At 71.3% G+C, this 56,629-nt stretch carries 55 protein-coding genes and 1 tRNA gene (1 of these 56 cut by a window edge); 35 read left to right on the top strand and 21 right to left on the bottom strand.

Features of this window, described 5'->3' with window-relative positions; all coding sequences use genetic code 11:
• Positions 1-4 carry the final stretch of an aldo/keto reductase gene (locus HQQ88_RS18510; protein ID WP_173170866.1) on the top strand. Its footprint begins 959 nt before the window's first position, so the window shows 4 of its 963 coding nt (coding positions 960-963); its start codon lies off the left edge, out of view; its stop codon occupies positions 2-4.
• Between the two features lie 91 nt (positions 5-95).
• Here HQQ88_RS18510 and HQQ88_RS18505 read toward each other — a convergent pair whose 3' ends face one another.
• The 6 genes from HQQ88_RS18505 to HQQ88_RS18480 form a co-directional block, all read right to left on the bottom strand.
• Positions 96-374: a GlsB/YeaQ/YmgE family stress response membrane protein gene (locus tag HQQ88_RS18505; RefSeq protein ID WP_123936825.1), complete on the bottom strand. Its 279-nt coding sequence runs from the start codon at positions 372-374 to the stop codon at positions 96-98.
• A gap of 96 nt (positions 375-470) precedes the next feature.
• On the bottom strand, positions 471-1,148 hold the full coding sequence (locus tag HQQ88_RS18500) for a FadR/GntR family transcriptional regulator (protein WP_111086323.1): 678 nt from the start codon (positions 1,146-1,148) through the stop codon (positions 471-473).
• Positions 1,149-1,235: 87 nt separating this feature from the next.
• The gene (locus tag HQQ88_RS18495; RefSeq protein ID WP_173170864.1) at positions 1,236-2,021 is read right to left on the bottom strand and encodes an SDR family oxidoreductase; all 786 of its coding nucleotides are present in this window, start codon (positions 2,019-2,021) and stop codon (positions 1,236-1,238) included.
• Complete coding sequence (locus HQQ88_RS18490; RefSeq protein WP_173170862.1) at positions 2,021-2,890, bottom strand: fumarylacetoacetate hydrolase family protein; 870 nt, start codon at positions 2,888-2,890, stop codon at positions 2,021-2,023. The genes HQQ88_RS18495 and HQQ88_RS18490 overlap by 1 nt, the downstream gene beginning before the upstream one ends.
• A gap of 42 nt (positions 2,891-2,932) precedes the next feature.
• Positions 2,933-3,772: an amidohydrolase family protein gene (locus HQQ88_RS18485; protein WP_173170860.1), complete on the bottom strand. Its 840-nt coding sequence runs from the start codon at positions 3,770-3,772 to the stop codon at positions 2,933-2,935.
• A 131-nt stretch (positions 3,773-3,903) separates the two neighbouring features.
• On the bottom strand, positions 3,904-4,179 hold the full coding sequence (locus HQQ88_RS18480) for a glutaredoxin domain-containing protein (RefSeq protein WP_123340820.1): 276 nt from the start codon (positions 4,177-4,179) through the stop codon (positions 3,904-3,906).
• 49 nt (positions 4,180-4,228) lie between these two features.
• On the opposite strand from HQQ88_RS18480, the gene HQQ88_RS18475 reads away from it, so the two are divergent.
• The 7 genes from HQQ88_RS18475 (at position 4,229) to HQQ88_RS18445 (ending at position 10,898) form a co-directional block, all read left to right on the top strand.
• Entirely contained in the window at positions 4,229-5,917 is a 1,689-nt protein-coding gene (locus HQQ88_RS18475) for an adenosylhomocysteinase (protein ID WP_173170858.1), read from the top strand.
• Positions 5,914-7,350 (top strand): amidohydrolase family protein, encoded by a 1,437-nt coding sequence (locus tag HQQ88_RS18470; protein WP_367917053.1) that lies wholly within the window; start codon positions 5,914-5,916, stop codon positions 7,348-7,350. The genes HQQ88_RS18475 and HQQ88_RS18470 overlap by 4 nt, the downstream gene beginning before the upstream one ends.
• Positions 7,347-7,844: a cupin domain-containing protein gene (locus HQQ88_RS18465; RefSeq protein ID WP_248703959.1), complete on the top strand. Its 498-nt coding sequence runs from the start codon at positions 7,347-7,349 to the stop codon at positions 7,842-7,844. The genes HQQ88_RS18470 and HQQ88_RS18465 overlap by 4 nt, the downstream gene beginning before the upstream one ends.
• A gap of 24 nt (positions 7,845-7,868) precedes the next feature.
• Complete coding sequence (locus HQQ88_RS18460; RefSeq protein WP_173170856.1) at positions 7,869-8,177, top strand: DUF3800 domain-containing protein; 309 nt, start codon at positions 7,869-7,871, stop codon at positions 8,175-8,177.
• Between the two features lie 243 nt (positions 8,178-8,420).
• A complete protein-coding gene (locus HQQ88_RS18455) occupies positions 8,421-9,242 on the top strand; it encodes an ABC transporter substrate-binding protein (RefSeq protein ID WP_173170854.1) in 822 nt (273 codons plus the stop codon).
• A 4-nt stretch (positions 9,243-9,246) separates the two neighbouring features.
• A complete protein-coding gene (locus tag HQQ88_RS18450; RefSeq protein ID WP_123293349.1) occupies positions 9,247-10,125 on the top strand; it encodes an amino acid ABC transporter permease in 879 nt (292 codons plus the stop codon).
• Positions 10,122-10,898: an amino acid ABC transporter ATP-binding protein gene (locus HQQ88_RS18445; protein WP_173170852.1), complete on the top strand. Its 777-nt coding sequence runs from the start codon at positions 10,122-10,124 to the stop codon at positions 10,896-10,898. Before HQQ88_RS18450 ends, HQQ88_RS18445 begins: the two co-directional genes overlap by 4 nt.
• 66 nt (positions 10,899-10,964) lie before the next feature.
• Here the strand turns inward: HQQ88_RS18445 and HQQ88_RS18440 are convergent, their stop codons facing one another.
• Positions 10,965-12,416, bottom strand: a complete 1,452-nt coding sequence (locus HQQ88_RS18440; RefSeq protein ID WP_123293351.1) for a DHA2 family efflux MFS transporter permease subunit — start codon at positions 12,414-12,416, stop codon at positions 10,965-10,967.
• A 76-nt stretch (positions 12,417-12,492) separates the two neighbouring features.
• On the opposite strand from HQQ88_RS18440, the gene HQQ88_RS18435 reads away from it, so the two are divergent.
• Positions 12,493-13,182: a TetR/AcrR family transcriptional regulator gene (locus HQQ88_RS18435; RefSeq protein ID WP_173170849.1), complete on the top strand. Its 690-nt coding sequence runs from the start codon at positions 12,493-12,495 to the stop codon at positions 13,180-13,182.
• Here the strand turns inward: HQQ88_RS18435 and HQQ88_RS18430 are convergent.
• Positions 13,179-14,144 carry an NAD(P)H-quinone oxidoreductase gene (locus HQQ88_RS18430; protein WP_173170847.1) on the bottom strand — a complete coding sequence of 322 codons (966 nt, stop codon included), beginning with the start codon at positions 14,142-14,144 and terminating at the stop codon, positions 13,179-13,181. The genes HQQ88_RS18435 and HQQ88_RS18430 overlap by 4 nt on opposite strands.
• Before the next feature lie 114 nt (positions 14,145-14,258).
• Here HQQ88_RS18430 and HQQ88_RS18425 point away from each other — a divergent pair, with 114 nt between their 5' ends.
• Together HQQ88_RS18425 and HQQ88_RS18420 are read left to right on the top strand one after the other, a co-directional pair.
• Positions 14,259-14,669, top strand: a complete 411-nt coding sequence (locus tag HQQ88_RS18425) for a hypothetical protein (RefSeq protein ID WP_123293354.1) — start codon at positions 14,259-14,261, stop codon at positions 14,667-14,669.
• Positions 14,669-15,154, top strand: a complete 486-nt coding sequence (locus HQQ88_RS18420) for a hypothetical protein (RefSeq protein WP_173170845.1) — start codon at positions 14,669-14,671, stop codon at positions 15,152-15,154. Before HQQ88_RS18425 ends, HQQ88_RS18420 begins: the two co-directional genes overlap by 1 nt.
• A gap of 95 nt (positions 15,155-15,249) precedes the next feature.
• On the opposite strand, the gene HQQ88_RS18415 is transcribed toward HQQ88_RS18420, so the two are convergent.
• From HQQ88_RS18415 to HQQ88_RS18400, 4 genes are all read right to left on the bottom strand, one after another.
• On the bottom strand, positions 15,250-16,128 hold the full coding sequence (locus HQQ88_RS18415) for an aldo/keto reductase (protein WP_123312106.1): 879 nt from the start codon (positions 16,126-16,128) through the stop codon (positions 15,250-15,252).
• A gap of 145 nt (positions 16,129-16,273) precedes the next feature.
• Complete coding sequence (locus HQQ88_RS18410; RefSeq protein ID WP_173170843.1) at positions 16,274-17,521, bottom strand: FAD-dependent oxidoreductase; 1,248 nt, start codon at positions 17,519-17,521, stop codon at positions 16,274-16,276.
• Positions 17,522-17,629: 108 nt separating this feature from the next.
• Entirely contained in the window at positions 17,630-18,097 is a 468-nt protein-coding gene (locus tag HQQ88_RS18405; RefSeq protein ID WP_111086304.1) for a DUF6264 family protein, read from the bottom strand.
• Between the two features lie 10 nt (positions 18,098-18,107).
• The gene (locus HQQ88_RS18400) at positions 18,108-18,980 is read right to left on the bottom strand and encodes a CoA ester lyase (protein WP_111086303.1); all 873 of its coding nucleotides are present in this window, start codon (positions 18,978-18,980) and stop codon (positions 18,108-18,110) included.
• A gap of 162 nt (positions 18,981-19,142) precedes the next feature.
• Here HQQ88_RS18400 and HQQ88_RS18395 point away from each other — a divergent pair, with 162 nt between their 5' ends.
• Positions 19,143-23,015 carry an ATP-binding protein gene (locus HQQ88_RS18395; protein WP_123293359.1) on the top strand — a complete coding sequence of 1,291 codons (3,873 nt, stop codon included), beginning with the start codon at positions 19,143-19,145 and terminating at the stop codon, positions 23,013-23,015.
• A gap of 314 nt (positions 23,016-23,329) precedes the next feature.
• Positions 23,330-23,911, top strand: coding sequence for a CDP-alcohol phosphatidyltransferase family protein (locus HQQ88_RS18390; RefSeq protein WP_173170841.1), 582 nt, complete (start codon positions 23,330-23,332; stop codon positions 23,909-23,911).
• 141 nt (positions 23,912-24,052) lie between these two features.
• Here the strand turns inward: HQQ88_RS18390 and mscL are convergent, their stop codons facing one another.
• The 3 genes from mscL to HQQ88_RS18375 all read right to left on the bottom strand — a co-directional run bounded on the left by mscL (position 24,053) and on the right by HQQ88_RS18375 (position 25,495).
• Positions 24,053-24,553 carry a large conductance mechanosensitive channel protein MscL gene (mscL, locus tag HQQ88_RS18385; protein WP_173170839.1) on the bottom strand — a complete coding sequence of 167 codons (501 nt, stop codon included), beginning with the start codon at positions 24,551-24,553 and terminating at the stop codon, positions 24,053-24,055.
• A gap of 71 nt (positions 24,554-24,624) precedes the next feature.
• On the bottom strand, positions 24,625-24,909 hold the full coding sequence (locus tag HQQ88_RS18380) for an FmdB family zinc ribbon protein (RefSeq protein ID WP_123293362.1): 285 nt from the start codon (positions 24,907-24,909) through the stop codon (positions 24,625-24,627).
• A 1-nt stretch (position 24,910) separates the two neighbouring features.
• Complete coding sequence (locus HQQ88_RS18375) at positions 24,911-25,495, bottom strand: 5-formyltetrahydrofolate cyclo-ligase (RefSeq protein WP_173170837.1); 585 nt, start codon at positions 25,493-25,495, stop codon at positions 24,911-24,913.
• 115 nt (positions 25,496-25,610) lie between these two features.
• On the opposite strand from HQQ88_RS18375, the gene galU reads away from it, so the two are divergent.
• The 5 genes from galU (at position 25,611) to HQQ88_RS18350 (ending at position 30,634) form a co-directional block, all read left to right on the top strand.
• Positions 25,611-26,501, top strand: a complete 891-nt coding sequence (gene galU / locus HQQ88_RS18370; protein WP_111086297.1) for a UTP--glucose-1-phosphate uridylyltransferase GalU — start codon at positions 25,611-25,613, stop codon at positions 26,499-26,501.
• 87 nt (positions 26,502-26,588) lie between these two features.
• On the top strand, positions 26,589-27,248 hold the full coding sequence (locus HQQ88_RS18365; RefSeq protein ID WP_111086296.1) for a GNAT family N-acetyltransferase: 660 nt from the start codon (positions 26,589-26,591) through the stop codon (positions 27,246-27,248).
• A 99-nt stretch (positions 27,249-27,347) separates the two neighbouring features.
• Positions 27,348-28,439, top strand: coding sequence for a hypothetical protein (locus tag HQQ88_RS18360; RefSeq protein WP_173170835.1), 1,092 nt, complete (start codon positions 27,348-27,350; stop codon positions 28,437-28,439).
• Between the two features lie 73 nt (positions 28,440-28,512).
• A tRNA-Ala gene (locus HQQ88_RS18355) sits at positions 28,513-28,588 on the top strand.
• Between the two features lie 177 nt (positions 28,589-28,765).
• Positions 28,766-30,634 carry a hypothetical protein gene (locus tag HQQ88_RS18350; RefSeq protein WP_173170833.1) on the top strand — a complete coding sequence of 623 codons (1,869 nt, stop codon included), beginning with the start codon at positions 28,766-28,768 and terminating at the stop codon, positions 30,632-30,634.
• A 105-nt stretch (positions 30,635-30,739) separates the two neighbouring features.
• Here HQQ88_RS18350 and HQQ88_RS18345 read toward each other — a convergent pair whose 3' ends face one another.
• Entirely contained in the window at positions 30,740-31,123 is a 384-nt protein-coding gene (locus tag HQQ88_RS18345) for a hypothetical protein (RefSeq protein ID WP_123293366.1), read from the bottom strand.
• A 110-nt stretch (positions 31,124-31,233) separates the two neighbouring features.
• Between HQQ88_RS18345 and HQQ88_RS18340 the strand changes: the two genes are divergently transcribed.
• Positions 31,234-32,277, top strand: coding sequence for an amidase domain-containing protein (locus HQQ88_RS18340; protein WP_254067250.1), 1,044 nt, complete (start codon positions 31,234-31,236; stop codon positions 32,275-32,277).
• A 61-nt stretch (positions 32,278-32,338) separates the two neighbouring features.
• On the opposite strand, the gene HQQ88_RS18335 is transcribed toward HQQ88_RS18340, so the two are convergent.
• From HQQ88_RS18335 to HQQ88_RS18320, 4 genes are all read right to left on the bottom strand, one after another.
• Complete coding sequence (locus HQQ88_RS18335) at positions 32,339-33,568, bottom strand: hypothetical protein (protein WP_173170831.1); 1,230 nt, start codon at positions 33,566-33,568, stop codon at positions 32,339-32,341.
• A gap of 151 nt (positions 33,569-33,719) precedes the next feature.
• A complete protein-coding gene (locus HQQ88_RS18330) occupies positions 33,720-35,582 on the bottom strand; it encodes a glycoside hydrolase family 2 TIM barrel-domain containing protein (RefSeq protein WP_173170829.1) in 1,863 nt (620 codons plus the stop codon).
• An 87-nt stretch (positions 35,583-35,669) separates the two neighbouring features.
• Positions 35,670-36,125: a MaoC/PaaZ C-terminal domain-containing protein gene (locus HQQ88_RS18325; protein ID WP_132099016.1), complete on the bottom strand. Its 456-nt coding sequence runs from the start codon at positions 36,123-36,125 to the stop codon at positions 35,670-35,672.
• 49 nt (positions 36,126-36,174) lie between these two features.
• Positions 36,175-37,635 carry a CHAD domain-containing protein gene (locus HQQ88_RS18320; protein ID WP_173170827.1) on the bottom strand — a complete coding sequence of 487 codons (1,461 nt, stop codon included), beginning with the start codon at positions 37,633-37,635 and terminating at the stop codon, positions 36,175-36,177.
• Between the two features lie 141 nt (positions 37,636-37,776).
• Here HQQ88_RS18320 and HQQ88_RS18315 point away from each other — a divergent pair, with 141 nt between their 5' ends.
• Complete coding sequence (locus HQQ88_RS18315; protein WP_173170825.1) at positions 37,777-39,099, top strand: phosphotransferase; 1,323 nt, start codon at positions 37,777-37,779, stop codon at positions 39,097-39,099.
• A 102-nt stretch (positions 39,100-39,201) separates the two neighbouring features.
• On the opposite strand, the gene HQQ88_RS18310 is transcribed toward HQQ88_RS18315, so the two are convergent.
• Positions 39,202-39,558: a DUF1844 domain-containing protein gene (locus tag HQQ88_RS18310; protein WP_173170823.1), complete on the bottom strand. Its 357-nt coding sequence runs from the start codon at positions 39,556-39,558 to the stop codon at positions 39,202-39,204.
• A gap of 288 nt (positions 39,559-39,846) precedes the next feature.
• Here HQQ88_RS18310 and infC point away from each other — a divergent pair, with 288 nt between their 5' ends.
• The 15 genes from infC to tyrS all read left to right on the top strand — a co-directional run bounded on the left by infC (position 39,847) and on the right by tyrS (position 56,207).
• Entirely contained in the window at positions 39,847-40,542 is a 696-nt protein-coding gene (gene infC / locus HQQ88_RS18305) for a translation initiation factor IF-3 (RefSeq protein ID WP_123293372.1), read from the top strand.
• Between the two features lie 60 nt (positions 40,543-40,602).
• The gene (gene rpmI, locus HQQ88_RS18300) at positions 40,603-40,797 is read left to right on the top strand and encodes a 50S ribosomal protein L35 (RefSeq protein WP_111086286.1); all 195 of its coding nucleotides are present in this window, start codon (positions 40,603-40,605) and stop codon (positions 40,795-40,797) included.
• Positions 40,798-40,824: 27 nt separating this feature from the next.
• Positions 40,825-41,208, top strand: coding sequence for a 50S ribosomal protein L20 (rplT, locus tag HQQ88_RS18295; protein ID WP_111086285.1), 384 nt, complete (start codon positions 40,825-40,827; stop codon positions 41,206-41,208).
• Between the two features lie 65 nt (positions 41,209-41,273).
• Positions 41,274-42,137 carry an RNA methyltransferase gene (locus HQQ88_RS18290; protein ID WP_173170816.1) on the top strand — a complete coding sequence of 288 codons (864 nt, stop codon included), beginning with the start codon at positions 41,274-41,276 and terminating at the stop codon, positions 42,135-42,137.
• Positions 42,138-42,229: 92 nt separating this feature from the next.
• The gene (gene pheS / locus HQQ88_RS18285) at positions 42,230-43,270 is read left to right on the top strand and encodes a phenylalanine--tRNA ligase subunit alpha (protein ID WP_111086283.1); all 1,041 of its coding nucleotides are present in this window, start codon (positions 42,230-42,232) and stop codon (positions 43,268-43,270) included.
• Positions 43,270-45,762, top strand: a complete 2,493-nt coding sequence (pheT, locus tag HQQ88_RS18280; protein ID WP_173170814.1) for a phenylalanine--tRNA ligase subunit beta — start codon at positions 43,270-43,272, stop codon at positions 45,760-45,762. Before pheS ends, pheT begins: the two co-directional genes overlap by 1 nt.
• Before the next feature lie 78 nt (positions 45,763-45,840).
• A complete protein-coding gene (locus HQQ88_RS18275; protein ID WP_173170812.1) occupies positions 45,841-46,938 on the top strand; it encodes an N-acetyl-gamma-glutamyl-phosphate reductase in 1,098 nt (365 codons plus the stop codon).
• On the top strand, positions 46,935-48,143 hold the full coding sequence (gene argJ, locus HQQ88_RS18270; RefSeq protein ID WP_248703941.1) for a bifunctional glutamate N-acetyltransferase/amino-acid acetyltransferase ArgJ: 1,209 nt from the start codon (positions 46,935-46,937) through the stop codon (positions 48,141-48,143). Before HQQ88_RS18275 ends, argJ begins: the two co-directional genes overlap by 4 nt.
• On the top strand, positions 48,143-49,195 hold the full coding sequence (argB, locus tag HQQ88_RS18265; RefSeq protein ID WP_173170810.1) for an acetylglutamate kinase: 1,053 nt from the start codon (positions 48,143-48,145) through the stop codon (positions 49,193-49,195). Before argJ ends, argB begins: the two co-directional genes overlap by 1 nt.
• Entirely contained in the window at positions 49,192-50,430 is a 1,239-nt protein-coding gene (locus HQQ88_RS18260) for an acetylornithine transaminase (RefSeq protein ID WP_173170808.1), read from the top strand. The genes argB and HQQ88_RS18260 overlap by 4 nt, the downstream gene beginning before the upstream one ends.
• Positions 50,427-51,389 carry an ornithine carbamoyltransferase gene (gene argF, locus HQQ88_RS18255; protein WP_123293378.1) on the top strand — a complete coding sequence of 321 codons (963 nt, stop codon included), beginning with the start codon at positions 50,427-50,429 and terminating at the stop codon, positions 51,387-51,389. The genes HQQ88_RS18260 and argF overlap by 4 nt, the downstream gene beginning before the upstream one ends.
• A 9-nt stretch (positions 51,390-51,398) precedes the next feature.
• Positions 51,399-52,595 carry an argininosuccinate synthase gene (locus HQQ88_RS18250; protein WP_173170806.1) on the top strand — a complete coding sequence of 399 codons (1,197 nt, stop codon included), beginning with the start codon at positions 51,399-51,401 and terminating at the stop codon, positions 52,593-52,595.
• Between the two features lie 42 nt (positions 52,596-52,637).
• Positions 52,638-54,074, top strand: a complete 1,437-nt coding sequence (gene argH, locus HQQ88_RS18245) for an argininosuccinate lyase (RefSeq protein ID WP_173170804.1) — start codon at positions 52,638-52,640, stop codon at positions 54,072-54,074.
• On the top strand, positions 54,071-54,766 hold the full coding sequence (locus tag HQQ88_RS18240) for a DNA-3-methyladenine glycosylase (RefSeq protein WP_173170802.1): 696 nt from the start codon (positions 54,071-54,073) through the stop codon (positions 54,764-54,766). The genes argH and HQQ88_RS18240 overlap by 4 nt, the downstream gene beginning before the upstream one ends.
• A gap of 127 nt (positions 54,767-54,893) precedes the next feature.
• A complete protein-coding gene (gene tyrS / locus HQQ88_RS18235) occupies positions 54,894-56,207 on the top strand; it encodes a tyrosine--tRNA ligase (RefSeq protein WP_173170800.1) in 1,314 nt (437 codons plus the stop codon).
• Positions 56,208-56,629 lie beyond the last annotated feature (422 nt).

Below are 56,629 nucleotides of genomic sequence, written 5' to 3'. Positions count from 1 at the left end.
CTGAGCCCTGCACAACCAAAGTCACCCCGAACCGCACGGATGCGCGGTTCGGGGTGACTTTGGTTGTGCAGCGAGTCGTGCCCGCCGAGACCTGCCTAGCGGGTCTTGGCGCTGCGACCCGAGAAGCGGATGTAGATGATCAGCACGATGATGGCGCCGATGATCGAACCGATGATGCCGGCCGGCTGGAAGAAGCCGTCCATCGGGTCGTGCTGGAAGATCAGGAACCCGAGGAACCCGCCCACGAACGAGCCGATGATGCCCAGCAGGATGGTCATGGGGATCGAGATGTGCTGCTTGCCGGGGACGACGAGCCGGGCGATGGCGCCGGCGATGAGTCCGACGATGATCAAGCTGATGATGAGACCGAGCACGGTTTCCTCCTCGTGGGTGCGGTTGCCGCGGCATGGTTGCCGGAGTCAGGGCCGACGACCGACACAACACCCACCCGGCTGCACGCGTTCTCGGTTTCAGTCGAGTGAGCGCCGCAACCAGCGCTCGACGCCCTCGACGTGCGACACCACGAGCGCCTGCACGAGCTGCGGATCCCGGCGTCGGATGGCGTCCACGATGGCGGCGTGCTCGTCGAGGGTGCGCTGCACCGAGCCGTTCTGCGTCAGTCCCCGCCAGACCCGCACCCGCACGGTCTTGCTCGACAGGGCGTCGAGCAGTCCGGACAGGTACTGGTTGCCGCCGATGCCCGCGATGGTCGAGTGGAACAGCAGGTCGTGCGCGACGAGGTCCTCGACGCCGGTGTCCTCGCCGACGGACTGCATCAGCGTGGCGAGCTCGTCGATCTGCTGCTCCGAGGCCCGCGCGGTCGCCAGGACGGCGGACGCGGGCTCGAGGATGCGGCGGACCTCGAGCAGGTCGACGAGGGACCGGTCGTGGTGCATGTCGACGACGAACGACACCGCCTCGAGCAGCACGCCGGGTTCCAGCGACGTCACGTAGGTGCCGTCGCCGCGGCGGACGTCGAGCACGCGGATGAGCTCGAGGGCCTTCACCGCTTCGCGCAGGCTGTTCCGGGACAGGCCGAGCGACTCGCTCAGTTCCTTCTCGGGCGGGAGGCGCTGCCCGGGTTGGAGCTCACCACTCACGATCATCTGCTGGATGCGTGCGATCGCATCGTCGGTCAGTGACGCCACGTCACCACCTCCTGATCCCGGCCCGCTCGCGGACGCGAGCCGACAGGTCGACGATAGCCGGGCCTCCCGGTCGTCACGGCCGGACCATCAGGCGGGCCGCAGCCGGAGGGCCTGCATCCCGCCGTCGACGGCCAGGTCGACGCCCGTCGTGGACCGGGCGAGCGGGCTCGTCAGGTAGGCGACCGCCTCGGCGACCTCCTCCGCCTGCACGAGTCGACCGTGCGGCTGCCGGGCCTCGAGGGCAGCGCGTTCGGCGGCCGGGTCGCCCGCGGTGGACAGCAACCGCGCGACCCACGGGGTGTCGGCCGTACCGGGATTGACGGCGTTGACGCGGATGCCCTCGCGGATGTGGTCGGCAGCCATCGCGCGGGTCAGGGCGGCGATCGCACCCTTGGTCGCCGAGTAGAGCGCCCGCTGGGGCAGCCCTGCGGTGGCGGCGATCGAGCAGGTGTTCACGATGCTCGCGTTGCCAGAGGCCCGCAGGTGGGGGAGCGCAGCCCGCGACAGTCGCACGGCCCCGAGGACGTTGACCTCGTACACGCGGCGCCACTCGTCGTCGTCGTTGTCCTCGACCGTGCCCTGGGCGCCGATGCCGGCGTTGTTGACCAGGACGTCGAGGCCGCCGAGCTGCTCGACGGCGGTGGCGACGGCGGCGCGGACCGAGGCGTCGTCGCTGACGTCGCACGTGACCGAGAGGAACCCCTCTGCGGTCGACGGCTGGAGGTCGAGCACGGCGACCGTGGCACCGCGATCCCGCAGGGCAGTGGCGATCGCTGCGCCGATGCCGGACGCGCCCCCGGTGACGATGGCCCGGACGCCGTCGTGGCTGCCGGCGCTGCGAGCGCCGCCGGCGCTGCCGGTTGCGTCCGCCATCAGGCTGCTCCGACCGTCTGGCGCTGCGAGCCGAGCCCGTCGGCGGTGAGCTCGACGACGTCGCCGGGCTGCAGGTAGGGCGCGTGTCCGGCCAGCGCGACGCCCGCCGGGGTCCCCGTGCTGATGACGTCGCCGGGGTACAGCACCATGAACTGCGACAGGTACCGGACGATCTCCACAGGACGGAAGATCATGTCGGCGGTGGTGCCGTCCTGCCGGACCTCGCCGTTGACGGCCAGCCGGAGCGCGAGTGCCGCGGGGTCGAGGCCGCCGGCGGCGAGCGACCCGGGCGTCACCAGCCACGGTCCGAGCGGGTTGAAGGTCTCGCAGGACTTCCCCTTGTCCCACTGCCCGCCGCGTTCGAGCTGGAACTCCCGCTCGGACAAGTCGTTCGCGATGGCGTAGCCGGCGATGGAGGCCTCGGCGTCCGCATCGGTCTCGCAGTACCGAGCTGTGCGGCCGATGACGATCGCGAGCTCGATCTCCCAGTCGGTCTTCGTGCTGTTCCGGGGGATCAGGACCTCGTCGTCGGGGCCGATCACCGTCATCGGGTCCTTCATGAACACGATCGGTTCGGTGGGGATGTCGGCGCCGGTCTCGGCGGCGTGGTCGCGGTAGTTCAGGCCGATGCAGACGACCTTGCCGGGGCGGGCGATCGGTGCCCCGCGCCGCATGCCGTCGGCCCGGTCTCGACCGATGATCGTCAGGTCGCCGGCGCTGCGGGCGTGGTCGACGCGGCCGACCGGGTCCGAGGCCAGGAAGGACCCGCTGATGTCACTGGTGATCGAGCGGAGGTCGAAGACCTCGCCGTCGGTGTCGATGGCCACGGGGATCTCGCTCCCCGCCGGGCCGAGTCGTGCGAACTGCATCGTTCCTCGCTCTCCGGCTGCGCCAGTGCAGCCAGAAACATCCTATGTCTGCGTGGTCATCGGGACAAGGTAGATGCGCTCCGCGGTTCCGCCGAAGACGGCGTCGTGCTCGGTCGTCGACAGGTCGGCGAGTGCGTCCGTCGTCCGCTGCACGACCTCGGCGTACCCGGTCGCCAGGGTCGACACCGGCCAGTCCGAGCCGAACAGCGCCCGCTCGGGGCCGAACTGCTCCACGACCGCGCGGACGTACCGGTCGACCGGGCGGTCGCGCCAGTCCGGTCCGGCCTCGGTGAGCAGGCCGGAGACCTTGCACGTGACGTTCGGGCGTGCGGCGAAGTCGGCCATCCGTCTGCGCCAGGCCGGGTCACCCGTGTCGATCGATGGTTTGCCGGCGTGGTCCAGCACGAACGATGCGTCGGGGACGGCGTCGACCAGGGCCAGCGCGGCCGAGTGCTCTCGGGCGCGGACGAGCAAGTCGAACACCAGGCCGGCACCGGCGAGGGCTCGCACCCCGCGGGCGACGTCGGGGCGGCCGAGCCAGCCGGGGTCCGGCTCGTCCTGTGCCAGGTGCCGGATGCCGACGAGGCGATCACCGCCGGGGAGCGCACGGACGGCGGCGATCCGGTCCGCCACGTCCGGCGCGGTCAGGTCCACCCAGCCGACGACGCCCGCGACCGGTCGGGGCTGCTCGAGGAGCCAGGCCGTCTCGTCGGGATCGTGCACGGCCTGCACGACGATGGTCCGCGTCACGCCGGTGTCCTGCGTCGCTGCGCGGAGGTCGTCCACGTCGAACCGGCGGCGGATCGGGGCGACGGAGTCGTCCATCCAGGGGTACGGCCGGTCGGCGGGGTCCCAGAGGTGGTGGTGAGCGTCGATGATCACGCCCTCATGATGCCCGATTCATCCGATGTCCGCCCGGGTGCTCGGTGTGCCGGCCGACGACTTTTCGCGCTGAGCGACACGTCACGGGTGCCTGTCGGCGTGACGCGTCGCTGGGCGCGAAAGTCCGCGGCTCAGACGGCGCCGGAGGCCTCGAGCTCGGCGCGCAGCTCGGCGTCGGACGGCTCGACGAAGTGCTTGCCGTTCGGCAGCACCACGACGGGGATGTTCTTCCGCCCGCTGATCGCTTCGGCACGGTCGGCCGCCGACAGGTCCTGCTCGACGTCGACGTACTCGTAGTCGACGCCGAGGGTGTCGAGCAGCGCCTTGGACCGGCGGCAGTCGCGGCACCAGTCCGCACCGAACATCGTCACCTTGTCGAACACTTCGGTCGTGGATGCATCGCTCATGCCCAGAGAGTACGTCGGCGGCCCCCCGCGCATTCCCTACGATTGGGGCATGCCGCCAGGACCCGACCCCGAGACGCGATCCTGGGCGTCGGCGGCCGTCCGACGCTTCGCCGCGGTCACGAACCTGCTCGTCGCAGCCCGTCGGTTCCGCATCGTCGGTGGCGACCCCCGCGACGCGTCGGCGCTGCACGGCCTGCTGACCGGCCTCGGTGCACGCCCGGCCGCGGAGCACGAACCGATCGACCAGCTCTGGTGCCTCGGTTCCCCCGAGGACTCAACCCCCGTCATCGAGCGCGAGGCCGACCGCCCCCGCGGCGCCACGCTCATCGTGATCGACGCCGGCCGGCACCTGCCCGCGGTCGACGAGGACGCCTTCGGCCCCGTAGTCACCGCCCGCCCGGGCGTGCTCGGCGTCCCGATGCTCTCCGACGACGTCTTCCTGGTCTCCACCGGCCGCGACCCCGAGGACGACCCGGCCGCCGACGCCCGGCTGCGCTGGGTGCGACGCTCGATGCCCGTCTCGCGCGCGGTCGCCGCCGAACTCCGCGACGGTGGACTGCTCCGCGGCACCCGCATCGGCGTCGCGATGTTCCTCGAGCCGAAGACGGCGGTGCTGAGCCTGCTCCTCCGCGACGCCGGTGCGGAGGTCGTCGTCTACGCGCACGCCGACGAGACCGACGACGCCGTGGCCGCGTCGCTCCGGGCAGCTGGTCTCACGGTGCACGCGAGCAGCGCGGCCTCGCTGCCGGAGCAGAAGTCGCTCGCCCTCGCGATGCTCGACACCCGCCCGCACATCCTGCTCGACGACGGTTCCCACGTCATCCGGCTCGCCCACCAGGAGCGTCCGGACCTGCTGCCGACGATGCTCGGCGCGGCCGAGGAGACCACGAGCGGCCTCCGACCCCTGCGCGTGATGGCGTCGCGGGGCGAGCTCGGCATCCCCGTGGTCGCCGTCAACGACGCCCGCACCAAGACGTTCTTCGACAACCGGTACGGCACCGGGCAGTCGACGGTGTTCGCGATGCTCGACCTGGTCGACGGGCTCCCATCCGGTACGCACCGAGCGATCTCGGGAGGCGCGGCGGTCGTCGCCGGGTTCGGGCACGTCGGCGAGGGGGTCGCGTTGGTGCTCACCGCCCTCGGTTTCCGGGTCACGGTCGCCGAGACCGACCCGGTGCGCGCCCTGCAGGCGCTGTTCGCCGGCCACGCCGTCGCGCCGCTCGCCGAGGCCGTGCAGGACGCCGACCTCGTGGTGAGCGCCACCGGGGTCGCCGACACCATCGACCTGCGCGTGCTGCGCTCGTGCGCGGACGGGGCCGTCGTCGCCGTCGCGGGTGGGGTCGACCACGAGGTCGCGCTCGACGACGCCCGCGCCGCCGGAGCCGGACTGCGGCCGGTGGGTCCGAAGGCCGAGCGCCTCGTGTTCCCCGACGCCGAGGGCGGACCGATCGTGCTCGACCGCGGCGGCTGCATCAACATCACCGCGGCCGAGGGCAACCCGATCGAGATCATGGACCTGTCCTTCGCCGCGCAGCTCGGGGCCGTCCGCATGCTGCTGGAGCGCGGCGACGAACTGGAGCGAGCTGTCGTGCCCATCGATCCCGCGGTCGACGACGCGACCGCCCGCGTGGCGCTCGCCGCGTTCGGGAGCCGACCCGTTCCTCCCGGCCCTCCAGCCGAACACCCTGCGGACCGCGAGCCGGACGTCCGGACGCGTCGTTTCGGAGACCCCGCATGAGCGCTGCGCACCCGAGCGACTCGCACCCGACCGCCACGCACCCGCGTGCCGACCACTCCGTCGTCGTGCACTCGGCGCGCGTCGTCGTGCCGATGACCGCGCCCCCGATCGCCGACGGTGCCGTCGCCGTGCAGGACGGCCGCATCCTGCACGTCGGCGACCGGTCCTGGGTCGTCGACCAGCTCGCCGGCTCGGGTGCGACGTTCACCGAACGGCAGTGGCGCGGAGCCCTCCTGCCGGGCCTCGTCAACGCGCACTCGCACCTGCAGTACACCGGCATGGCCAGTGTCGGCCTAGGCCAGTACGACGGTTTCGAGGACTGGGCGTCCGCGTTCAACCAGGACTACGCCGAACCGCACGACTGGCGGGCCGAAGCAGCCGCTGGTGCCGCCGCCTCGATCCGCGCGGGCGTGACGAGCATCGCGGACATCGTCACCGACATCGAGGCCTCCACCGCGCTCGAGGATGCCGGGCTCGGCGGCATCGCCTACTGGGAGGTGATGGACTGGGAGAACGACGCCTGGCAGTCGCACGGCCGCGACCAGGTGCTCGACGAACTCGCCCGGATCCCGACGAACCCCGGCGCCGGTCTGTCGCCGCATGCGCCGTACTCGCTCGAGGTCGCGCCCCTCCTCGAACTCCCCGACATCGTCCGGCAGCGTGGGCTCCGCCTGCACCTGCACCTCGGCGAGGCCGCCTTCGAAGGTGAGCGCATCGCCCTCGGACCGGTCCCCGGACTCGACGGCGTCGACGGCGTCGGCCACGGCAACGACTGGCACCTGGCGAACCTGCCCTCGTTCCGGGCGCTCCGGGCACTCGGGTTCGGGGCGAGCGCCACCGCGTTCGTCGACCGGCTCGGGGTGCTCGGCCCGGACTGCCACATCGCGCACGGCGTCTACATGACCGCTGCCGACCGGGCGCTCCTGCGCGCTCGCGGCACCGCAGTCGCACTGTGCCCGCGTTCGAACGCCGTCATCGGCCTCGATCCGCCACCGGTCGCCGACTACCTGCGCGAGGGCAGCCCGATCGCCATCGGCACCGACTCGCTGTCGTCGTCACCGTCCCTCGACCTGATGGCCGACGTCACGGCGTTGCACCGGATCGCCCGTGCTCAGGGGTACGGCCACCGCGACCTGCACGAGCGGCTCCTGTCGGCGGCGACGCTCGGTGGTGCGCACGCCATGGGACTCGCCGTCGGGCCGGACCGCATCGGCCACCTCGCCGTGGGGGCCCGCGCCGACCTGGCCGTCTTCGACGTCGATGCCCGCACCGTGCCCGACGCACTCGCCGAGCTCGTCGAGGACGGGGCCGGGCGTGCGTCCGCGACCGTCATCCGTGGGGTCGTCCGCGCCGTCGACGGAGCACTGACCGGCGTGCCCACGTCGTCGCCCGACCGCCCCGCTCGCCCTGTCATCCCTGTGGAGGAATCATGACCGAGACCGCACCCCGCCCCGGCATGGCCGCCCGTCGCACCGTCGACGGCGAACTGATCGAGTGGCTCGACGTGCCGAAGCGCGCCATCGCCCTCGGCATGGAGCCGCACCCCGAGGGCGGTTGGTACGTCCGCACCTGGACCTCGCCGGCCACGGTGACGACGCCCGCGGGGGACCGCCCCGCCGCGACCCTGATCCACTTCCTGCTGCCCCCGGGCGAGGCCTCGGCCTGGCACCGGGTGACGAGCGACGAGATCTGGATGTGGCACGGTCCGGACACCGTGGAGCTCGAACTCGGCGGCTCCGGCGATGCTCCCGAGCCCGGCGCGCGGGTCACCCTCGGGCCCGACGCCGGACGTGACCGGGTGAACGACGCACAGGCGTTCGTGCGCGGCGGCGTGTGGCAGCGGACGATCCCGAACGACGGCGAGGTGCTGCTGAGCTGCCTGGTGTCGCCGGGCTTCTCGTTCGAGGACTTCACGATGGCCGACTGACGTACCGGCAAGCCGATCATCCTCGTGCACAACGCGGGTGACGACGCGACGGTCCGCGCGATCCACCGGCGCTTCCGGCGGCACAGCTTCGCACCAGGGGGTTCTCGTGTCAGCGCGCCGCTGCTCGTCGAGGATCCGGTCCCTCGTGACTCGGCGTCGTCATACTTCGTCCAGGCGGCCGACCTGGTCGCGTACGCGGGGTTCCGGCGGTTCCAGGCACCCGGCGCGAAGAGCGGCAGCGTCTGCGACGAGACGATGTGGGACGAGCTGCGGCCCGTCTGGCGCACCGAGGTGACGAACGCTCGGCGCGACGCCATCGTCGTCTGGCCGTGATCGCGTTCGGGAGCGTTCCGAGAACAGAAAGGGGGCGCCCCGTGCTGGGACGCCCCTTGATCTCAGACCTCAGCCGAGCATGCGCTCGGTTCAGCCCGCGTCGCCAGATTACCAGCCAGACGTCGACCCGTCGACTGGTGTGTGACACGAGACCGGGTCACGAGGAGCGCCCGGAGTCGCGTTGGTATCCCACCGCGAAGTACACTTCGACCTGCCCCCACCCCCTCGCACGAAGGCCCGACCGTGACCCGATCCCTCCGCCTCACCCTCGCCGTCGCAACAGCCGCGGTCGCCGCCCTCGCCCTGACGTCGTGCGCCGCCGGCAGCGGCAGCAACGAAGACGGCACCGTCACCGACGGCAAGCTGACGGTCGCCACCGGTGAGCCGGCGTACTCGCCGTGGATCGAGGACAACAAGCCGGAGTCCGGCAAGGGCTTCGAGTCCGCCGTCGCCTACGCGGTCGCGAAGGAGATGGGCTACAGCAAGTCCGACGTCGTGTGGAAGCGCAGCACCTTCGACAGCGCGATCGCACCGGGTCCGAAGGACTGGGACCTCAACGTCCAGCAGTTCTCGATCGACGCCCAGCGCAAGAAGGCCGTCGACATGTCGAGCGCGTACTACACGACGACGCAGGCCGTGGTGACGACCAGCACCTCGAAGGCCGTCGACGACACGAGCATCGCCGCGCTCAAGAAGGACGCGATCGGCGTCGCCACCGGGTCCACGTCGATCGCGAGCGTGAAGAGCGTGCTGGGGATCACCCCGCAGGTCTTCAACTCGAACGACGACGCCGTGCTCGCACTGAAGTCGGGCCAGATCGACGCGATCGTCACCGACCTGCCGACGGCGTTCTACATGGCCGCGGCGCAGCTCGACGACGGCACGGTGTCGGCGCAGTTCCCGTCCGACGGCAAGGGCGACCAGTTCGGTTTCGTCCTGCCGAAGGGCTCGGAGCTCACGAGCAAGGTGGACAAGGCGCTCAAGTCGCTGACGGACGACGGCACGCTCGAGGACCTGCAGACCAAGTGGCTCTCCTCGGAGACCAACACCCCGGTCCTGAAGTAACCGCATGACCGTTCCAGCAGGCGCCGGTACCCCGGTCGCCGCAGCCGCGCCGAGCCAGGTCGAGGCCGAGCGGCGGCTCTACCGCCGGCAGCGCGGACGCCGGTCGATCGTGGTGTCGGTGGTGTCGACGCTCGTGGTGATCGCGATCGCCTACTTCGGCGTCGTGAACACCCCCGGCTGGGCAGCGGTCCAGCAGTCGTTCTTCGACCCGCAGACCGCGATCGACACGTTCCCGGACATCCTGCTGGGCCTCTGGCTGAACGTCCGGATCCTGTTCTTCAGCGCCATCGGCGTCGCCGTGTTCGGCACCCTGCTCGCAGTGGTGCGGGGCCTGCGGAACCCGGTCTTCTTCCCGCTGCGGATGCTCGCGACCGGGTACACGGACCTGTTCCGCGGCCTGCCGCTCATCATCGTGCTCTACCTGGTCGGCTACGGGATCCCCGGTCTCGGGGTGTTCCCGCGGCTGCCCGCCGAGGTCTGGGGCACCATCGCGATCGTCCTGACGTACTCGTCGTACATCGCTGAGGTCCTGCGTGCCGGCATGGAGGCCGTGCACCCCTCGCAACGTCTGGCCGCGCGGTCGCTCGGGCTCTCGCACGCCAAGACGCTGCGACTCGTGGTGCTGCCGCAGGCGATCCGCAAGGTCACACCGGCACTGATGAACGACTTCGTCTCGATGCAGAAGGACGTCGGCCTGGTGTCGATCCTCGGCGCCGTCGACGCGGTCCGTTCGGCGCAGATCGCGCAGGCGGAGACCTACAACTTCACGCCGTACTTCGTCGCGGGGCTGCTGTTCGTGGTGATCAGCCTGCCGCTGATCCGCGTCACGGACGCGATCGCGCGCCGCCAGCAGCGGCGCGAGCAGATCGGAGGGACCGTATGAGCGAGGTCGGCCAGGAGGCCCGTGGTGCGTCCGGTGCGGACGCTGCGGTCCTCGAGCTGCGCGGGTTGCGCAAGGCCTTCGGCGAGCACGAGGTCCTGCGCGGCATCGACCTGACGCTGCACCGCCACGAGGTCATCTGCGTCATCGGGGCGTCCGGCTCGGGCAAGTCGACCCTGCTCAAGACGGTGAACCTGCTCGAGGGCATCGACGACGGCGAGATCCTGCTGCAGGGCACCGACATCGCCGATCCCCGCGTCGCGGTCGACGGTGTCCGTGCGCGGATCGGCGTGGTCTTCCAGCAGTTCAATCTGTTCCCGCACATGCGCGTGCTCGACAACGTGACACTCGCTTCGCGGCAGGTGCACGGCGTCGGCCGGGCCGAGGCCGAGGCGACCGCGCGTCGGCTGCTCGAACGGATCGGGCTCGCGGAGTTCGCCGATGCCTACCCGGATCGGCTCTCCGGCGGCCAGCAGCAGCGCGTGGCCATCGTCCGGGCGATCGCGTCCGACCCCGAGCTCCTGCTGCTCGACGAGGTCACGAGCGCCCTCGACCCCCAGCTCGTCGGCGAGGTGCTCGACCTGGTCACCGAGCTGAAGCGGCAGGGGTCGACGATCCTGATGACCACGCACGAGATGCACTTCGCGCGGAACGTGGCCGACCGGATCGTGTTCCTGCACCGGGGAGAGGTCGTCGAGCAGGGCGTTCCCGCCCAGGTCCTCGACGCCCCGCAGCACCCGGCGCTGGTCGAGTTCCTCTCCCGCGTCCACGCCTAGGACCAGACCGGGCGACTACGCGACGGGAGCCGGGACGGCGGGCGTGGGCCGGGCCTCTCCCCACCGTCACGGCCGGCTCGCCGCTGGCGCGTCGACCCGGAACCGGCGGCGTGGGCCCAGGTCGTCATCGGCGACCACCTCGGGGACGTGGGATCCGCGACCTGCCGGCAGGAACACGGCGACGAGTGCCGAAGCCGCGACGACGGCCGCTCCGACCAACACGGCGGGCTGTGCCGCGTCGACGTAACCGGTGGGCGTGAGCTGGCCGCCGGCACCGGTGAACACGGCGGTGAGCACCGCGATGCCGAGTGCGACGCCGATCTCGCGCAGGGTGGAGTTCGCGCCGGAGGCCTTCGCGTGGTCGTCCTGCGGCATCCGCGCGAGCACGGCGGTCGAGATCGGCCCGAACACGGCGCCCATGCCGATGCCGGCGAGCAGGAAGCCGGGCAGGAGGCCGGTGAAGGTGACGTCGGCGGACATCGTGGCGGCGATCCAGAACAGTCCGGCGGACAGGAACGCCATGCCGCCGGCGATGAGCACCCGGGTGCCGACCCGTGGTGCGATGATCCCGGCGAGCGGCGCGACGACCATCGGTGCGAGCGTCCACGGCATCGTCCAGACGCCGGCCTCGAGCGGTGACCGGCCCTGCACCACCTGCAGGAACTGGATCAGGATGAAGACCGACCCGAACGCGCCGAACGAGAAGGTCATGGCGACGAGGTTGGCGAGGGTGAAGCTGCGGTCGCGGAAGAACCGGAGCGGCAGGAGCGGTGCGGCCGTCGTGGCCTGGCGGACGACGAACGCGACGAGCAGTGCGCCGCCACCGATGAGGCCGACCAGCACCTCGGTGCTCGTCCAGCCCGCGTCGTTGCCGCGGACGATGCCGAACACGACGCCGAGCACCCCGAGACCCGCGAACACGACGCCGAGGACGTCGGTCCGGACCCGGGCGCCACGGGTGTTCGGCAGGGCGAACAGGGCGAGCGGGATCGCGATCACGCCGACGGGGACGTTGAGCCAGAAGATCGCCTCCCAGCTCCAGCTCTCGACGACGGCTCCGCCGATGAGCGGGCCGAGCGCGACGCCGAGGCCGGAGATGCCGCCCCAGACGCCGATGCCCACGGTCCGCAGGCGGTCCGGGACGCTGCCGACGAGCAGCGTCAGCGACAGGGGCATGATCGCCGCGGCGCCGGCCCCCTCCACCGCGCGCCAGACGATGAGGGCGGTCGGGTCGGTGCTCATCGCGGCGAAGGCCGACGAGAGGGTGAAGACGCCGATGCCGGCGATGAACAGGTGGCGGCGGCCGATGCGGTCGCCGAGGCCGACGGCCAGCAGCATCAGGGCGGCGAAGGCGAGCGTGTAGGCGTTGGTGATCCACTGCAGCTCCTCGACCGAGGCGCCGAGGTCGGCGTGCACGGCGGGGAGTGCGCTGGTGACGACGAGGTTGTCGAGCGTCGCCATGAACATCGGGAGGGACGCGGCGGCGATCGCGAGCCACACGGGGATGCGTCGGGACATGGTGTCTCCAGTCGTTGGTAATCCGATGATTACTTGTCTCGACGGACTGTAGTAATCGACTGATAACATGTCAACCATGAGCACGGAGACAGCCGTCCGGATGCCGGCAGCGCAGCGTCGCGCGATGATCCTCGAAGCCGCACGCGGGGTGTTCGGCCGCCAGGGGTACCACGGCACCACCACCGACCAGATCGCCTCGGCGGCGGGCATCAGCCAGCCGTACGTCGTCCGGATGTTCGGGTCGAAGGAAGCGCTGTTCCTCGAGGTCTTCCGCGACACCCTCGGCATCCTGCTCGACGCCTGGCGCGAGACCCTGACGACCCTCGGCCCGGACGACGTGCCGGCGCACGTCATCGGTGAGCAGTTCGTCGACCTCGCTGCCGAGCAGGGCCTGCACACCGTGCTGCTGCAGGGGTTCGTCTCCGGTGCCGAGCCCGCGATCGGTGCGGCCGCACGCGACGGCTTCCTCGAGATCTACCGGTTCCTGCGGGACGAGGCGGGGATCCCGGACGACCAGGTGCAGGGCTTCCTGGGCAGCGGGATGATCTTCGCGATCATGCTCGCGATCGACATGCCGGCGCGGTTCGACGAGGACCGCGACGCGGCGGACCTGCTCCGCGCGACGTTCGGCGCGAAGTGCGGGCAGGTGCTCGACCTGGTGCGGCCGAGCGCGGCAGACCCGGGCGCAGCGCACCCGGGCGCAGGGCACCCGGGCGCAGCGCACCCGGGCGCAGCGCACCCGGGCGCAGCCCGCCCACGCGCCTAGAGCGTCAGCAGCACCTTCCCAACGACCTCGCCGTCGCGGACCTTCCGGTGCGCCTCTTCGACCTCGGCGAGCGGAAGGACAGTGTCGATGACCGGGCGGACGCTGCCGTCGGCGACGAAGGGCCAGACGTGCTCCCGGACGGCGGCGACGATCGCGGCCTTCTCGGCGAGCGGCCGGGCGCGCAGGGTCGTCCCGCTGATCGACGCCCGCTTCCGCATCAGCGCACCGAGGTCGAGCTCGGCGGTGCTGCCGCTGCCCGAGGCGATGACGGCGATGTGCCCGTTGGGTGCGAGGGCCTGCAGGTTCCGCGCCAGGTACGACGGTCCGACGACGTCGAGCACCACGTCGACCCCGACGCCGTCCGTGAACGCGAGGACGCGCTCGACGAAGTCCTCGGTGCGGTGGTCGACCACCAGATCGGCACCCAGGTCACGCGACGCCTGGACCTTGCGGTCACCGCCGCTCGTCGCGATCACCGTGGCACCGAGGGCCTTCGCCCACAGGACGGCGTGCGAGCCCATGCCGCCGGTGCCACCGTGCACGAGCAGGGTCTGCCCGGGGCGGAGTCCGGCGAGCATGCCGATGTTCGAGTACACGGTGCAGGCGGCTTCGGGCAGGCCGGCAGCCTCGACCAGGTCGACCGCGTCGGGGACCGGCAGCACCTGCGTCGCGGGAGCCACGACGAGCGAGGCGTAGCCGCCGCCGGACAGCAGGGCGCACACGCGGTCGCCGACGGCCACCGAGGTCACCCCGTCGCCGAGAGCCCGGACGGTGCCGGAGACCTCGAGCCCGAGGATCTCCGAGGCCCCGGGCGGCGGCGGGTAGTTCCCCGCGCGCTGCTGCAGGTCGGCGTTGTTCACCCCGGCGGCGGCGACCTCGATGAGCACCTCGCCCGCGGCGGGCACCGGGTCGGGCAGGTCGGTCACGGACAAGTTGGTGTCGTCGAACGTGATGGCGCGCATGCCCTGGACGGTACGCCGGGCAGCCGGTCATCCTGTGAGTGCCCCATGTACGCTCGATGACGGATCTGCACCTCATCCGGGGGAGTGCGGACCGATCGAGGGGGACTCTCCACCATGCCGAAGAACAAGCTCATCGCGCTCGCCACCGCCGGCCTCGCGCTCACCCTGCTCGCCGGTTGCTCGACCGGGCCGTCGAAGGCCGACCAGTGCACCCAGTTCGAGAAGACGGTCAAGTCCGCCGCCGAGGGCGTGCAGTCCGAAGCCGCGAACCTCCAGTCCGACCCGGACGCCGCCGTCACGAAGCTCAAGGAGCTCGACGAGAAGATCTCCGACGGCGTCGACGACCTGTCCGACGACGCCCTGCAGGACAAGGGCGAGGCGTTCGAGGACGCCTACGGCGACCTCGTCGACCAGATCGAGGACATCGCGAAGGACCCGCAGTCGGCCGACGTCTCGGCGCTCACGAAGTCCAGCACCAAGGTGCAGGACGCCGGCAACGCCTTCCAGAAGGAGTGCAACTCCTGATGCGCCGCACCCTCACCGCGGTGACCACGGCGCTCGTCGCCGTGGCGCTGCTGGCGGGCTGCTCCGGCGGCTCGTCCAGCGACGGCGGCTCGTCCGACGACGGAGCCTCGACGGAGACGTCGAAGACGTCCGCCCCGTCGAAGACCTCGGCCGCCGCTCCCGCGCAGACGAAGGCCGAGGCGTGCGCCCTGGTCGAGAACGAGCTCAAGTCGTTCATCGCCGAGCAGACGTCGTCCTCGGCACCGGCGGACCCCGCTGCGCGGGCGAAGCTCGTCGGCGAGTTCACCGACCGTCTCGACGCGGCACTGCCGAAGGTCACCAACGACGACGTCCACGACGCCTTCGAGGACTTCACCGAGGACGCGAAGGAGTACGCCTCGGCGCTCACCTCCAGCGGCTCGAGCGACTCCGCCGAGGCGAAGGACGCCCAGACCGACGTGCAGTCCTCGCTGAACGAGGTCTCGGCGGTCTGCCCGAGCAACTAGTCGCCACACCCGGCCCCGACACCACGACGCCCCGCAGCTCCGACCGGAACTGCGGGGCGTCGTCACGCGTCGTGGAGCGGCAGGACGAAGGCGACTCAGACGGCCGCCGGCTGCGACGCGTCCAGACGGGCGACGTCCTCCGGCCGCAGCTTCACGGTCGGTGCGGTCAGCGAGTTGAGGATCGACTGCGGCCGCGACGCCCCGGGGATCGGGACGACCACGTCGCTCTTCTGCAGCTCCCACGCGAGCGCGATGACCTGCGGGGTCACGCCACGGTCGCGTGCGATGTACGCGAAGTCCTCGTAGGCGGTGCCGAGGTCGGCGGCGTTCGCGATGCCACCGAGCGGGCTCCACGGCAGGAACGCGATGCCGAGCTCGTCGCAGAGCTCGAGTTCCGGCTCGCTCGACCGGAACTTCGGCGAGAACTGGTTCTGCACCGAGGCGAGTCGTCCGTCGAGGACCTCGTTCGCCGTCCGGATCTGGTCGGGGTCCGCGTTCGAGATGCCGGCCATCCGGATGACGCCCTCGTCGAGCAGCTCGCCGAGCGCGCCGACGGATTCGGCGTAGGGGACCGCGGGGTCCGGACGGTGGAACTGGTACAGGCCGATCGCCTCGACGCCGAGGCGTTTCGCTGACGCCTTCGCCGCCTGCTTCAGGTACTCCGGGTGGCCGTTCTGCGCCCAGGCGCCGGCCTCCGGTCGCAGGTGTCCGCCCTTCGTGGCGATGAGGATCGACTCGGTGTCGCCGTGGAACTCGCGGACCGCCCGGGCGATGAGCTCCTCGTTGTGCCCCACCTCGTCGTGGGCGGCCAGGTGGTACGCGTCCGCGGTGTCGATGAGCGTGACACCGTTCTCGAGCGCGGCGTGGATGGTCGCGATGGACTGTCGTTCGTCGGGGCGCCCCTCGATCGACATGGGCATCCCGCCCAGACCGATGGCGCTGACCGATACGTCTCCGATGACTCGTTGCTTCATGGCCCCAGCATGCGCCGGGGGTGCGCGGTCGCGCACAGGGTGCGTCGCGCAGTGGTGGTGACCACCCGCCGACCGGGAGGCCCGTGGCGGCCCCGCCCCGCGCCTCCCGTCCGCCGTCCGGTCCCGTCCACCGCGCCCGCTCCGTTCAGCGCCGCGCCCAGCTCGGCGCGTGCTCCGGAAGCGGCCCGAATGCGATGCCCCGGGCGTAGAGACCCCGCGACGGCGGCACGTACCGGGCGAGCAGCACGGGCAGCAGGGGTGGCCCGTCCTGCAGCCGTCCGGCGAAGGCCCGCTCGAACACGACGCGGTGCAGCACAGCCTGCGCCGACTGGACGATCACTGCCGGCGGCCTCCGACGACGCTGCACCGCGGCCAGTGCACCGTCCAGCCCCGCACCTCGGAGCCCACGCTGCAACGACGGAACCAGGATCCCCGCCGTCGCCACGGCGTCCTGCACCGCCAGGTTGATCCCCACCCCACCCGCGGGCGACATCGCGTGCGCCGCGTCGCCGATGCACAGCAGCCCCGGCCGCCACCACCGCCGCAACCGGTCCATCCGGACGTCGAGCACGTGCACGTCGTCCATCGACCCGATCGCCTCGACCCGGTCGGCGAAGTCCGGACGGAGCCGCGCCACCCGCTCCCGGAAGGCGTCGATCCCCTCAGCCCGCAGGGCCGCGTCCGAGCCCTTCGGAGCGAAGTACGCGACCTGGTGGTAGTCGGGCCGCGGGAAGCTCAGCAGCACGTCGTTGCCCGAGAACGCGGGGGTCAGGGCGCTCGCCGCGTCGCCCGACCGACGGGGGAGCCGGAACCACCAGGTGTCGAACGGCACCGGGAACGCCCGTGGCACGAGCCCTGCTGCCCGGCGCAGGACCGAGTTCCGTCCGTCGCACGCGATCACGACGTCGGCGCGGAGCTCCTCGGGTTCGCCGCTGCCGTCGCGCGAGCGGAGGTGGACCCCGGTGACCACACCGTTCTCCTCGATGAGCCCGGTCGCCGCGCGGCCCATCGCGATGTCGAACGACGGTTCCTGCCGGGCAGCGGTCACGAGCAGGTCGAGCAGGTCCCACTGCGGCACCATCGCCACGTGGTCGTACGGGGGATCGAGCCGTGAGAAGTCGCCGAGCAGCAGCCGTGACCCGTCGGGCATGGGCAGGGAGAAGTCGTCGAGCCGTGACTGCGGCAGGGCCCGGAAGCGCTCGCCGAGGCCGAGCTCGTCGAGCAGCCGGATCGTCGAGGCGTGCACGGTGTCGCCCCGGAAGTCCCGGTTGAAGTCGTCGTGCTGCTCGATGACGCGCACCGCGATGCCGGCCCGGGCGAGCAGCAGCCCGAGGACGACCCCGGCGGGGCCACCACCGACCACCGCGACCGTCGTCCGCGACACCGTCACCATGCCGTGGACGCTACGCCCTGTCGGACCCGCGCACTGTGCGCACGCACAACGCGACAGGACACGAGGTGATCACCTCGTGTCCTGTCGGGGAAGTGGTGCGCGACGGCGCTAGGCGCTCGCGGACACCGAGGACGACGCGGTCTCGTCGTCGGCGGCGTTCGCGAAGACGACCCCGCCCCACGTGATCACGGCGATCGCGAGCACGAAGCCGACCGCGGCGATCCACCACGACGACTTCCGGCGGATCCACGCGCCGATCGCCAGCACGATCGTGGCGACGCCGATCACGAACGCGCCGCCGACGGCGATGGCCGTGCCGCCGATGTACCCGCCGGGTGAGCACCCGGCGGAGGCATCGCAGGTCGCGGTCGCCGAGATGACCGCGATGATGCCGACGACGGCGGTGACGATGGTCATCACGGCGCCGAAGGCCAGCAACAGCACGGTGGAGATCCGGTCGGCGAGCTTCGCCGGCGGGAACAACGTTGTGCCGCTGCGCTCCCAGGCCGCGCGCTGCGGGTCCTGGGGGCCGGGCGAGGACTGCGGCGGACCGCCGGGGACGTTGGACCAGGTCATGGGAGCAGTCCTACCGCGCTTCCACGCCGAACGCCTGTGCGAGCCGCTGGATCTTCTGCGCCCGACCCAGGCGGGGCAGGTCGGAACCGTCGCGGATGACCTTGCCGCGGGCCTCGAAGTCGTCGAGGAAGTCCTGCGCCCAGGCGACGTCGGTCGGCGTGGGGGAGATGACCTCGTTGATGACGGGCAGCTGCTCGGTGTCCAGGCAGAGCTTGCCGGTCAGGCCGAGTGACACCGCGACCTGGGACTGCTCGCGCAGGATCGGGTGCGACGACCCCACCGTCGGGCCGTCGATCGGGCCGGGCAGGTCGCCGACGCGCGAGGCGACGACGAGCTTCGACCGCGGGTACGCCATCGCCAGGGTGTCGGCGCTCGTGCCGGTGTCGCGGCGGTAGTCGCCGGAGCCGAACGCGAGCCGGAACGCGCCCTGGGCCCGCGCGATCGAGACGGACTCCTCGATGCCGAGCGCCGACTCGACCAGGGCGATCACCGGGGTCTGGCCGCCGAGCCGGTGCCACGTGTCGGTGACCTGGGCCGGGGACTCGGTCTTCGCGAGCATCACGCCCTGCAGTCCGGGCAGGCCGCGGAGTTCTTCGACGTCGTCGGCCCAGAAGTCGGTCGTGACGTCGTTGATCCGGACCCAGGCCTCGCCGCCTCCGGCCAGCCACGCGGCGACGCCCTGCCGAGCCGAGGGCTTGGCGGCGGGGTCGACGGCGTCCTCGATGTCCAGGATGATCTGGTCGGCGCGGGACCGCTGGGACTTCTCGAACCGGTCGGTCGCGGTGCCGGAGACGAGCAGCCACGAGCGGGAGATCTCGGCGGGGACCGATCGACGCCGGTTCGGCGTGGGGGCGGACGGGGTGGTGCGGTCGTCGATGGCCATGCCCCGTTGGTACCACATCGGACGCGTTGCACCGCAGATCCGACGCGTCACACCGCAGATCTGACGTGCGGCGCGTCCGTCGGAAACCCCGAAACCTCGGTTCATTGCCAGAGAGGGCGCTCGTTCCCGCCTACAGTGTCGGATGTGTGGCGAGCGGACAGGGTGACCGACGGTGAGGACGACGTGAACGACGACGTCCCCGTCGAGGGTGCCCACGAGCGCCCGGATGACGAGCGAGACGACCGCGGTCAGCGCGACCACCGCGACGAGCGAGACGACCGAGACGAGCAGCAGGACGTGGACGAGGACCGGACCGACGACGAACCGGACCGCACGCTCCGCCCGGAACTGCAGCTGACCAGCCCGCAGGCGATCAGCCTCGGCGATCCCCGGCTGCAGGCGGGCAACGCGGCCGAACCGACGTGGGACGGCTGGCGCGGCCAGCTCACCGGCGTCGGCGGCACGAGCCCGCTCACCCACTTCAGCGACCACCCCCGCGCGCGCATCGAACTGTCGACGACGCACCCGGGCGGCCTCGCGCAGTTCATCACCGGCAAGACCACCCTGCTGTCCAGCCTGATCCGCGACGAGGTGGCGCTCCGTGCCGCCCGCGTCGCCGCCGGCCAGGTCGAGGCGAAGGGCACCGAGCTCGCCACCGTGCGCGGGATCGACGCCGTGAAGCTCGGCATCGGCATGGCCGACTGGAAGCACGGCGACGAGCAGTTCCGCGGCCCGGTGCTCCTGCGCCCGCTGGCGATCCGCCGCCACGGCCGTGACTTCGAGGTCCGGCTCCTCGGCGAACCGGTGCTCAACCCGGGTCTCGCCGACGCCCTGCACGAGCAGTTCGGCGTCATCCTCGACGCGCAGTCCTTCGTGGCGCTCGCGCAGCAGGACGGCTCGTTCACCCCGAACCCCGTCATCGACCGCCTGCGTGGCCTGACCGCGCACATCCCCGGCTTCTCCGTGCACGCCCGGCTCGTGGTCTCCACGTTCGCCGAGGTCGCGACCGGTCTGGTCGAGGACACCGGCGACCTGTCCCACCCCGTGCTCGACGCCCTGGCCGGCAACCCGAGCGCCAAGTGGCAGGTCGAGCAGTCGTACCACCCGGTCGAGCAGACCCCGTCGGACGAGCGCAGCCCGGAGACCGACACCCTGCTGCTCGACGCCGACGACGAGCAGGAGAACGTGATCGCGCAGATCGCGGCCGGCAACTCCATCGTCGTCAAGACCCTGCCCGGCACCGGCGGCACCCAGACGATCGTGAACGCCCTGGGCGGCCTGGTCGCCGCGAACAAGCGCGTCCTCGTGGTGAGCCCGCGCCGTGCGACCCTGCGGGGCATCGCGGCGCGCTTCGGCGAGGTCCAGCTGCCCGGCGTCGCGGTCACACCGTCGACCCTGCGCCGCGACGTCGTCCGTGCCATCGCCCGGAACGAGAAGGCGGCCCGTCCGAACCTGCGCGAGGTCGACGACGCCCTGGTCCGGCTCCGCAAGGTCCTGAAGGACTACCGCGGTTCACTGACCCGCAAGGACGCCGACTTCGGCGTCTCGGTGCTCGACTGCCTGGTCGAACTCTCGCGCCTGTCGCTCCTGCCGGTCCCGCCGTCGACGACCGCGCGGCTGTCGAAGCAGTCCGTGGCATCCATGGTCGAGGGGCGCTCGCGCGTCGCCGAGACGATGGTCAGCGCGGCCAACCTCGGTGAGTTCCGCTACGGCCCCGACGACTCGCCCTGGTACGGCGCGAAGTTCTCCACCAGCGACGGTGCCCAGCGCGCCCACCGCATCGCGAAGGACCTCGACTCCGACGGGCTGCCGACGCTGCTCCGCCGGGCGCACGACCTGGTGAGCTCGACGCACATGCGCCAGTTCACGACGATCAACGAGCTCGGCATCTACCTGCGCCTGCTCACCGAGATCCGTGACACCCTCGACCGCTTCCTGCCGGTGGTCTTCGACCGTTCGGTGTCCGAGCTCGTCGCCGCCACCGCCCCGCGTGGCGAGGGCGCTCCGATGTCGTCGACGAACCGTCGTCGCCTGAAGAAGCTCGCTCGTGAGTACGTCCGCCCCGGCGTGCACGTCTCCGACCTGCACGAGGCCCTGACCCGGGTGCAGCAGCAGCGCGTGCTGTGGCAGCGCTACGTCGCCGCCGGCGTGAACCCCGAGGTGCCCACGGGCATCGCGGACGTGCAGGTGCTGTTCTCGAACGTCGCCGAGGACCTCGCGCGGCTCGACGAGCCGCTCGGCCGGTCCGAGCGCGATCGTCAGCTCGCGAACACCCCGGTCGACCAGCTCGTCCCCACCATCGCCGAGCTCGCGGCCGAGTCCGACGTCCTGCACAACCTGCAGGAGCGCACCGAGCTCATGCAGACCCTGCGCGACCTGCAGCTCGAGCCGCTCATCACCGACCTGGCGAACCGCCATGTGCCGGACCTGCAGGTGCCGGCCGAGCTCGAGCTCGCCTGGTGGCAGTCCGCCCTCGAGACCATGCTCGAGTCCGACCGGGCCCTGCTCGGCGCGAACACCGACATGCTCGACCGGGTCGAGGCCGACTTCCGCCTCGTCGACGACGCCCACGCGGCCGGGGTCTCCCAGGGCCTGGCATGGCAGCTCGCCGAGAACTGGAAGGTCGGACTCGTCGACTGGCCGGAAGAGGCCACCGCGCTGAAGACCCAGCTGCGCGAGGGTGCGATCACCTCGCGGCTGCTCCAGGACTCCGCACCGCACCTGTCCCGGTCGATCGCACCCGTGTGGCTCGCGAGCCCGTACGAGGTGTCGCAGATCGCCGACACGATGCCGTTCGACACCGTGATCCTGGTCGACGCCGGCGCCGTGACCATCGCCGAGACCGTCGGAGCCGTCCGTCGTGCGCGCCAGACCGTCGTCTTCGGTGACCCGGTCACGCAGACGCCGTCGCCGTTCCGCATCGCCGTCGACCCCGAGCACCGTGCGCTGCAGGTCGACGAGGGCACCCTCGACGCCTTCCACGCCGACTCCGCCCTGGCGAAGCTCTCCACGCTGCTGCCGACCCTGTCGCTCTCGCGGTCGTACCGCGCCGGCGGCGAGGACCTGGCCGAGCTCGTGAACCGTCGCTTCTACGGCGGCAAGATCGAGTCGCTGCCGTGGGCCGGCTCGTTCCTCGGGCACGGCTCGATCGCGCTCGACTACGTCAGCGACGGCAAGGCCGTGCCGGACCCCGAGTCCGGCGCCGTCGAGAGCGTCGACGCCGAGGTGGACCGCGTCGTCCGCCTCGTCATCGACCACGCCCGCACCCGCCCGTCCGAGTCGCTCATGGTCATCACCGCCTCGGCGAAGCACGCCGTGCGCGTCGAGCAGGCCGTACTGACCGCGGCGCAGGGCCACAAGGACCTGACCGAGTTCGTCATCGGCGACCGCGCCGAGCCGTTCATCGTGGCGACGCTCGAGCAGTCGGTGGCGCAGAGCCGCGACCGCGTCGTGTTCTCCATCGGCTACGGCCGCACCCCGCACGGCCGCGTCCTGCGCGACTTCGGTCCGCTCGGCAAACCCGGCGGCGAGCGGTTGCTCGCGGTCGCGATGACCCGTGCGCGCCGCTCGATGGTGATCGTGACGTGCTTCCAGCCGTCCGACATCGAGGCCGAGCGGATGGGCCACGGCACCGTCGCCCTCGCCGAGATCCTGGCCGAGGTGCGTGCGCGCACCACCGCCGAGTACGTGCCGGACGACTCCGACCCGCTGCTCGTCGACCTGGCCCGCCGACTCGAGATGCGCGGCATCCCGGTCGCGCTCGGACACCGCGGCAAGCTCGGCCTGGTGGCCGCGCACGGCGGGGTCTGCGTCACGATCGAGACCGACGCGTCGCTGGTCAAGGGGTCGCTGCGCGAGTCACTCCGCCTCCGCCCCGAGGTCCTGCGCCGACTCGGCTGGCACTACGTCCGCGTGCACGCGTTCCAGCTGTTCTCCGACCCGGACCGCGTCGCGAACACCGTCGCCGCCGTGCTCGGTGTCGACCGTGGTGCCACGCAGGAGATCTCGATCCCGCCGATCCCCGCCCGCCGATGACTCCTCGGGCGAGTCGGCGGGCCTCCCGGCCCGCCGGGCCGGTGACGCCGGAGACGGACCAGCTGGTGGGCACGTGGACGCGAGCCGACGACGCGTCGTCAGCCGCGCCTCCCGTCCGGTCAGCGTCTCCGGAACGCGACACGGACGACCTGTCGGGAGGCCCGGTGCGGCGCCGCAGACGCGTCACCACCCAGCCGGTGCCGGGCTCGGACCCCACCCCCGCGCCGGAGCCGGCGCGGCACGGATCCGGCGAGAACGATGTCCGTCTCCGGGCGGACGTCCCGCCCCACTGGTAGCAGGTAGCCTGGCCTGCGATGACTGACACCGTGCGGGAGCGCCCCGACTGGCAGACCTGGCCGAACCTGATCTCGCTGTTCCGGCTGCTGCTGATCCCGGTCTTCGTGTGGCTCGTCGTCGCCGGACACCCGGGCTGGGCGTTGGTCGCACTCGTCGTCATCGGCGTGAGCGACTGGGCGGACGGCTTCATCGCGCGCAAGTTCGACCAGGGCTCGAAGCTCGGCAAGGCGATCGACCCCGTCGCCGACCGACTCGCCATCATCGCGATCGTGCTGTCGCTCGTGCTGACCGGCCTGCTGCCGTGGTGGGTCGTCGCGGTCGTCGTGCTCGTCGACCTGGTGCTCGTGGTGCTGTCGAGCGTGCTGTTCCACGGCAACCCGGACCTCGACGTCACGTGGACCGGCAAGATCCGTTCCGCGCTGCTCTTCGTGGGCCTGCCGGTGCTGCTGTTCTCGGCCGTGCACGCCGTCGACGAGAACGCGCCGTGGGTGCGGGTCGTCGCTCTGGTCTTCGTCTACCTCGGCACCGTGGGCCACGTCCTGGCGGGCATCCAGTACGCCGCGGCGATGTTCGCGAAGCGTCGCCGCGTCACCGCCTGACGCGCCCCGTGCCGCACCTTGACGCCGGCTGCGGCCGGTAGCGCACGATCGCGCCCCCGAACGGGCATCGCGCCCCGAAGAGTCGGGGCGCGATGGCCGTGGAGGGGCGCGATCGCGGCGCCGTCGGCGGGGATGCCCCTGCTAGAGCTTCGTGGAGCCGCCGATGCCGGGGCCCTCGGGCGCGGTGCTCGGAGCGACGTGCGCACCCGAACCCGTGCTCGTCGGCTCGCCGTTCTGGGAGCGGAGCAGGTCGCGGATCTCGAGCAGCACCTCGACGTCCGTCGGGGGCACGTCCTGCGGGGTCTGCTCCTCGTCGTTCTTGACGCGCTCGAACGCCACCTTCTTCAGGTGGTTCACGGGCACGACGAGGGCGAAGTACACGACGGCGGCGACGATCACGAAGTTGATGACCGCGCCGATGATCGCGCCGAACAGGATCTTCGCGCTTCCGCCGGACACCGTCGGGATGGACCAGACGAGCGCCTTGTCGAGGCTCGACGCGTTGAAGACCGCGCCGATCAGGGGGTTGATGAGGCTGGTGACGATCGCGGTGACGATCGCGGTGAACGCAGCACCGATGACGACTGCGACGGCCAGGTCGATGACGTTGCCGCGGAGCAGGAACTCCTTGAAGCCCTTCACGGGACTCCTTCCGGTCGAGGACAGTCGCCGGTCGGCGACCCCATCAACCTATCGGCGAGGAGTGCTCGTGGTCAGGAGGCGCTGGGCTTCGGCGTGCTCGGCTTCGACTCGGTCTTCGCCGGGGTGGACTTCGTCTCCGACTTGGCCGGCGTGCTCGACGAGCCCTCGGACTTCGGCGCCGGGCGGGAGTCGGTGCGGTAGAAGCCGCCGCCGTTGAAGGTCACGCCGACGGGCGAGAACACCTTGCGCAGGACGCCGCCGCACACCGGGCATTCGGTCAGGGTGGCGTCGGAGAACGACTGCTTGATGTCGAACGCGTTGTCGCACTCGGTGCAACGGTACGAGTAGGTGGGCACGTCAGCTCCGGAACGTGATGATGCGTGACGGCGTGATGATGCCGTCGACGGGTTCGTCGTGGGGTTCGCGCGGGACCTCGTCGAGGTACTCCGCGTCGAAGATCACAGCATAGACGGGCGGACGCTTCGCCATGGACCCGAGGGTCTTGTCGTAGTAGCCGCGACCCCATCCCATCCGGACGCCGTCGTGCCCGACCGCAGCCGCGGGGGCGAGGATCGCGTCGACGTCATTGATGGCGATCGGGGACAGGACCTCGCCGACGACCTCGGGCATGCCGAAGATGCCCTCGGTCTCGCTCTCACCGTCGCCGACCGCCCAGTCGAGCAGGCCGTCCTCGCGCGTGACCGGCAGGAGCACCCGGATGTCGTGCGCGAACGCCCAGTTCAGGAACGGCCGGACGTTCGGCTCGTCCGACGCCGACAGGTAGAGCGCCAGCGCGGTGACCTGGCGCTCCTCGGCGAAGCGCTGCAGGGTCGCGGTGAGCGCCGCACTGTCCGCGTCGCGTTCCGTCGTGGTCCGGGTGCGCCGCCGCTGCCGGAGTTCGGCTCGCAGGGCGCGCTTCTCGTTCCCGAGATCAGCGATCATGCGCAGGAGTCTACCGAGCGCATCCGTTGCGGCTTCCCGCCGGGAAACGCGCTGATGCCGTGTCCCCAGTAGCGATGACATGCCCCGGAAACCCGGATCGGATACGGTCTGGGGCATGGGCTTCCAGATTTCCAAGGCGGTGATCCCAGCGGCAGGGCTGGGCACTCGCTTCCTCCCCGCGACCAAGGCGATGCCGAAGGAGATGCTCCCCGTCGTCGACAAGCCAGCCATCCAGTACGTGGTGGAAGAGGCTGTCGACGCAGGACTCACCGACGTCCTGATGATCACGGGCCGCAACAAGAACGCACTCGAGAACCACTTCGACCACGTGTCGGAGCTCGAGGAGACCCTGAAGAAGAAGGGTGACCACGAGAAGCTGCAGAAGGTCAACCAGTCGACGGACCTCGCCGACATGCACTACGTGCGTCAGGGCGACCCGCTCGGCCTCGGCCACGCGGTGCTCCGCGCGAAGATGCACGTCGGCCGCGAGCCGTTCGCCGTGCTCCTCGGCGACGACATCATCGACGCCCGCGACCCGCTGCTCAAGCGCATGATCGAGGTCCAGGGCGAGAAGAACGCCACGATCGTGGCGCTGCTCGAGGTCCCCGAGTCGCAGACCCACCTGTACGGCATCGCCACGGTCGAGCCGACCGACACCGACGACGTCGTCAAGATCACCGGGCTCGTCGAGAAGCCCCCGCAGGGCGAGGCGCCCTCGAACCTGGCCATCATCGGCCGCTACGTCATCCGCCCCGAGGTCTTCGACGTCCTCGAGAAGCAGGAGCCCGGCAAGGGCGGCGAGATCCAGCTCACCGACGCGCTCATGAAGATGGCGAGCGCCGAGGAGTGGACCGGCGGCGTGTACGGCGTCGTGTTCCGTGGACGCCGGTACGACACCGGTGACAAACTCGACTACATCAAGGCGATCGTGCAGCTCGCCTCGGACCGCGAAGACCTCGGCCCCGACCTCAAGTCGTGGCTGAAGGAGTTCAACGCGGGCGAATGAGTCGGCCATCCCGCCCGGGACCGTGCACACGGACCCGGGCGGGACACCCCGTCCCGCACAGCGGCGGGATCCCGGAGGAACCAAGCGATGACGACGATCCCGACCCTGTCCCACGGGCGGGTCACCATCCGGCCCCTCCGGCTCCGTGACACGCGCGACCTCGACCTCGCGCTGGCGTCCAACCGTTCGTGGCTCCGCACCTGGGAGGCCACGAACCCCTCAGGACACGTCTCCACCGACGTCCGCGGCAGCATCCGCGCGCTCCAGGCCAACGCCCGCGCGGGACTCGGACTGCCGTTCGCGATGGAACTCGACGGCCGGTTCGTCGGGCAGCTGAACGTCTCCGGCATCACCTACGGGTCGCTGGCCAGCGCCTCGATCGGCTACTGGGTCGTCGAGGACGCCGCCGGACACAACGTGACCCCGATCTCGGTCGCCCTGGCCGTCGACCACTGCTTCCGCGCGGTCGGCGTGCACCGCATCGAGATCTGCATCCGACCCGAGAACGCCCCGTCGCTCCGCGTCGTCGAGAAGCTGGGCTTCCGGTACGAAGGGCTGCGCCGCCGGTACATCCACATCAACGGCGATTGGCGCGACCACTTCTGCTTCGCGCTCGTCGCCGAAGAGGTCCGTGAGGGCGTCCTCGAGCGCTGGGTCCGCGGGCAGGTGCCACCCGGCCTCGGTGCCGTGCCGCTCGCGGCCCGTGACGAAGCGGCGCTGCCGATCACCACCACGCCGCGTCTCTGACGGGAGGCCCGTGGCACGTCCCACGGATTCCGCCGCGACACGCGCAACACGCGTTCCGCAATCACGCGACGGGGATACCCCCGCCCCTACCGTGTCCCCATGGCAGGAATCGGCTCGTGGGGTGGCGGCATCGTCCTGCTCGTCGCGGCCGTCCTCTGGCTCGTCTACCTGATGCCGTCGTGGGCTGCCCGACGCCAGTACCTGGCCACCGAACGCAACGCGATCCGACTGCAGCAGACCCTGCGGATCCTGGCGCAGACCGCTGAACTGCCCGACGAGGTCCGTGTCGAGATGAACGCGAAGTCCCTGGCCGAGGCACAGCGCGTCGCCCGGTCCGAAGAGGCGAAGCGCACCGCCATCGTCCGCGCCCACGAGGCCGCACGTCAGCGCGAGATCACCCGTCGGCTCGCGGAGCAGGCTCCCGTCCTCGAGCGTGCGTCGTCGATGCCCGCACTGACCGCGATGCGCATGCGACGCTCCCGGCTCGGAGCCACCCTGTTCGGCACGCTCGGCGTCATCGTCGCGCTCGTCGTCTTCGTCGCAGCACCCGCCCTGTGGCTCGTCGGTGTCGCCGGGCTCCTCGCCGCGGGTGGGTCCGCAGCCGTCCTGGCCCAGCTCCACCAGGTGGCGACGGCACGGAAGACCCGTGTCGCGGCGGCCGAGGCGGGCGCGACCCGTGCCTCCCGGCCTGCGAGCACGTGGACGGACCCGGCACCGCCGCTGACGACCGAGCAGTCCGCAGAACCCGCGCAGGACCGCAGCTGGACCCCGAACCGGGTGCCGAAGCCGCTGTACGTGGAGCGACCGACAGCGCCCGCTGCGTCGCCGGAGTCGTCCGCCGAGCTCGCCGCGCGACTCAAGGAGCGCGTCGCCGAGGCCAAGGCCGAGGCGGACGCCGAAGCCGCAGCCATCCGTGCGGGCGAGGCCGACCCGTCGCTCGCCCGGGTGTCACGCATGCGGCCCGAGCTCGAGGACGCTGCCGCGTCGCTGTCCGCCCACGACCAGGGGCGTCTCGCGGAGCGGCTGGGGCTGCGTGCTCCCGCAGTACCGGAGCTCGTCGCCGAGACGCCGGACGAGCCGACCGCGCCGACGGGTCCGCCGAGCAAGTGGGCCGGCATGGGTGTCCTGGACGACGACGCGTACCAGCAGGCCGACCTCGACGCGATCATGCGTCGGCGCCGCGCGGTCTGAGTCGCGGCTCGCCCGACCGGCTGTCCACGATTTCGGATCGGCCGAACGGTGGTGCTAGTGTGGTCGAGCACTTGGGGCTATGGCGCAGTTGGTAGCGCGTCTCGTTCGCAATGAGAAGGTCAGGGGTTCGAATCCCCTTAGCTCCACCAAGGCAATGCCGAAACGGCCCGGAACCGACAGGTTTCGGGCCGTTCTGCGTTCGGTGTGTTCCACAGGGTCGCGTGACTGTGTCGTCGTGCACAGTTCGCGAACAGGGGTGGTGTGTTGCTGAGCGCATCGTTCTAGACTCCCGGTGCGCCGACGGGGCGCGGGGAACGGGGGAACACGTGCGCTTCAGGACTGCCATCGCATCGATCGGGACGGTGCTCGCCGTCACTGCTGGGCTGCTCGTGGTCGCTCCGGTGGCGCCGGCCTCGGCCGCAGCGCCGACCACCGGGCGGTTCACGCCCGTGGCGCCGGCGCGAGCCTGGTCCGGTACCGCGACGAGCAAGCTGACGACCGTCACGCTCGGCGGTCGCAACGGCATCCCGTCGAACGCGACCGCGGTCGTGCTGACGGCGACCGTGACCTCCCCGAGCGCGGCGGCGTACGTGAGCGTCGCCCCGTTCGGCAGCACCGCCAGCCCCGCCATCCAGAACTTCGCCAGGGCGCAACCGATCTCCGGCACCACCACGGTCGGACTCACCAGCGGCAAGGCCCAGGTGAAGGTCTCGGCCGGCAAGGCGACCGTCGCCCTCGACGTCGCCGGTTGGTACGGCACCAGCGCCACCGGGTCGACCTACACGCCGCTCGCGCCGACGAACGTGCTGAACGGCACCGTGACCACCGGCGCCAAGCGCATCGTCGTCGCGGGCAAGGCGGGCGTGCCGTCGAACGCCACCGCCGTCGTGCTGCAGGCCGACGTGTCCCGTCCTGCGACGAGCGGCCGGCTGCGCCTCACCCCGTACGGCAACAACGCGGGCGTCGTCTCGCTCATGTACTCCAAGGGCACCACCGTCGCGAACACGACGACGGTCCGGCTGTCCGGCGGTGCCGTCCAGGCCAAGGTCTCCTCCGGGTCCGCGCGCGTGCTCGCCGACGTCGTCGGGTACTACGCACCGAACGCCAACGGATCCGTGTTCGTGTCGGCGCACCCGGTCCGCGCCGCGACCGTCGCAGCGGGCACCACCGCGACGAAGGTCACCGTCGCCGGGACCGCGGGTGTCCCGCGCAACGCGACCGCGGCCGTCATCAACGCCAAGGTCGGCGGCGGCAGCGTCGGGGGATCGCTCCGCGTCGTCGGTGCGGGGCTCGCCTCGAGCGTGCCCACGCAGATCTACGCCAAGGGGCAGACGATCGGCAACGCGCTCATCGCGCCACTGGCGTCCGGTGGTCAGGTGCAGGCGAAGGTGTCCGCGGGCAGGGCCACCGTGTACGTCGACGTCGTGGGGTACTTCCTCAACGGCAACAGCGGGTCGGGGACGGGCGTGGACGTCTCGTACCCGCAGTGCGGCAAGAGCGTGCCGACCGACCAGTCGTTCGGCATCGTCGGGGTGAACTCGAGCCTCGGCAACACCACGAACCCGTGCCTGCAGCAGCAGCTGTCCTGGGCGGCGGCGTCGGCGGGTGGCACCGCGCAGCCGAAGACGCAGGTGTACGCGCTGTTCGCCAACCCCGGGGCGGCGGCAGCATCGGTCTGGCCGACGTCCAACGCCGCGCCGAACGGGCAGTCCGTGACGAACCCGTACGGCACGTGCACGGTACAGTCCGGCGCGAAGCCGACCTGGAAGACGACGTCGGCGTGCTCGTACATGTACGGCTACGCAAGGGCCTACGAAGCAGCGAACACCCGGGGCGTCGCCAACCCGGGGCAGTACCGCTGGTGGCTCGACGTCGAGACCGGCCTGTCCCATCTGAGCGACACCGGTCAGAACCGGGTGGCGCTCGAGGGCATGGTCGCGGCGCTGAAGAGCAGCGGTGTCACGCAGATCGGCGTGTACTCGACCTCGTACCAGTTCCGCACGATCATGGGCACCGTCCCGACCGCGAGCCCGCTCCGGCCGCTGCCGAGCTGGATCGCGATCGGTGACGGCCGTCTCGACCAGGCGCAGGCAGCATGCTCCGGTGCGCGGCTGCTCGGTGGCCCGATCGCGATGACGCAGTACAAGACGCCGTTCGGCTCGACGGAGATCGACCGCAACTGGTCCTGCTCCTGACGAGCCGCACGCGGTTCGCGACGATCCACGAGTCGTTCGTCGCGTGTTCTGTCGAAAAACGCGTGCCGGCGCCCACGGAGACCTCGCGCCGGCGACGCGACCGCGTCAGCTCGCGAAGCTGTCCGTCAGGACGCCCGCCTGCGCGAAGGACGTGTGGATCGCGTTCGCGGCCTGCTCGAAGGCACGGTTGCCACGCGAGATCCCGATCGCCCCGCCCTTGATCGCGGACTTGCCGGAGCCGCGCAGCAGTCGAGCGACGGTGCGGCCGTCCGCGGTGACCATGATCTGCACGTCGAGCCGGGTGTGGAAGGTGCGGTCGTTCGCGAGACCGCCGATGAGGAGCGTCAGGCCCATGCTGCCGCGGGTGGCCCGGAGCGCTCCCTGTTCGGCGTCGTCCACCGTGTAGCCCTCGCGGCTGAGGGCGAGTCGGACCTGACCGCGAGCGGTCTCGGGGTCGGTGGCGACGAAGAAGTCGTGGCTCTCGGGCATGGTCTGCTGATCCTCTCGAACGCGTCCGTGCGGACACGGAGGACGCTCGCCCCCCGGAGACGATCATGCCGTGTCGGAACGTCAGGTGCGTCGCTTACGCTGGCTGTGTCATGACTGCCTCGATGAACCGCCGCGCACTCCTGTCCCTCGCCGGTGTCGCCGGGATCGGGCTCGCGGTCGCCGCGTGCTCGTCCGGCAGCGACGATGCCGGCAAGAAGAGTGGCAGCAAGGGCTCTGCCGGCGGCGAGACGACGTCGTCCCCGTCCGCGAAGCCGGTGGCGAAGTCCCTGACCCCGGCGCAGGTCCCGCTCGTCGGTGGCGTCACGGTCACCGTCGCTGGCACCGGCCTCGCCGCGGTCAAGGGCGTCACGGTCGGCGGGGTGGCCGCGCGCGACGTCACGGCAACGGCGTCGAAGGTCACCTTCACGGCTCCGCACCAGGCGATGTACACCGCTGGTGACGCCGCCGTCGCGCTCTTCACGGAGTCGATCGAGCCGAGCCCGTCCGCCAACCAGTCGTCGGACGGCAACGGCAGCGCCGCGAACGACGGGCAGACCGGCGCGACGCAGGACGCGGCCACGGCGACACCGACCCCCACGGCTGCGCCGGTGCCCGATGCGTCCACCGCGGTGGCGACGTCGTCGATGGCCTACGCCGCGCTGACCGACGTCGACCGGCAGCTCGAGTACGCGATGGCGCACTGGAAGGACTACAACCTGTCCGAGTACGGCACCATGAACCCGATCGGTGGCGACTGCGCGAACTACGTCTCCCAGACGCTCATCGCCCGCGGTTGGGAGCAGCGCTCCGACTGGTACAACCGGGCCGCCGGCGCGGAGCACAGTGCCACGTGGACGTACTGCCCGACGATGGACCCGTGGCTCGAGACGAACGCCGCGGAGTTCGGTCTGACGCGTCGGAGCTCGGACGAGCGCGACAAGGTCAAGGTCGGCGACATCGTGTTCTACGACTGGAACGCGAACGGATCGCCGGACCACACCACCATCGTGTCCGAGGTCTTCACCGAGTCGGACGGCACCATCCGCATCAAGTCGGCGAGCCACAACCAGGACGGCCCGTACCGCGACCTCGACGAGATGATCACGGTGCAGCACCCGGGCGGAAGCGCCTGGTTCCACACCTTCGACGCGTAGCCCGACGGGCCCGCGCCGCGCTCAGGAGCACCGCGAGCAGCTCAGGAACACCCCGAACAGCTCAGGGGTACCCGAGGAACCAGAGCAGCACGATCGCGACGGGCTGCAGGCACACCCCGACCACGAGCCACGTCACCGCCCGCCGCCGCGTCCGCACGAACACGTCCGACCCGAGCAACGGCGCCATCGGCATGAGCAGCCGCGGCAACGACTGCTGCGGCAGGAACACCGCGACCAGGTACAGCCCGTACGACGCCGTGAACGCGAGGACGTCCGGTCCGAGGGCCCGGGTGCTCCTGCGCGAGAAGAACCACACCGCGCCGGCGAGCACCGCGACGACGAGCACGATGCCGAGCGGTCCGAGCCACGTCGAGGCCATCGTGAACCACGGCGTCAGCGGGGCGAAGTGTTGTCGCCCGACGAACCCCACCCACCACGACAGTTCGGTGTCCAGGTAGGCGTTCGGCCGCCCGGTCACCGCCGAGGCGATCACCGGCCACGCCAGACCCGCCGCCGCGACGACGAGGCCGGACACCACGATCGTGATGCGGTCACGCCACGGGAACACCTCGGCAGGTCGAGCAGACCGGCGGGACCCGACCCACCGGACGACCAGGTGCACGGCCAGCGCCACGGCCAACGCGAGGACCCCGGGTTTCGTGAACGCCGCGACCACCCCGAGCGGCGCGATCAGCCAGTACCGCCGCCGGACCAGCGCCAGCAGCGCGCCGAACAGCAGCACGAGCAGCAGGCTCTCGGCGTAGGCGACCTGCAGCAGGAACCCGGTCGGCGCGAAGGCGAACAGCGCGGTCGCCCAGCGTGCACGGTGCGAGCAGCCCACCGCGAGCACGAGCCGGTACAGCAGCACGCAGGCACCGGCGCCCGCGATCGTCGCGGCGAGCACGCCCGCGACCCAGAACGACGCACCCGTCAGCGTCATGACGGCCCGCACGATGGCCGGGAACACCGGCAGGAACGCCCAGGCGTTCGGCGCGACGTGACCCGCGTCGTCGAGGGGGAGCGTGGCCGGGTACCCGTGCTCCGCGATGGTCCGGTAGAACGAGGCATCCCACGATCCGGAGAACGTGAAGAACGACGGGTCCCGCCGGTACGACGCGAACGTCCAGTCGTTCGCGGTCGCCAGCACGTACACGGTGGCGAGCAGCAGCGTGCTCACCAGGCGCGAGGCGGCCCAGATGAGCAGGGGCGCGGTCCACGCGCTGCGGGGTCCGGTCAGCAGGCTGCGCACCCCCGACCGGGAGGCCCGGCTCGTCTCCGCCACGCTCGTCACCCGCCCGATCCTCGCAGACCAGGGCCCGTGCCCGCACCAGCGGGCGGCCGTGCGTCGGGCCGCGCGCCGACCTGCCCTCATGGTGAGCAGTAATGGTCGGGTCCGTCTACCGGACCCGACCATTCCTGCTCACGAAGTGCGGGCCTCCCGGCTAGCGACCGGTGACCGCGCGACGGATCTGCTCGATCGGGACCTTCGGGGAGCGGTCGGCGTTGAGCAGGCCGTTCGTCTCCTGCATGGTGTCGGTCAGCTGCGTGTAGCAGGAGCCGGCCAGGAACGAGCTCGCCCGGATCGCGTCGTACAGTGCCGTGATGCGGGTGACCCAGTCGTCGCCGTCGGTGGCCGAGGTGTAGCCCCAGCCGTCCTCGCGCTGTGCACCCGGCTGGTAGTTCACGCCACCGAACTCGGTGAGCATCACCGGCTGGCCGAGGTCCTGCGCGCCACCCACGAGCACCCAGCGGTCCGACGGGCCGAAGTGGGTGAACAGCGCCGTGCGTGCTGCATCGTCGGCGTAGGTGCGGGCGAGTGCGTCGCCGGCACCCTCGTAGTCGTGGATCGTGACGATGTCGGAGTTGGTGTGCTCCCAACCGTCGTTCGAGATCACCGGACGCGTCGGGTCGATCGCCCGCGTGACGTCGGCCAAGGAGCGTGCGTAGGCCTGCTGCGCCGGATCCGTGCTGATGTGCTGCACGCCCCAGCTCTCGTTCGCCGGCACCCACGTGACGATCGACGGGTGCGAGGCATCACGCTCGACGGCGTCCATCCACTCGCGCATCAGGCGCTGGACGGCTCGCGGCGAGAAGGCGTAGGCACCGGGGGCCTCGCCCCAGACCAGGATGCCGAGTCGGTCCGCCCAGTACAGGAACCGGGGGTCCTCGATCTTCTGGTGGTTGCGGGCCGCGTTGAAGCCGAGCTCCTTGATGAGCTCGACCTCGCGGCGCAGTGCTCCGCGCGACGGCGCGGCGATGTGCGAGTCCGGCCAGTAGCCCTGGTTCAGGACACTGCGGACGTCGTAGCTGTGGCCGTTCAGCAGGAAGGTGCCGCCGTCGACGCCGACGGTGCGGAGCCCGAAGTAGGACGCGACGGAGTCGATCGGCGTCGTGCCGGTACGGGCGAGGAGCGAGACCGTGGCGTCGACCAGGCGCGGGGCGTCCGGGGTCCAGTGCAGTTCGTCCTCGGCCTGCCCGTTCGTCTGGCGCGCGATCGGCACGACCACGTCGAACTCGTCCGAGGTGTCGCCGAGCGTGGCCTCGACGGTGGCGAGGTGCTCGTCGCGCTCGTCCCACCGGGCGACGACGCGCAGGCGCTCGCCGCCGGTGCGGCCGCCAGCGATCCGGACCGTCAGGCGGACGGTGGCGTGGTCGACGTTCGTCCAACGCAGGTACTCGATCGAGGCGGTCGGCACGGCTTCGAGCCACACGGTCTGCCAGATGCCCGTGGTGCGGCGGTACCAGATGGCGTGCGGGTCCTCGTGCCAGTCCTGCTTGCCGCGGGGCTGGGTCAGGTCGTGCGGGTCGTCCTCGGCGCGGACGACCAGGGTGTGGACGGCGTCGGGGTCGGTGGCGAGGGCGTCGGTCACGTCGAAGGAGAACGGCGTGTGGCCGCCCTCGTGCTCGCCGACGAACTGGCCGTCGATCCAGACGCGGGCGCGGTAGTCGACGGCGCCGAAGTGCAGGACGAGTCGGGGTGCGGCGGTGCCGTGACCGGCGGCCTCGAGGTCGGCGCGGGTGATCGCACGGGAGTACCAGACCACCTGGTGGAAGCCGGGCTCGTCGATGCCCGAGGCGACCGACTCGGGCGGGAACGGCACGACGATGTCGCGGGCGTCGGGGAACCCGGTGCTCCAGGCGGTGTCGTCGCCGTCGTTCCGGAAGGACCACGTGCCGTCGAGGTCGGCCCACGCGGTGCGGAGCATCTGCGGCCGGGGGTAGGTGCCGTCCTGCCGCGAGGCGAGGGGGAGTGCGGGAGCGGATGCGGTGTCAGGTGCGGCCACGGTGCCGTCGAGCGTGCTCATGGGTCCATGCTCCCGCGCCGGTACATCGTTGTAAAGAGCGTCGCAACGATTGCCATCCGGAGAACCCGGCGGGTGCTCGGGGCGACGTCAGGCGATCGCGGCGTCGCGCGTCAGGACCATCACGTCCATGCGTCCCTGCTGCACGACGTCGCCGCGCTGGTTCCGCAGTGAGACCGTCCGCTCGACGATGCCGGTCGTGCCGGAGCTCGTCAGGCGCGTCGACAGGATCTCGACCTCGCAGGTCACGGTGTCCCCGATGAACACCGGCGCGGTGAACCGCCACTGGTCGATCCCGAGCAAGGCCACGGCCGACCCCTCGAACACCCCGGTCCGTGCGATCAGCCCCAGGCAGAGCGAGGTGCCGAGCAAGCCGTGCACGATCCGCTGCCCGTACCGGGTCTTGCCGGCGAACTCGACGTCGGTGTGCACCTGGTTGTTGTCGTTCGTCCACGAGGCGAAGGACACGACGTCCGCCTCGGTGATCGTGCGACCCGGGGTCGTGAAGGTCTGTCCGGCGGCGAGGTCCTCGAGGTAGTGGGGCACGTCCGCGATTCTCGCAGAGGAGCGCGACGAGCCTCACGCCCGGCCGCGCTCACAGTCGGGCGAGCACCTTCCGCGAACGTCGCAGCCCCCGCTCGAGCACGGCGTGCTCGGCCGTCGCCAGCGCCCCGTACCCGAAGGTGTCGGCGCCGTCCCGGGCCGCGGGCCCGGAGAGCCGCCGGTAGGCATCTGCCGCGTGTGCCGCGTCGAGGGCGTCACCGAGCGTCTCCTGCACCCGCCGCAGCCGGCTGAGCCGCCGCTTCCCGAGGTCGGCGGCGTCACCGGCCGCTTCCAGCGCGTACCGCAGGCGCCGTGCCGCCTTCCGGATCTCGTGCAGGACGTCGAGACCCGCCGCGCCACCGTCGACCAGTCGTCGGACCCGAGCGCGCTCGCGGTCGATGCGCTTCGCGACGAAGGCGGCGGCGGCGTCGTCGGCGTGCGGTCCGGCCGGGGCGCGGAGCAGCAGTTGATCGAGCGCGTCGAGGGTACGGAACCAGTCGTCCGAGCGCAGCGCCTGGCGGAGTTCCGCTGCGGCCGCGCTGCGGAGAGCCGCCGCCTGCTCGCCGATCCGGTCCAGCGTGGGGGCGTCGACGAAGCCCTCGGGGGCCCGAGCCGCCGACCGGAACAGCCCGCCGTGCAGGACCTCGGCATCGCGGGCGACCCCGGCGACCCGTCCGGCTTCGGCGAGGGCGGCCCGCAGTGCCTCGGTTGCCTCGCGGTCGAGGGCTCCGCGGTACGCCGCGAGCACGCTCCGCAGCCGACGGACCACCTTCCGGAAGTCGTGCACCGACTCGTGGTCGTCGGCGCGGACTCGGGGGTCGACCGCGACGAGGTCGGCGCGGAGTGACTCGAGGACCCGCAGCACGAACGCCGCAGCGGTGCCCGAACGTGGTCGCTTCGCCCGGTTGCCGCGCCGCTCCGGGGCGAGCACGGGGGCGGGCGGGACCACGACCGCCGAGGTCGACGGCGGCTCGGTGGCCGCGTCGTCCAGTGCTCGCTCCGCGGCCCGTGCCGTGGTGCCGTCCCGCCCGTCGTCCGACAGCGCCCACCACCGTGCGGACCGCAGCACGGAGGTGTCCGGGTCGCCTTCGTCCACCCGGACGTCGGCGATCTCGGCTCGGACCCGACCGTCCTTCCCGCGCAGGGTCACGAGCGTCGTCGTGGTGTCCCGGAGGCGGACCGTCGCCACCGCCCGCCCGCGCAGGAACACCTCGACCCCGTCACGCGGGGGCTGCTCGCCGTCCGGTCGATCGAGGTCCGCGCCCACCGGTACCGGGCCGTCGCCGTGGTCGAGGCTCCAGGACCCGTCCTGGGCGCGGGTGAGCGTCACCCCTTCGGCCGCGAGCACGCGCTCGTCGGAGTCCCACACGGTCTCGCGGAGCGACACGGGCTCGTGCCGTTCGACGGCGGATGCGAGAGGCTCGAGTGCCGGCAACCGGCGGTCGTCGGGGATCCGCCAGCTCCGGCGGGGATCGGTGCGGGCGGTGTCGGGGGCGGGGTGCTGGCTCGGCATGTCCGCAAGTGTCGTCCGCCAGCACCCGTGCGGTCCGAGCGCAGGCGCGTTCTGTGGACGGGCGGCCCAGAACCGCGAGCTGTGCAGGGATGAGTGACGGACTCGGCACCTCGCCAGCACTCGGCGCGTACGGTCCGCTGCATGAGCGACGGAGCCCGCCACCCCAGCGACACCGCACCCGACACCCGCGACACCGCACCCACGAGCGCCACCGCACCCCCGAGCGACCACGACCTCGAGTCCTGGATCGCCGACCGCCGGTGGTACGCCTCGAAGGGGTCCGTGCCGCGCCTCCGCACCCTCTCCACCGCCGACGGCACCCGGCTCGTCCTCGACGAAGCCCCCGCAGCACCAGCGGCTCCGGTCCTCTACCAGTCACCCGTGACCAGCGGCCCCGACGGCACCATCGCCGACGCCACCGCCGACCACGCGTGGATCACGGCGCTCGCCGCACGCATCGACGCGGACCCGCAGAGCCTCCGCCCCATCGGCACCGTCACGGCCGCCCGCGTCCTGACCGGCGAGCAGTCCAACACCTCGGTGATCTGCGACACCGAGTCCGGTGCCCGCGTCATCATCAAGGTGTTCCGCGTCCTGCACCACGGCGACAACCCCGACGTCACGACGCAGCTCGCGTTGTCCGCAGCCGGCAGTGCTCGCGTCCCCCAGGTCTACGGCGCACTGCGGGGCAGCTGGCCCGACGTCGGGCAGGGCAGCGGCACGGCGACCGGTCACCTCGCGTTCGCGCAGGAGTTCCTGCCGGGCCTCGAGGACGCCTGGCGCGTGGCCCTCGAGGAAGCGCGCGCCGGCACGCCCTTCGGCGATCGGGCCGAGCAGCTCGGGGCGGCGCTCGCCGAAGTCCACCGCACCCTCGCCGAGGCGCTGCCGTCCGAGCCTGCCGACGAGGCGCGACGACGGACCGCCGTCGCAAGGATGCACGAGCGGCTCGACACCGCCGCGCGTGAGGCCCCGGCCGTCGCCGAGCAGGCAGACGCGATCCGAGCGGTGTACGCGGCGGCGACGGCGACGCCCTGGCCGGACCTGCAGCGCATCCACGGCGACCTGCACCTCGGGCAGGTGCTCGCTGCCCCCGAGCCGCGCGGCTGGGTCTTCCTCGACTTCGAGGGAGAGCCCCTCCGCCCCCTGGCCGAACGCTCGTTGCCGGACGTCACGCTCCGTGACGTGGCCGGCATGCTCCGGTCGTTCGACTACGTCGCCGGAGCCCTGGCGCACGACGCGGAACCGGTCGACGCAGCGGGCTGGGCGGACGAGGCACGCGTGCGGTTCCTCGACGGGTACCAGCGGGGGACCGGCACCGACCTCGGCGCGCACCGGGAGCTCCTGGATGCGTTCGAGCTCGACAAGGCCGTCTACGAGGTCGTCTACGAGACCCGGAACCGACCCGACTGGGTCGGCATCCCGCTCACGGCCGTCACGCGCCTGGTCGGCCGCAGCGGGTCCTGACCGCGCACCCGAAGGCGGACGGGAGGCCCGTGGCGATCCCGCCACGGGCCTCCCGTCGAACGCCGTGACGGACAGTGCCCGTCGTGCGTCAGCCGCCAGCCGTCAGTTGACGGGGCCGGTGTACTTCTCGCCCGGTCCGGCGCCCGGTGCGTCCGGGATCGCCGACGCCTCGCGGAACGCGAGCTGCACCGAGCGCAGCCCGTCGCGCAGCGGACGGGCGTGGTGGTCGCCGATCTCGGTCGCCGCGGCGGTGACCAGTCCGGCCAGCGCGGTGATGAGCTTGCGCGCCTCGTCCAGGTCGGTCTGCTCCTGGGGGTCGTCGGCCAGGCCGACCTTCACGGCGGCGGCACTGAGCAGGTGCACGGCCACGGTGTTGATGAGTTCGACGGCCGGCACCTCCGAGATGTCCCTGGCGGCGTCGATGCCGCTGCCGTCGTCGTCGATCGGGGTGTCGGTCACGGTGCTCCTCTGCTAGACTCGCTCGCGGCAGATGCTGTCCGTGTGCCATCAGGTTCTCCTGAAGCGCTCGGACGGTGTCACGAAAGAGGAGTCTCTCCCACCCGCGGCCGCGTTCCACCAGGCTACCGGGTCACCACCGCTCCACGAGTGCACAGCAACTGGGTGCACACGTCGGTCGGGTCCACGGATCCGACGCAGGGCGGCTGCCGAACGGGTTCCGATCCGTGCGTCAGATCTCCTCTCTCGTGCTGTCGTCCAGGGCAAACGTCCCGGACGACCACCACCTGATTGAAGGAGCTCCGCATCACCGATCCCCGTACCAACGACCGAATCCGCGTTCCCGAAGTCCGACTCGTCGGCCCGCAGGGTGAGCAGGTCGGCGTTGTCCCGATCGCCATGGCACTGCGCCTCGCGCAGGAAGCCGAACTGGATCTGGTCGAGGTCGCGCCGAACTCGAAGCCGCCCGTGGCCAAGATCATGGACTACGGCAAGTTCAAGTACGAAGCCGCTCAGAAGGCCAAGGAAGCCCGTCGCAACCAGGTGAACACGGACCTGAAAGAGGTCCGTTTCCGCCTGAAGATCGACGTGCACGACTACGAGACGAAGCGCAAGCGCGCCGAGGGGTTCCTCCTCGGTGGCGACAAGGTGAAGGCGATGATCCTCTTCCGTGGCCGCGAGCAGTCGCGTCCGGAGCAGGGTGTCCGTCTCCTCCACAAGTTCGCGGAGGAGATCGCCGAGTTCGGCGTCGTCGAGTCCCGTCCCACCCAGGACGGCCGCAACATGACGATGATCATCGCCCCCCTGAAGAACAAGTCCGACGTCAAGGGCGAGCAGAACGCGAAGCGCGCTGCACAGAAGGCCGAGCGTCGTGCCACCGAGCACGCTGCGAAGGACCACTCGGACGCCGAGACGGAGACCGAGGCCCCGGCCGAGGCTCCCGCGCAGGACACGGCACCGGCCAAGAGCGACGCTCCCGCCGAGTAGGTCACCCAGACCGACCCCGCAACGACGCGGCTCCCATCCATCCCACGGAAAGGCACCACCATGCCCAAGCAGAAGACCCACTCCGGGTCGAAGAAGCGCTTCAAGATCACCGGTACCGGCAAGGTCATGAAGCAGCAGGCCGGTATGCGTCACAACCTCGAGGTCAAGAGCTCCAAGCGCAAGGCCCGCCTGAACGAGGACCAGGTCCTCTCCAAGGCAGACGCGAAGAACGTCAAGAAGCTCCTCGGCCACTGAGCCCCCGGATCGTAAAGGAATAGTGCAATGGCACGAGTAAAGAGAGCGGTCAACGCCGCCAAGAAGCGCCGCGTCATCCTCGAGCGCGCCGAGGGTTACCGCGGCCAGCGTTCGCGTCTGTACCGCAAGGCCAAGGAGCAGGTCACCCACTCCCTGGTCTACGCGTACCGCGACCGTCACGCGAAGAAGGGCGAGTTCCGTCGGCTGTGGATCCAGCGCATCAACGCTGCGTCCCGTGCGAACGGCCTGACCTACAACCGTCTGATCCAGGGTCTGGGTCTGGCCGGTGTCGAGGTCGACCGTCGCATCCTCGCCGACCTCGCGGTGAACAACCCCGAGACCTTCACCGCGCTCGTCGAGACCGCGAAGAAGGCCCTCCCGGCCGACACCTCGGCCCCGAAGGCTGCGTAGTCAGTTCTTCTGCTCGCGAAACCCCCGCCGCACGGCGGGGGTTTCGTCGTTCCTAGACTTGGGTCGTGAGCGAACTCCTCGAGAACCCCCGTGCCGGACGCGTGAAGGCCGTCGCGGCCCTGTCGAAGAAGGACGTCCGTGCCGAAACGGGCCTCTTCCTGCTGGAGGGGCCGCAGGCGGTGCGTGAAGCACTCGAGTACGCCCCGGAGCTCCTGCGCGAGCTCTACGTGACGCCGACTGCCGCAGCCCGCTACGGGCTCGACGACGCGCCGGTCGACACCTGGTTCGTGACGGAGCAGGTCCTCGACGCGATGGCCGACACCGTGACGCCGCAGGGCGTCGTCGCCGTCTGCCAGCAGTTCCCGACGTCGGTCAAGGACGTCTTCCCGGACCGTCGCGTCGGTGATGCTGGTGCTGCCGTCGACCTGGAGGCCCGTGGGGACTCCGACGAGCCGGCCGCGTTGCCGGGGCTGGTCGCCATCCTCGAAGAGGTGCGGGACCCGGGGAACGCCGGCACGATCATCCGTGCCGCCGACTCCGCCGGCGCCGACGCGGTGGTCCTCACCGGGCGGTCGGTGGACCCGTACAACCCGAAGGTCGTCCGGTCGACCACGGGCTCGCTGTTCCACGTGCCGGTGTCGGTCGGCGTGAGCCTGGCCGACACGATCGCGCGGGCGAAGGCACTCGGGTACACCGTGCTCGCGGCCGACGTCTCGGGCGACGACCTGCCGGTGGTCCGGGCCGAGGGCATGCTCGACGGTCCGACCGCGTGGGTGTTCGGCAACGAGGCCCGCGGGCTCACCACCGAGGACCTCGCGCTCGTCGACCGTGCGGTGAAGGTGCCGATCTACGGCCAGGCGGAGTCGATGAACCTGGCGACGGCGGCCTCGGTCTGCCTGTACGAGTCGGCGTTCGCACTCCGGAGCTGACCTCCCTCCACAGGTCGGTCGTCGGCATCGGCGATCCACAGTCCGACCGGTGCAGGCGGGTGGTATCCCGTCGGCCGGTAGGCTTGGGTCTTGTGTCAGAACCTCTCGAGATCAGCGAATCGGCCGTCGCCGACGCCGTGGACGCAGCACTCGCCGCCGTCCGCGCCACGACGACGGTCGCCGAACTGAAGCAGGCCAGGGCCGAGCACACCGGTGAGCAGTCGCCGCTGGCTCGGATGAACGCGTCGATGCGCAGCGTGCCGCCGGAGCAGAAGGCCGCGGCCGGCAAGCTCGTCGGTCAGGCCCGCGGGCGGCTGAACGCGGCGATCGCGGAGCAGGAGTCGGTCCTCGCCGTGGCCGAAGAGCGCGCGCGGCTCGAGGCCGAGCGCGTCGACGTCACCGCGTTGCCGACCCACCGCCCGACCGGCTCGCGCCACCCGCTCTCGCTGCTCAACGAAGCCGTCGCGGACATCTTCGTCGGCATGGGGTGGGAAGTGGCGGAGGGCCCCGAGCTCGAGCACGAGTGGTTCAACTTCGACGCCCTGAACTTCGACCAGGACCACCCGGCCCGGGCCATGGCGGACACGATCTTCGTCGAGCCCGTCGACCGGCACCTGGTCATGCGCACTCACACGTCGCCGGTGCAGGTACGGTCACTGCTGTCCCGCGACCTCCCGCTCTACGTCATCGCTCCGGGCCGCGTGTACCGTGCCGACGAGCTCGACGCCACGCACCTGCCGGTCTTCACCCAGGTCGAGGGCATCGCGATCGACAAGGGCCTGACGATGGCACACCTGCGCGGCACGCTCGAGCACTTCGCCCGCCAGGTCTTCGGCGCCGAGGCGCAGATCCGCCTGCGCCCGAACTACTTCCCGTTCACCGAGCCCAGCGCCGAGATGGACGTCTGGCAGCCGAACGCCAAGGGTGGCGCCCGGTGGGTCGAGTGGGGTGGCTGCGGCATGGTCAACCCGAACGTCCTGCGTGCCGCCGGCATCGACCCGGACGAGTACCAGGGCTTCGCCTTCGGCATGGGCATCGAGCGGACGCTGCAGTTCCGCAACGGCCTGAACGACATGCGTGACTTCCTCGAGGGCGACATCCGCTTCTCGCAGCAGTTCGGAACGGTGGTCTGATGCGCGTCCCACTCCGCTGGCTCGGCGAGTCCGTCGACCTCCCCGAGGACGTCACCCTCGAGCACGTCCACGCGGCGCTCGTGTCGGTCGGCTTCGAGGAAGAGGACGTCCACACCTTCGACCTGACCGGCCCCGTCGTGGTCGGCCGGGTGCTCGAGCGTGTCCCGGAACCGCAGAAGAACGGCAAGACGATCAACTGGTGCCAGGTGGACGTCGGCGAGCCCGAGCCCCGCGGCATCGTCTGCGGTGCGCACAACTTCGACGTGGGCGACCTCGTCGTCGTGACGCTGCCCGGCGCCGTGCTGCCCGGACCGTTCCCGATCGCGGCCCGCAAGACCTACGGCCACATCTCCGACGGCATGATCGCCTCGGCACGCGAGCTCGGTCTCGGCGACGAGCACGAGGGCATCCTCCGCTTCGCAGACCTCGACATGGAGCCCGACGTCGGCCAGGACGCCATCGCGCTCCTCGGCCTCGACGACGCGGCGGTCGAGATCAACGTCACGCCGGACCGTGGGTACGTGCTGAGCATGCGCGGTGTCGCGCGTGAGTACGCCCACGCCACCGGCGCGAGCTTCCACGACCCCGTCGACCGGGTCGAACCCCGCACGGCCGAGGGCTTCTCGGTCACGATCGACGACCAGGCCCCGATCCGCGGTCGCGTCGGCGCGAGCACCTTCGTCACCCGCGTCGTCCGTGGCATCGACCCCACCGCGAAGACACCGGCTTGGATGGTGTCGCGTCTCGCACTGGCAGGCGTCCGTTCGATCTCGCTGCCGGTCGACATCACGAACTACGTCATGTTCGAGCTCGGCCAGCCGCTGCACGGCTACGACCTGTCGACCGTCCGCGGTGGCCTGGGCGTCCGTCGTGCCGCTGTCGGCGAGACGCTCGAGACCCTCGACGGCGCCGTGCGGAAGCTCGACCTCGAGGACCTCGTCATCACCGACCACGACGGCCCCGTCGGGCTCGCCGGCGTGATGGGCGGTGCCCGGACCGAGATCTCGGCGAGCACGACCGACGTCCTGATCGAGGCAGCTGGCTTCGACCAGGTCTCGATCGCGCGGACCGCTCGCCGCCACAAGCTGCCGAGCGAGGCTTCCCGTCGGTTCGAGCGCGGCGTCGACCCGCTCGTGGCCGAGGCTGCCGCGAACCGTGCCGTCGACCTCCTCGTCGAGCTCGCCGGCGGCACGGCCGATGCCCTCGGTTCCACGCTCGTCGACACCGAGCCCCGTGCAACGGTCGCCATGCGGACCTCGCGTCCGGCCGAGCTCATCGGCGTGGACTACAGCGACGCCGAGGTCGTGGACACCCTCCGTGCGATCGGTGCGACGGTGCAGGTCGACGGTGCGCAGCTCGCCGTCATGCCGCCGACCTGGCGTCCGGACCTGACCGACGACACCACGTTGGTCGAAGAGGTCGCGCGGATCGTCGGGTACGACCGCATCCCGAGCGTGCTCCCCGTGGCCCCGCCCGGACGCGGACTCACCCCGCACCAGCAGGCGCGCCGTCGGGTCTCCGCGGCCCTCGCCGCCGCGGGTCTGGTCGAAGCGGTGACGGCGCCGTTCGTCTCCGGCGCGACGCAGGACGCCTACCCGGGGATCGACCCGGAGGGCGGCCCGAGCGTCGTCCTCGCCAACGCCCTCGACAGCGAGCAGAACCTGCTCCGCCGCAGTGGTGTGCCGGCCCTCGTCGACGCCGCCCGCCGGAACGTCTCGCGCGGCCTGCTCGACGTCGCGCTCTACGAGACCTCGCGGGTGTTCCTGCCGGTGACGGGCGTGACGCTCGGCACCGACGAGGTCCCGGCCGGTGCCGCGCTGCCCGACCGCGCGACGCTCCAGGCGCTCGACGCGTCCCTGCCCGCACAGCCGTTCCACGTGTCCGCCCTGCTCACCGGCAACCGCGTCGGCAAGCAGGCGGGCGTCGCGGCCGAGCCGCACGGCATCGCCGACGCGATCGACGCGGCTCGCCAGGTCGCGTGGGCCGTCGGCGTGGAACTGCGCGTCGTGCAGACCACCCACCCGTCCCTGCACCCGGGCCGCGCGGCGTCGCTGCTCGTGGGCGACACCGTCGTGGGCGTCGCCGGCGAACTCCTGCCGGAGCTGTCCGCCGCTGCGGTGCTGCCCCGCGTGGTGGCCGTGGTCGAGCTCGACCTCGACGCCATGGTGGCCGCGGCCCCCGACCTCGTCGCGGTCGCGCCGATCGTGTCGTACCCGGCAGCGACGCAGGACCTGTCCCTGGTCGTCGACGCCGAGGTGCCGGCCGGTGACGTGTTGGATGCGGTCCGCTCTGGTGCCGGAGACCTGTTGGAGTATGCTCGGCTCGTGGATGACTACCGGGGCTCCGGCGTGGACGAGGGACAGAAGTCCCTGACGTTCGCCCTGCGCTTCCGTGCCACGGACCGCACGCTGACCGCTGCCGAGGCCACCGAGGCCCGTGACGGCGCAGTCCGACGTGCCGGCGAGCGATTCGGGGCGACCCTGCGCGACTGACCCACGACGGGATCAGCACCGCCCGGGGTCGCCGCCTCCGACTCTCTCGACGACCAGTCCGACCAAAGGTGGAATCCCATGTCCGTATCCGTCGCCGTGGCGGGAGCCTCCGGCTACGCGGGTGGTGAGCTCCTGCGCGTGCTCTCCGCCCATCCCGAGTTCGACGTCAGGACGGTGACGGCGTTCTCGAACGCCGGACAGCCGTTGATCGCGACGCAGCCGCACCTCCGGTCGCTGTCGCACCTGACCCTCGAGAAGACGACGGCCGAGACGCTCCGCGGGCACGACGTCGTGTTCCTGGCGCTGCCGCACGGTCAGTCGGGGGCGATCACCGAGGAGCTCGGCGACGACGCCCTCGTGGTGGACTGCGGCGCGGACCACCGTCTGACGGATCCCGCAGCCTGGGAGCAGTTCTACGGCGGCGACTACCACGGCGCCTGGACCTACGGCCTGCCGGAGCTCCTGCTCGCCGCCCCGACCCCGGGATCGGCCGACGAGTGGCGTGAGGTCGAGGACATCGCGTCGCAGGGCAAGCAGCGTTCGGCCCTGGTCGGCACCAAGCGGATCGCGGTCCCCGGGTGCAACGTCACCGCGGTGACGCTCGGCATCCAGCCGGGCATCCAGGCCGGACTCGTCGAGTCGGACGACATCGTCGCTGTGCTGAGCGTCGGCCCGAGCGGTGCCGGCAAGAAGCTCGCCAACACCTACCTGGCGTCCGAGATCATGGGCTCCGCCAGCGCCTACGCGGTGGGCGGCACGCACCGGCACGTCCCGGAGATCCAGCAGAACCTGGTCGTCGCGGGCGCTGCCGACGTGACGATCTCGTTCACGCCCGTGCTCGTCCCGATGTCGCGGGGCATCCTCGCGACGACGACGGCCAAGCTCACCCCGGGTGTCAGCGCCCGCGACGTGCGGCTCGCCTGGGAGCAGGCCTACGTCGACGAGCCGTTCGTGCACCTGTTGCCCGAGGGCGAGTTCCCCCGGGTCGCGGACACCATCGGTGCGAACACCGCACTCGTCGGCATCGCGGTGGACGAGGCCGCAGGCCGCGTCGTCGCCGTGACGGCTCTCGACAACCTCGCGAAGGGCACGGCGGGTGCCGCCGTCCAGTCGACCAACATCGCCCTGGGTCTGCCGGAGACCCTGGGCCTCAGCGTGGACGGAGTCGCACCGTGACCGACCTCACCGACGTGAGCGAGCCCACCCAGGGCGAACCGGGCCTCCAGGGCGTCACCGCGGCAGCGGGTTTCCGCGCTGCCGGCGTGACCGCCGGCCTGAAGACCAGCGGCAAGCCGGACGTGGCCCTCGTCGTCAACGACGGCCCCGACGCGGCCGTGGCCGCGGTCTTCACCAGCAACCGCGCGCAGGCGCACCCGGTGATCTGGTCCCGCCAGGTCGTCGGTGACGGCGTCGCGCGCGCCGTCGTCCTGAACTCCGGCGGCGCCAACTGCTTCACGGGCCCCTTCGGCTTCCAGACCACGCACCTGACCGCCGAAGCCGTCGGTGACGCCCTCGGCATCGGAGCGGGCGACGTCGTCGTCTGCTCCACCGGCCTCATCGGGGTCGGCGACCAGACCTTCCGCGACGGCGTGCTCCGCGGGGTCGACCTCGCGAGCGCCGCACTCAGCGCCGACGGCGGCCCGGACGCGGCCACGGCCATCATGACGACCGACACCAAGGCGAAGCAGTCCGTGGTGACCGAGGACGGCTGGACCGTCGGCGGCATGGCGAAGGGTGCGGGCATGCTCGCACCCGGGCTCGCGACGATGCTCGTCGTGATCACCACCGACGCCGTGCAGACCCCGGACCAGCTCGACCAGGCGCTCCGCGCGGCCACCCGCATCACCTTCGACCGCGTCGACTCGGACGGCTGCATGTCGACGAACGACACCGTCGTGCTGCTGTCGTCGGGTGCGAGCGGGGTGACGCCCGAGGTCGGCGACTTCCAGGAAGCCTTGACCGCCGTCTGCGCCGACCTGGCCCGCCAGCTGCAGCAGGACGCCGAGGGCGCCAGCCACGACATCGCGATCGAGGTCGTGCACGCCGCGACCGAGGACGACGCCGTCACCGTCGGCCGGAGTGTCGCGCGCAACAACCTGTTCAAGGCGGCCGTCTTCGGCAACGACCCGAACTGGGGCCGGGTCCTCGCGGCCATCGGCACCACGGACGCCGACTTCGACCCGTACGCGGTCGACGTCAGCATGAACGGTGTCCGGGTCTGCCACGCCGGCGCCCCGGACCAGCCGAGCGACACCGTCGACCTGACGCCGCGGGACACCCACGTGCGCATCGACCTCGGCGTCGGGACGCACTCGGCGACGATCCTGACCAACGACCTCACGCACGACTACGTGCACGAGAACAGCGCGTACTCCAGCTGATGGCGAACGACACCGAAGGGGCCGGGACGCCCCTCACGAAGGAAGAAGAGCACGAGTTCGCCGCCGTCAAGGCCGCGACCCTGATCGAGTCCCTACCGTGGCTCAAGCGGTTCTCCGGCAAGGTCGTCGTCGTCAAGTTCGGCGGCAACGCGATGGTGAACGAGGACCTCAAGCGTGCGTTCGCCGAGGACATGGTCTACCTCCGCTACGCCGGGTTGCACCCCGTCGTCGTGCACGGCGGGGGTCCGCAGATCTCGGCCGCGCTCAAGGAACAGGGCATCGAGTCCGAGTTCCGTGGCGGCTACCGCGTCACCACGACCGAGGCGATCTCGGTCGTCCGCGACGTCCTGGCTGGCGAGGTCAACCGCGAGATCGTCGACCTGATGAACGAGCACGGCGAGGGCCTGGCCGTCGGCGTGTTCGGCGACGGCGGGTCGCTGTTCACCGGCGAGCAGAAGGGTGTGGTCGTCGACGGGCAGGAGTACGACCTCGGGCACGTCGGTGACATCACCCACGTCGACCCGTCAGGGGTGCTCGCCGCGATCGAGGCCGGCCGCATCCCGGTGGTCTCGAGCATCGCGATCGACGACGCCCACCCGGACCAGGCGCTCAACGTGAACGCCGACGCAGCCGCGGGTGCCCTGGCGATCGCGCTGCGTGCGTCGAAGCTCATCATGCTCACCGACGTCCCCGGCCTGTACCGCAACTGGCCGGACCGCGACTCGCTCGTCGACCTCATCGCGGTCGAGGAACTCCGCGCGCTCCTGCCGTCCCTCGAGTCGGGCATGATCCCGAAGATGACCGCGTGCCTCGACGCCGTGGTCGGCGGGGTCGGCGGGGCGACGATCATCGACGGCCGGATCCCGCACTCGATCCTGCTCGAGGTCTTCACCCTGCGCGGTGCGGGCACCGAGGTGATCCCGGACCCGAGCCGACGCACCGAGAACCAGATGACCCACGCCGAGATCGGCCGACGCGTGGCAGCACCGTCGACGACCACCAGCACCGGCCAACACGTGGCCAGCACGACCGAGAAGGGGCAGCAGCCGTGAGCAGCGAGACGCAGACCGAGACCTGGAACGACCGGTTCGGGGCGTCGCTCATGCGATCCCTGACCCCGCCGAAGATCATGCTCGAGCGCGGACAGGGCTGCCGTGTCTGGGACGTCGAGGGCAACGAGTACCTCGACTTCCTGGCGGGCATCGCCGTGAACTCGCTCGGCCACGCGCACCCCGTGCTGGTCGAGGCGATCGCCGACCAGGCCGCGAAGCTCGTGCACGTGTCGAACTACTTCGCGACGCCGCCCCAGCTCGAGCTGGCGGAGCGTCTCAAGCGCATCACCGGTGCGGGCGAAGCCGGGCGGGTGTACTTCGGCAACTCCGGGGCCGAGGCGAACGAGGCGGCGTTCAAGCTCGCGCGCCTGAACAAGGGCGCCGACGGGCAGAAGACCCGCATCCTCGCGCTGAAGCAGGGCTTCCACGGCCGGACGATGGGGGCGCTCGCGCTCACCGGCAAGCCCGCGCTGCAGCAGGACTTCCTGCCGATGATCCCGGGCGTCGAGCACATCGACTCCACCGTCGCTGCGCTCGAGGCGTCCATCGACGACACGGTCGCGGCGATCGTCATCGAGCCGATCAAGGGCGAGGCCGGTGTCGTCGACCTGCCCGAGGGGTTCCTGCTCGCGGCGCGCCGGCTGACCGAGGAGCACGGTGCGCTGCTGATCCTCGACGAGATCCAGACCGGCGTCGGCCGGACCGGCAACTGGTTCACCTACCAGGGCCACGGCTTCACCCCCGACGCCGTGACGGTGGCCAAGGGCATCGCCGGCGGCTTCCCGATCGGTGCGCTCGTGACCTTCGGGTGGGCGTCCGACCTGTTCTCGGCCGGCCAGCACGGTTCGACCTTCGGCGGCAACCCGCTCGGCACCCGCGTGGCGAACGCGGTGCTCGAGGAGATCGAACGCGCGGACCTCGTCGCTGCCGCCGTGGTCAAGGGCGAGCGGATCCGGACCGGCATCGCCGGCATCGGCTCACCGCTCGTCGAAGAGGTCCGCGGCACCGGTCTGCTCATCGGCGTCGGGCTCACCGGCCCGATCGCTGCCGCGGTCAACGCCGCCGCCCTCGAGCGTGGCCTCATCATCAACGCTCCGAACGAGTCGAGCCTGCGCCTCGCGCCGCCGCTCATCGTGTCCGACGCCGAGATCGACGAGTTCGTGTCGATCCTCGCCCAGAGCCTCGCGGCCGTCGCTGCCGAGCAGGGCGCCGCTACCCAGGAGACCTCCGCATGACCCGCCACTTCCTCCGGGACGACGACCTCAGCCAGGCCGAGCAGTCCGCGATCCTCGACATCGCCGACCAGATGAAGGCCGACCGTTGGGGTGCGAAGCCCCTCGCCGGCCCGCAGAGCGTCGCGGTCATCTTCGACAAGTCGTCGACCCGCACCCGGGTGTCGTTCCACGTCGGCATCTCCGACCTGGGCGGCAGCCCGCTCATCATCTCGACGGCGAACAGCCAGCTCGGTGGCAAGGAGACCCCGTCGGACACCGCCCGCGTGCTCGAGCGCATGGTGTCGGCGATCGTCTGGCGCACCTACGGTCAGGCCGGTCTCGAGGAGATGGCCGCTGGCACGACCGTCCCCGTCGTCAACGCACTGTCCGACGACTTCCACCCCTGCCAGCTGCTCGCCGACCTGCTCACCATCCGCGAGCACCGCGGCACGCTGGCGGGCCAGACCGTGGCGTTCATCGGCGACGGCGCGAGCAACATGGCGCAGTCGTACCTGCTCGCCGGCGCGACCGCGGGCATGCACGTCCGCGTCGCGGCTCCCGCCGAGTTCTCGCCGTCCCCGCAGGTCGTCACCGACGCCGAGCACCGTTCGGCCGAGACCGGCGGTTCCGTCCTGGTCGTCACCGACCCGGTGGCAGCGGTCGCCGGTGCCGACGTCGTGGTCACCGACACCTGGGTGTCGATGGGCAAGGAGTCCGAGAAGCAGTCGCGCCTCGACACCTTCTCCGGGTACCGCGTGGACGACGCCCTGATGGCGCACGCTGCCGACGACGCGGTGTTCATGCACTGCCTGCCCGCCGACCGTGGCTACGAGGTGACCGCCGACGTCATCGACGGGCCGCGCAGCATCATCTGGGACGAGGCGGAGAACCGTCTGCACGCCCAGAAGGCGCTGCTGGCCTGGCTCCTCGCCGCGAACGTCGCGACGACGGCAACGGCGAACGCCGTGGCGACCGCGTAGGCGCACCGCATGGCTGACCGCGTCGTCCTCGCCTACTCCGGCGGCCTCGACACCTCCGTCGGGATCGGCTGGCTGCGTGACGCCACCGGCAAAGAGGTGGTCGCACTCGCGGTCGACGTCGGCCAGGGCGGCGAGGACCTCGACGCGATCCGACAGCGCGCGCTCGACTGCGGGGCCGTCGAGTCGATCGTGGTCGACGCCAAGGACGAGTACGCCGACGAGTACATCGTGCCGGCCCTCAAGGCCAACGCGCTGTACCAGAAGCGCTACCCGCTGGTGTCGGCGCTGAGCCGCCCGCTCATCGCGAAGCACCTCGCGCTGACGGCGAAGCAGCTCGGTGCCGACAGTGTCGCGCACGGCTGCACCGGCAAGGGCAACGACCAGGTCCGGTTCGAAGCCGCCGTCGCGGCGATCGCCCCGGACCTGCGGAGCGTGGCACCGGTGCGTGACCTCGCCCTGACCCGGGACAAGGCGATCGCGTACGCCGAGCAGCACGCCCTGCCGATCCAGCAGTCGCAGCGGTCGCCGTACTCGATCGACCAGAACGTGTGGGGCCGGGCCGTCGAGACCGGCTTCCTCGAAGACCCGTGGAACGCCCCGACCGAGGACCTCTACGCGTACACGCAGGACCCCGCCGTCCCGCGCGAGCCGGACGAGGTGACCATCACGTTCGAGCGCGGCGTCCCGGTGGCGCTCGACGGGCAGCGCTTCAGCGTGCTGCGGATCGTGCAGGAGCTGAACGCCGTGGCCGGCAAGCACGGCGTCGGTCGGATCGACGTCGTCGAGGACCGCCTCGTCGGCATCAAGTCGCGTGAGGTGTACGAGGCCCCGGCGGCGATCGCGCTCATCACGGCGCACGAGGAGCTCGAGCGCCTCACCCTCGAGCGGGACGTCAACCGCTACAAGCGTGGTGTCGAGTCGGAGTGGGCCGACCTGGTCTACGACGGCCTGTGGTTCGGCGGGCTGAAGCGCAGCCTCGACGCCTTCGTCGACCACACCCAGCAGCACGTCTCCGGCGACGTCCGCCTCCAGCTGCACGGCGGTCGCGCGACGGTGACCGGCCGTCGCTCGGAGCAGAGCCTCTACGACTTCGACCTCGCCACGTACGACACCGGCGACACGTTCGACCAGTCCCTCTCGAAGGGCTTCATCGAACTCTGGTCGCTCCCCAGCAAGATCTCCGCCCGCCGCGACGCGGCGAACTGACACCCGCCGCCACCCGGCCCGACGACAACGACGCAGGACGACATGACCGACGAGAAGACCGACGCCACCAACACCGGAGCCCTCTGGGGCGCCCGCTTCGCCGACGGCCCGAGTGCGGCCCTGGCAGCGCTGTCGAAGTCGACGCACTTCGACTGGCAGCTCGCCCCGTACGACATCGCCGGCTCCCGGGCGCACGCCCGGGCCCTGCACACGGCCGGGTACCTGACGGTGGACGAGCTCGAGCGCATGCTCGCCGGACTCGACCGGCTCGAGGCCGCGCACGCCGACGGCACGCTGCAGCCCGACGAGTCCGACGAGGACGTCCACGGCGCTCTGGAACGCCTGCTCATCGCCGACCTCGGTCCCGAGCTCGGCGGCAAGCTCCGCGCCGGCCGCAGCCGCAACGACCAGATCGCGACGCTCGGCCGCATGCACATGCTCGATCACGGGCGGCGCATCGGCCGACTCGTGATCGACCTCGTCGACGCGATCACCCAGCAGGCCAACGAGCACCCGTCGGCGATCATGCCGGGTCGCACGCACCTGCAGCACGCGCAGCCCGTCCTCCTCGCGCACCACCTGCTGGCGCACGCGTGGCCGTTGGTCCGCGACCTCGAGCGCCTCCGCGACTGGGCGGGCCGCGCGAGCGTGAGCCCGTACGGCGCCGGTGCCCTCGCCGGCAGTTCGCTCGGTCTCGACCCCGCGGCGATCGCCGCGGAGCTCGGGTTCGACCGCCCGGCCGACAACTCGATCGACGCCACGGCCGCCCGCGACGTCGTCGCCGAGTTCGCGTTCGTCCTCGCGCAGATCGGCATCGACGTCTCGCGTCTGTCGGAAGAGGTCATCCTCTGGAACACGAAGGAGTTCGGCTTCGTCCGGCTCCACGACGCCTTCTCGACCGGCTCGAGCATCATGCCGCAGAAGAAGAACCCGGACATCGCCGAGCTCGCGCGCGGCAAGTCCGGTCGTCTGATCGGCAACCTGACGGGTTTGCTCGCGACCCTGAAGGGACTGCCGCTCGCCTACAACCGCGACCTGCAGGAGGACAAGGAGCCCGTCTTCGACTCGGTCGCCACGCTCGAGGTCCTGCTGCCGGCCTTCACCGGCATGATCGCGACGCTCACGTTCGACACCGACCGGATGGCCGAGCTCGCGCCGCAGGGCTTCTCGCTCGCGACCGACGTGGCCGAGTGGCTGGTCCGCCAGGGTGTCCCGTTCCGCGATGCGCACGAGGTGTCCGGTGCGCTGGTCCGGTACTGCGAACAGCGGGGCATCGAGCTCGACGACCCGACCGACGACGAGTACCGGTCGGTCTCCGAGCACCTGACCCCCGGGGTCCGTGCCGTGCTCACGATCGAGGGCAGTGTCGCGTCCCGCTCGGGTGTCGGCGGGACCGCTCCGGACCGTGTGGCCGAGCAGCTGGCGTCCGTCACGCGTCGTGTCCACGACCTGGCCGAGGGCGCACCCTTCACGCGATGACCGAGGGGCTGCTCGCGATGCTCGCTGAGCCAGCGCCGCGCATCGCCCCGGCGCTGCTCGGCGCGACGATCGCGGGCCGTGGCGTGACCCTGCGAATCACCGAGGTCGAGGCCTACTTCGGCCCCACCGACCCCGGCTCGCACGGGCACCGCGGTCCGACCGAGCGCAACCGCCACCTGTTCGGGTCGCCGGGCACCCTGTACGCGTACCGCTCGTACGGCATCCACACCTGCGTCAACGTCGTGAGTGCACCGGCCGGCACCTCCTCCGGTTCCCTGCTCCGCGGTGCGCAGGTGATCGAGGGCTTCGACACCGCACGCGGACGACGTGGCCCGTCGGTTGCCGACGTCGCGTTGGCGCGTGGCCCCGGCAACCTCGGTGGCGCCCTCGGCGCGGTGCTCGGACAGGACGACGGCACCTCGCTGCTCGACGGGTCCGGTCCGTTCGTGCTCACGTTGGCACCCGGCCTGGAGGCGCGGCTCGCCTCCGCCCCGCCGGCCCGGGTCATCGAGGAACTCCTGACCGAGACCACACCCGGCCCCGTCGGGACGGGTCCGGTCCCGCGCATCTCGCGCGGACCGCGCACCGGCGTCGGCGGCATCGCCGGCGGTGCGCAGTACCCCTGGCGCTTCTGGTTGACGGGCGACCCGACGGTCTCGACGTACCGACGGCACAAGGGTGCCCTCGACTGATCCCCACCGGCACGGCCGGCCCGCCGCTGGCGCGTCGCGCCGGAACCGTCGGCGTGGGCCCAGACGCACCACGGGCCTCCCGGTCGACGGCGCGCTGTCGGTGGTGCGCCGCCGCTACGATGGCGGGGTGTCCAGTGATACCGCTCAAGACGTCCTGACGCGCCAGCAGAACGACCCCACCTTCGCCTCGGTGTGGGACGAACTGCGCTGGCGCGGTCTGGTGCAGGTCTCGACCGACGAGACCGCCCTCCAAGAGGCCCTCGACGGTGATCCGATCACGTACTACTGCGGCTTCGACCCCACGGCACCGTCGCTGCACTGCGGCAACCTGCTGCAGCTCCTGACCATGCGTCGGTTGCAGCTCGCCGGGCACAAGCCGCTGGCGCTCGTCGGGGGATCGACGGGGCTCATCGGCGACCCGCGTCCGACGGCGGAGCGCACGCTGAACACCCGCGAGACCGTCGCCGAGTGGGTGGCGCGTCTGCAGGGGCAGGTGTCGCGGTTCCTCAGTCCGGATGGTGACAACGGCGTCCGGCTGGTGAACAACCTCGACTGGACGTCACCGATGTCCGCCATCGACTTCCTGCGCGACGTCGGCAAGTACTTCCGGGTGAACTCGATGCTCAAGAAGGACGCCGTCGCCGCGCGGCTGAACTCCGACGCTGGGATCAGCTACACCGAGTTCAGCTACCAGATCTTGCAGGGCCTCGACTACCGCGAGCTCTTCCGGCAGTACGGCTGCACGCTGCAGACGGGTGGTTCGGACCAGTGGGGCAACCTGACCTCGGGGACGGAGCTCATCCGTCGTGCCGAGGGCGCGACGGTGCACGCGCTCGGGACGCCCTTGATCACGAACTCGGACGGCACGAAGTTCGGCAAGAGCGAGGGCAATGCCATCTGGCTCGACGCCGAGATGACGTCGCCGTACGCGCTGTACCAGTTCTGGCTCAACACGGCGGATGCCGACGTGATCGCCCGGTTGCGGGAGTTCACGTTCCTGTCCCGTGCCGAGATCGAGCGACTCGAGCAGGCGGTCTCCGACGAACCGTTCCGGCGCGAAGCGCAGCGGACCCTCGCGTTCGAGGTCACCTCGCTCGTGCACGGGGTCGACGCCACCCAGGCCGCGATCGACGCCGCGGCCGCGCTGTTCGGCAACGGGGACCTCGGTGCGCTCGATCCGGACACCCTGCGGTCGGCGATCGCGGAGCTGCCAGGGTCGGTCACCATCGAGGCCGGAGCCGACGTGGCCCGGGCACTCGTCGAGACCGAGCTCGTGAAGTCCCTCGGCGAAGCCCGGCGGGCGATCGACCAGGGCGGCGTGTACGTGAACAACGTCCGAGCTGAGGACGCCACCGCACCGCTGTCGGACCTCGCCCTGCCCGGGGGAGTCCTCGTGCTCCGCCGCGGCAAGAAGACCCTCGCCGGCGTGACGCTGGCCTGATCGCCCCGGCACCCGGGCGACGCGTGTTGCACAACGCGACACGCCCGGGATCGGGCCTGGCTTGGCACACTCGCCCAGGCCTGCGTAAAGTTCCTACTCGTCACCCCAAAGGTGCGGCGGAGCGGCTGGAGCGAAAGCCCAGAGCACGTCGGCCCTCAAGCGGGACCATCCTCCACTGAAGATCAGATCTGGCCTTGTGCTCGGTCGCTTCGACGCCTAGGATGACAAGCCCACCGGTTCTCTCCCCTCGGGGATGAGCCACAGGACCTCCGGGTCCGACGACACACCGGTGGCAAGCCAAGTACACAAGCCTCGTGGCTGGAGCTCGAACCTGAGCCGAAGAGCGAGTGCGTCTGGTCCTTGAGAACTCAACAGCGTGCACATTGTCAATGCCAATTTATTGATTGACCTCGTGCCTGGGC

Origin of the sequence: Curtobacterium sp. VKM Ac-2861 (assembly GCF_013204965.1) — a bacterium.
Taxonomy (GTDB): domain Bacteria; phylum Actinomycetota; class Actinomycetes; order Actinomycetales; family Microbacteriaceae; genus Curtobacterium.
This window is presented reverse-complemented; position numbering and strand designations above follow the sequence as displayed.

Coding starts and splice junctions, on each gene's coding strand:
- galU (WP_111086297.1), top strand. CDS start 25,611: ATGGGCTTCCAGATTTCCAAGGCGGTGATCCCAGCGGCAGGGCTGGGC.
- HQQ88_RS18330 (WP_173170829.1), bottom strand. CDS start 35,582: ATGAGCACGCTCGACGGCACCGTGGCCGCACCTGACACCGCATCCGCT.
- HQQ88_RS18320 (WP_173170827.1), bottom strand. CDS start 37,635: ATGCCGAGCCAGCACCCCGCCCCCGACACCGCCCGCACCGATCCCCGC.
- HQQ88_RS18440 (WP_123293351.1), bottom strand. CDS start 12,416: ATGTCCCGACGCATCCCCGTGTGGCTCGCGATCGCCGCCGCGTCCCTC.
- HQQ88_RS18425 (WP_123293354.1), top strand. CDS start 14,259: ATGCCGAAGAACAAGCTCATCGCGCTCGCCACCGCCGGCCTCGCGCTC.
- HQQ88_RS18415 (WP_123312106.1), bottom strand. CDS start 16,128: ATGAAGCAACGAGTCATCGGAGACGTATCGGTCAGCGCCATCGGTCTG.
- rpmI (WP_111086286.1), top strand. CDS start 40,603: ATGCCCAAGCAGAAGACCCACTCCGGGTCGAAGAAGCGCTTCAAGATC.
- HQQ88_RS18405 (WP_111086304.1), bottom strand. CDS start 18,097: ATGACCTGGTCCAACGTCCCCGGCGGTCCGCCGCAGTCCTCGCCCGGC.
- HQQ88_RS18390 (WP_173170841.1), top strand. CDS start 23,330: ATGACTGACACCGTGCGGGAGCGCCCCGACTGGCAGACCTGGCCGAAC.
- HQQ88_RS18315 (WP_173170825.1), top strand. CDS start 37,777: ATGAGCGACGGAGCCCGCCACCCCAGCGACACCGCACCCGACACCCGC.
- HQQ88_RS18340 (WP_254067250.1), top strand. CDS start 31,234: ATGACTGCCTCGATGAACCGCCGCGCACTCCTGTCCCTCGCCGGTGTC.
- HQQ88_RS18435 (WP_173170849.1), top strand. CDS start 12,493: ATGAGCACGGAGACAGCCGTCCGGATGCCGGCAGCGCAGCGTCGCGCG.
- HQQ88_RS18465 (WP_248703959.1), top strand. CDS start 7,347: ATGACCGAGACCGCACCCCGCCCCGGCATGGCCGCCCGTCGCACCGTC.
- HQQ88_RS18240 (WP_173170802.1), top strand. CDS start 54,071: ATGACCGAGGGGCTGCTCGCGATGCTCGCTGAGCCAGCGCCGCGCATC.
- HQQ88_RS18375 (WP_173170837.1), bottom strand. CDS start 25,495: ATGATCGCTGATCTCGGGAACGAGAAGCGCGCCCTGCGAGCCGAACTC.
- argH (WP_173170804.1), top strand. CDS start 52,638: ATGACCGACGAGAAGACCGACGCCACCAACACCGGAGCCCTCTGGGGC.
- HQQ88_RS18400 (WP_111086303.1), bottom strand. CDS start 18,980: ATGGCCATCGACGACCGCACCACCCCGTCCGCCCCCACGCCGAACCGG.
- argB (WP_173170810.1), top strand. CDS start 48,143: ATGGCGAACGACACCGAAGGGGCCGGGACGCCCCTCACGAAGGAAGAA.
- HQQ88_RS18490 (WP_173170862.1), bottom strand. CDS start 2,890: ATGCAGTTCGCACGACTCGGCCCGGCGGGGAGCGAGATCCCCGTGGCC.
- HQQ88_RS18275 (WP_173170812.1), top strand. CDS start 45,841: ATGTCCGTATCCGTCGCCGTGGCGGGAGCCTCCGGCTACGCGGGTGGT.
- HQQ88_RS18475 (WP_173170858.1), top strand. CDS start 4,229: ATGCCGCCAGGACCCGACCCCGAGACGCGATCCTGGGCGTCGGCGGCC.
- rplT (WP_111086285.1), top strand. CDS start 40,825: ATGGCACGAGTAAAGAGAGCGGTCAACGCCGCCAAGAAGCGCCGCGTC.
- HQQ88_RS18365 (WP_111086296.1), top strand. CDS start 26,589: ATGACGACGATCCCGACCCTGTCCCACGGGCGGGTCACCATCCGGCCC.
- HQQ88_RS18445 (WP_173170852.1), top strand. CDS start 10,122: ATGAGCGAGGTCGGCCAGGAGGCCCGTGGTGCGTCCGGTGCGGACGCT.
- HQQ88_RS18480 (WP_123340820.1), bottom strand. CDS start 4,179: ATGAGCGATGCATCCACGACCGAAGTGTTCGACAAGGTGACGATGTTC.
- HQQ88_RS18345 (WP_123293366.1), bottom strand. CDS start 31,123: ATGCCCGAGAGCCACGACTTCTTCGTCGCCACCGACCCCGAGACCGCT.
- HQQ88_RS18420 (WP_173170845.1), top strand. CDS start 14,669: ATGCGCCGCACCCTCACCGCGGTGACCACGGCGCTCGTCGCCGTGGCG.
- HQQ88_RS18410 (WP_173170843.1), bottom strand. CDS start 17,521: ATGGTGACGGTGTCGCGGACGACGGTCGCGGTGGTCGGTGGTGGCCCC.
- pheT (WP_173170814.1), top strand. CDS start 43,270: ATGCGCGTCCCACTCCGCTGGCTCGGCGAGTCCGTCGACCTCCCCGAG.
- argF (WP_123293378.1), top strand. CDS start 50,427: ATGACCCGCCACTTCCTCCGGGACGACGACCTCAGCCAGGCCGAGCAG.
- HQQ88_RS18470 (WP_367917053.1), top strand. CDS start 5,914: ATGAGCGCTGCGCACCCGAGCGACTCGCACCCGACCGCCACGCACCCG.
- HQQ88_RS18430 (WP_173170847.1), bottom strand. CDS start 14,144: ATGCGCGCCATCACGTTCGACGACACCAACTTGTCCGTGACCGACCTG.
- HQQ88_RS18360 (WP_173170835.1), top strand. CDS start 27,348: ATGGCAGGAATCGGCTCGTGGGGTGGCGGCATCGTCCTGCTCGTCGCG.
- HQQ88_RS18250 (WP_173170806.1), top strand. CDS start 51,399: ATGGCTGACCGCGTCGTCCTCGCCTACTCCGGCGGCCTCGACACCTCC.
- HQQ88_RS18495 (WP_173170864.1), bottom strand. CDS start 2,021: ATGGCGGACGCAACCGGCAGCGCCGGCGGCGCTCGCAGCGCCGGCAGC.
- HQQ88_RS18450 (WP_123293349.1), top strand. CDS start 9,247: ATGACCGTTCCAGCAGGCGCCGGTACCCCGGTCGCCGCAGCCGCGCCG.